Source organism: Marinobacter sp. 2_MG-2023 (assembly GCF_030546935.1).
Lineage (GTDB): Bacteria > Pseudomonadota > Gammaproteobacteria > Pseudomonadales > Oleiphilaceae > Marinobacter.
The window spans coordinates 285,857-343,527 of the sequence record NZ_JAUOPH010000002.1 but is presented as its reverse complement, the minus strand read 5'-3'; the positions used below and the strand labels follow the sequence as shown (position 1 = coordinate 343,527).

Annotated in this window: 53 protein-coding genes (2 of these 53 running past the window's edge); 34 read left to right on the top strand and 19 right to left on the bottom strand. The window is 54.1% G+C overall.

What is annotated here, in order from left to right:
- The 7 genes from ftsE to Q4501_RS05360 all read left to right on the top strand — a co-directional run.
- Positions 1-521: the 3' portion of a cell division ATP-binding protein FtsE gene (ftsE, locus tag Q4501_RS05390; protein WP_303594867.1), read on the top strand. It extends 169 nt beyond the left edge of the window; 521 of the gene's 690 nt are visible here — the last part of the coding sequence; the start codon falls outside the window, past its left edge; the stop codon is at positions 519-521.
- A complete protein-coding gene (ftsX, locus tag Q4501_RS05385) occupies positions 511-1,524 on the top strand; it encodes a permease-like cell division protein FtsX (protein ID WP_303594865.1) in 1,014 nt (337 codons plus the stop codon). The genes ftsE and ftsX overlap by 11 nt, the downstream gene beginning before the upstream one ends.
- 196 nt (positions 1,525-1,720) lie before the next feature.
- Positions 1,721-2,581 carry an RNA polymerase sigma factor RpoH gene (gene rpoH, locus Q4501_RS05380; protein ID WP_303594864.1) on the top strand — a complete coding sequence of 287 codons (861 nt, stop codon included), beginning with the start codon at positions 1,721-1,723 and terminating at the stop codon, positions 2,579-2,581.
- Positions 2,582-2,816: 235 nt separating this feature from the next.
- Positions 2,817-3,728 carry an NAD(P)-dependent oxidoreductase gene (locus Q4501_RS05375; RefSeq protein ID WP_303594863.1) on the top strand — a complete coding sequence of 304 codons (912 nt, stop codon included), beginning with the start codon at positions 2,817-2,819 and terminating at the stop codon, positions 3,726-3,728.
- Between the two features lie 6 nt (positions 3,729-3,734).
- Positions 3,735-4,508, top strand: coding sequence for a hydroxypyruvate isomerase (gene hyi / locus Q4501_RS05370; RefSeq protein ID WP_303594862.1), 774 nt, complete (start codon positions 3,735-3,737; stop codon positions 4,506-4,508).
- A gap of 108 nt (positions 4,509-4,616) precedes the next feature.
- Entirely contained in the window at positions 4,617-5,297 is a 681-nt protein-coding gene (locus Q4501_RS05365; protein ID WP_303594860.1) for a response regulator transcription factor, read from the top strand.
- The gene (locus Q4501_RS05360; protein WP_303594858.1) at positions 5,284-6,765 is read left to right on the top strand and encodes a HAMP domain-containing sensor histidine kinase; all 1,482 of its coding nucleotides are present in this window, start codon (positions 5,284-5,286) and stop codon (positions 6,763-6,765) included. Before Q4501_RS05365 ends, Q4501_RS05360 begins: the two co-directional genes overlap by 14 nt.
- A gap of 3 nt (positions 6,766-6,768) precedes the next feature.
- On the opposite strand, the gene Q4501_RS05355 is transcribed toward Q4501_RS05360, so the two are convergent.
- Positions 6,769-7,050: a hypothetical protein gene (locus tag Q4501_RS05355; protein ID WP_303594856.1), complete on the bottom strand. Its 282-nt coding sequence runs from the start codon at positions 7,048-7,050 to the stop codon at positions 6,769-6,771.
- Positions 7,051-7,301: 251 nt separating this feature from the next.
- Positions 7,302-7,775: a transcription elongation factor GreB gene (gene greB, locus Q4501_RS05350; RefSeq protein WP_303594855.1), complete on the bottom strand. Its 474-nt coding sequence runs from the start codon at positions 7,773-7,775 to the stop codon at positions 7,302-7,304.
- A gap of 146 nt (positions 7,776-7,921) precedes the next feature.
- Between greB and Q4501_RS05345 the strand changes: the two genes are divergently transcribed.
- On the top strand, positions 7,922-8,380 hold the full coding sequence (locus tag Q4501_RS05345; RefSeq protein WP_303594853.1) for a hypothetical protein: 459 nt from the start codon (positions 7,922-7,924) through the stop codon (positions 8,378-8,380).
- Between the two features lie 84 nt (positions 8,381-8,464).
- Here the strand turns inward: Q4501_RS05345 and Q4501_RS05340 are convergent, their stop codons facing one another.
- A complete protein-coding gene (locus Q4501_RS05340; RefSeq protein WP_303594851.1) occupies positions 8,465-8,725 on the bottom strand; it encodes an acyl-CoA-binding protein in 261 nt (86 codons plus the stop codon).
- A 607-nt stretch (positions 8,726-9,332) separates the two neighbouring features.
- Here Q4501_RS05340 and Q4501_RS18495 point away from each other — a divergent pair.
- From Q4501_RS18495 to Q4501_RS05330, 3 genes are all read left to right on the top strand, one after another.
- Complete coding sequence (locus Q4501_RS18495) at positions 9,333-10,571, top strand: reverse transcriptase family protein (protein WP_368497301.1); 1,239 nt, start codon at positions 9,333-9,335, stop codon at positions 10,569-10,571.
- Position 10,572: 1 nt separating this feature from the next.
- The gene (locus Q4501_RS05335; RefSeq protein WP_303594849.1) at positions 10,573-11,292 is read left to right on the top strand and encodes a retron Ec48 family effector membrane protein; all 720 of its coding nucleotides are present in this window, start codon (positions 10,573-10,575) and stop codon (positions 11,290-11,292) included.
- A gap of 589 nt (positions 11,293-11,881) precedes the next feature.
- Positions 11,882-12,400 carry a hypothetical protein gene (locus Q4501_RS05330; RefSeq protein WP_303594848.1) on the top strand — a complete coding sequence of 173 codons (519 nt, stop codon included), beginning with the start codon at positions 11,882-11,884 and terminating at the stop codon, positions 12,398-12,400.
- A 165-nt stretch (positions 12,401-12,565) separates the two neighbouring features.
- Here Q4501_RS05330 and Q4501_RS18490 read toward each other — a convergent pair whose 3' ends face one another.
- The 3 genes from Q4501_RS18490 to Q4501_RS05320 form a co-directional block, all read right to left on the bottom strand.
- A complete protein-coding gene (locus Q4501_RS18490) occupies positions 12,566-12,772 on the bottom strand; it encodes an integrase core domain-containing protein (RefSeq protein ID WP_368497299.1) in 207 nt (68 codons plus the stop codon).
- Between the two features lie 20 nt (positions 12,773-12,792).
- Positions 12,793-13,641, bottom strand: a complete 849-nt coding sequence (locus Q4501_RS05325) for an HNH endonuclease (protein WP_303594846.1) — start codon at positions 13,639-13,641, stop codon at positions 12,793-12,795.
- Positions 13,642-13,866: 225 nt separating this feature from the next.
- Positions 13,867-14,415, bottom strand: a complete 549-nt coding sequence (locus tag Q4501_RS05320) for an HNH endonuclease family protein (RefSeq protein WP_303594845.1) — start codon at positions 14,413-14,415, stop codon at positions 13,867-13,869.
- 996 nt (positions 14,416-15,411) lie between these two features.
- Between Q4501_RS05320 and Q4501_RS05315 the strand changes: the two genes are divergently transcribed.
- The 4 genes from Q4501_RS05315 (at position 15,412) to Q4501_RS05300 (ending at position 18,093) form a co-directional block, all read left to right on the top strand.
- Positions 15,412-15,735 (top strand): YqjD family protein, encoded by a 324-nt coding sequence (locus Q4501_RS05315; RefSeq protein ID WP_303594843.1) that lies wholly within the window; start codon positions 15,412-15,414, stop codon positions 15,733-15,735.
- A complete protein-coding gene (locus Q4501_RS05310; protein WP_303594841.1) occupies positions 15,735-16,256 on the top strand; it encodes a hypothetical protein in 522 nt (173 codons plus the stop codon). Before Q4501_RS05315 ends, Q4501_RS05310 begins: the two co-directional genes overlap by 1 nt.
- Before the next feature lie 295 nt (positions 16,257-16,551).
- A complete protein-coding gene (locus Q4501_RS05305; RefSeq protein ID WP_303594839.1) occupies positions 16,552-17,130 on the top strand; it encodes a porin family protein in 579 nt (192 codons plus the stop codon).
- 180 nt (positions 17,131-17,310) lie between these two features.
- The gene (locus tag Q4501_RS05300) at positions 17,311-18,093 is read left to right on the top strand and encodes an ATP-binding protein (RefSeq protein ID WP_303594837.1); all 783 of its coding nucleotides are present in this window, start codon (positions 17,311-17,313) and stop codon (positions 18,091-18,093) included.
- Positions 18,094-18,102: 9 nt separating this feature from the next.
- Here Q4501_RS05300 and Q4501_RS05295 read toward each other — a convergent pair whose 3' ends face one another.
- From Q4501_RS05295 to pdsR, 3 genes are read right to left on the bottom strand one after another with little or no spacing between them, the layout of a single operon-like run.
- Positions 18,103-19,410, bottom strand: coding sequence for a DUF3422 family protein (locus Q4501_RS05295; protein WP_303594836.1), 1,308 nt, complete (start codon positions 19,408-19,410; stop codon positions 18,103-18,105).
- A gap of 16 nt (positions 19,411-19,426) precedes the next feature.
- Positions 19,427-21,487 carry a histidine kinase dimerization/phospho-acceptor domain-containing protein gene (locus Q4501_RS05290; RefSeq protein ID WP_303594834.1) on the bottom strand — a complete coding sequence of 687 codons (2,061 nt, stop codon included), beginning with the start codon at positions 21,485-21,487 and terminating at the stop codon, positions 19,427-19,429.
- A 3-nt stretch (positions 21,488-21,490) separates the two neighbouring features.
- Positions 21,491-22,192, bottom strand: a complete 702-nt coding sequence (pdsR, locus tag Q4501_RS05285; protein WP_303594833.1) for a proteobacterial dedicated sortase system response regulator — start codon at positions 22,190-22,192, stop codon at positions 21,491-21,493.
- 422 nt (positions 22,193-22,614) lie between these two features.
- Between pdsR and Q4501_RS05280 the strand changes: the two genes are divergently transcribed.
- The 5 genes from Q4501_RS05280 to Q4501_RS05260 all read left to right on the top strand — a co-directional run bounded on the left by Q4501_RS05280 (position 22,615) and on the right by Q4501_RS05260 (position 26,743).
- Positions 22,615-24,669, top strand: coding sequence for a marine proteobacterial sortase target protein (locus Q4501_RS05280; protein ID WP_303594831.1), 2,055 nt, complete (start codon positions 22,615-22,617; stop codon positions 24,667-24,669).
- Positions 24,666-25,283 carry a class GN sortase gene (locus Q4501_RS05275; protein ID WP_303594830.1) on the top strand — a complete coding sequence of 206 codons (618 nt, stop codon included), beginning with the start codon at positions 24,666-24,668 and terminating at the stop codon, positions 25,281-25,283. The genes Q4501_RS05280 and Q4501_RS05275 overlap by 4 nt, the downstream gene beginning before the upstream one ends.
- Positions 25,284-25,330: 47 nt before the next feature.
- Positions 25,331-26,029 carry a 1-acyl-sn-glycerol-3-phosphate acyltransferase gene (locus Q4501_RS05270; RefSeq protein WP_303594828.1) on the top strand — a complete coding sequence of 233 codons (699 nt, stop codon included), beginning with the start codon at positions 25,331-25,333 and terminating at the stop codon, positions 26,027-26,029.
- Between the two features lie 67 nt (positions 26,030-26,096).
- Positions 26,097-26,339 carry a GlsB/YeaQ/YmgE family stress response membrane protein gene (locus tag Q4501_RS05265; protein WP_144777641.1) on the top strand — a complete coding sequence of 81 codons (243 nt, stop codon included), beginning with the start codon at positions 26,097-26,099 and terminating at the stop codon, positions 26,337-26,339.
- 2 nt (positions 26,340-26,341) lie between these two features.
- The gene (locus tag Q4501_RS05260) at positions 26,342-26,743 is read left to right on the top strand and encodes an MAPEG family protein (protein WP_303594824.1); all 402 of its coding nucleotides are present in this window, start codon (positions 26,342-26,344) and stop codon (positions 26,741-26,743) included.
- A 60-nt stretch (positions 26,744-26,803) separates the two neighbouring features.
- On the opposite strand, the gene Q4501_RS05255 is transcribed toward Q4501_RS05260, so the two are convergent.
- A complete protein-coding gene (locus tag Q4501_RS05255; protein WP_303594823.1) occupies positions 26,804-27,244 on the bottom strand; it encodes an OmpA family protein in 441 nt (146 codons plus the stop codon).
- A gap of 274 nt (positions 27,245-27,518) precedes the next feature.
- Here Q4501_RS05255 and Q4501_RS05250 point away from each other — a divergent pair, with 274 nt between their 5' ends.
- Positions 27,519-28,967 (top strand): rhomboid family intramembrane serine protease, encoded by a 1,449-nt coding sequence (locus Q4501_RS05250; protein WP_303594822.1) that lies wholly within the window; start codon positions 27,519-27,521, stop codon positions 28,965-28,967.
- Between the two features lie 118 nt (positions 28,968-29,085).
- Here the strand turns inward: Q4501_RS05250 and Q4501_RS05245 are convergent, their stop codons facing one another.
- A complete protein-coding gene (locus Q4501_RS05245) occupies positions 29,086-30,540 on the bottom strand; it encodes a tetratricopeptide repeat protein (RefSeq protein WP_303594821.1) in 1,455 nt (484 codons plus the stop codon).
- Positions 30,541-30,684: 144 nt separating this feature from the next.
- On the opposite strand from Q4501_RS05245, the gene Q4501_RS05240 reads away from it, so the two are divergent.
- The 3 genes from Q4501_RS05240 (at position 30,685) to acnA (ending at position 35,759) form a co-directional block, all read left to right on the top strand.
- Positions 30,685-31,263 carry an SCO family protein gene (locus Q4501_RS05240; protein WP_303594820.1) on the top strand — a complete coding sequence of 193 codons (579 nt, stop codon included), beginning with the start codon at positions 30,685-30,687 and terminating at the stop codon, positions 31,261-31,263.
- Positions 31,264-31,336: 73 nt separating this feature from the next.
- Complete coding sequence (locus tag Q4501_RS05235; RefSeq protein WP_303594818.1) at positions 31,337-32,860, top strand: methyl-accepting chemotaxis protein; 1,524 nt, start codon at positions 31,337-31,339, stop codon at positions 32,858-32,860.
- 130 nt (positions 32,861-32,990) lie between these two features.
- Positions 32,991-35,759 carry an aconitate hydratase AcnA gene (gene acnA, locus Q4501_RS05230; protein ID WP_303594816.1) on the top strand — a complete coding sequence of 923 codons (2,769 nt, stop codon included), beginning with the start codon at positions 32,991-32,993 and terminating at the stop codon, positions 35,757-35,759.
- A gap of 55 nt (positions 35,760-35,814) precedes the next feature.
- Here acnA and Q4501_RS05225 read toward each other — a convergent pair whose 3' ends face one another.
- Both Q4501_RS05225 and Q4501_RS05220 read right to left on the bottom strand, forming a co-directional pair.
- Positions 35,815-37,812 (bottom strand): ATP-binding protein, encoded by a 1,998-nt coding sequence (locus tag Q4501_RS05225; protein ID WP_303594814.1) that lies wholly within the window; start codon positions 37,810-37,812, stop codon positions 35,815-35,817.
- A complete protein-coding gene (locus Q4501_RS05220) occupies positions 37,799-39,592 on the bottom strand; it encodes an ATP-binding protein (RefSeq protein WP_303594812.1) in 1,794 nt (597 codons plus the stop codon). Before Q4501_RS05220 ends, Q4501_RS05225 begins: the two co-directional genes overlap by 14 nt.
- 102 nt (positions 39,593-39,694) lie before the next feature.
- Here Q4501_RS05220 and Q4501_RS05215 point away from each other — a divergent pair, with 102 nt between their 5' ends.
- Genes Q4501_RS05215 through Q4501_RS05195 form a run of 5 tightly spaced genes read left to right on the top strand, consistent with a single transcriptional unit; the run spans position 39,695 to position 44,184 of the window.
- On the top strand, positions 39,695-41,353 hold the full coding sequence (locus Q4501_RS05215) for a diguanylate cyclase (protein WP_303594810.1): 1,659 nt from the start codon (positions 39,695-39,697) through the stop codon (positions 41,351-41,353).
- A gap of 28 nt (positions 41,354-41,381) precedes the next feature.
- Complete coding sequence (locus Q4501_RS05210) at positions 41,382-42,533, top strand: response regulator (protein ID WP_303594808.1); 1,152 nt, start codon at positions 41,382-41,384, stop codon at positions 42,531-42,533.
- Positions 42,511-42,912, top strand: a complete 402-nt coding sequence (locus Q4501_RS05205; protein WP_303594806.1) for a response regulator — start codon at positions 42,511-42,513, stop codon at positions 42,910-42,912. Before Q4501_RS05210 ends, Q4501_RS05205 begins: the two co-directional genes overlap by 23 nt.
- Before the next feature lie 40 nt (positions 42,913-42,952).
- Positions 42,953-43,273, top strand: coding sequence for a DUF2288 domain-containing protein (locus Q4501_RS05200; protein ID WP_303594805.1), 321 nt, complete (start codon positions 42,953-42,955; stop codon positions 43,271-43,273).
- Entirely contained in the window at positions 43,273-44,184 is a 912-nt protein-coding gene (locus tag Q4501_RS05195) for a lysine exporter LysO family protein (RefSeq protein WP_303594804.1), read from the top strand. The genes Q4501_RS05200 and Q4501_RS05195 overlap by 1 nt, the downstream gene beginning before the upstream one ends.
- 6 nt (positions 44,185-44,190) lie before the next feature.
- On the opposite strand, the gene Q4501_RS05190 is transcribed toward Q4501_RS05195, so the two are convergent.
- Together Q4501_RS05190 and Q4501_RS05185 are read right to left on the bottom strand one after the other, a co-directional pair.
- Positions 44,191-45,399, bottom strand: coding sequence for an HD-GYP domain-containing protein (locus Q4501_RS05190; RefSeq protein WP_303594802.1), 1,209 nt, complete (start codon positions 45,397-45,399; stop codon positions 44,191-44,193).
- Complete coding sequence (locus Q4501_RS05185; RefSeq protein WP_303594801.1) at positions 45,396-46,205, bottom strand: TatD family hydrolase; 810 nt, start codon at positions 46,203-46,205, stop codon at positions 45,396-45,398. The genes Q4501_RS05190 and Q4501_RS05185 overlap by 4 nt, the downstream gene beginning before the upstream one ends.
- Positions 46,206-46,402: 197 nt before the next feature.
- Between Q4501_RS05185 and Q4501_RS05180 the strand changes: the two genes are divergently transcribed.
- Positions 46,403-47,674, top strand: a complete 1,272-nt coding sequence (locus Q4501_RS05180) for a D-amino acid dehydrogenase (protein WP_303594800.1) — start codon at positions 46,403-46,405, stop codon at positions 47,672-47,674.
- Positions 47,671-48,927 (top strand): methyltransferase, encoded by a 1,257-nt coding sequence (locus tag Q4501_RS05175; protein WP_303594798.1) that lies wholly within the window; start codon positions 47,671-47,673, stop codon positions 48,925-48,927. Before Q4501_RS05180 ends, Q4501_RS05175 begins: the two co-directional genes overlap by 4 nt.
- On the opposite strand, the gene Q4501_RS05170 is transcribed toward Q4501_RS05175, so the two are convergent.
- From Q4501_RS05170 to Q4501_RS05160, 3 genes are all read right to left on the bottom strand, one after another.
- The gene (locus Q4501_RS05170) at positions 48,884-49,375 is read right to left on the bottom strand and encodes a DUF4124 domain-containing protein (RefSeq protein WP_303594797.1); all 492 of its coding nucleotides are present in this window, start codon (positions 49,373-49,375) and stop codon (positions 48,884-48,886) included. The two genes, Q4501_RS05175 and Q4501_RS05170, sit on opposite strands and share 44 nt — an antisense overlap.
- A gap of 83 nt (positions 49,376-49,458) precedes the next feature.
- The gene (locus tag Q4501_RS05165; RefSeq protein WP_303594795.1) at positions 49,459-50,667 is read right to left on the bottom strand and encodes an OmpA family protein; all 1,209 of its coding nucleotides are present in this window, start codon (positions 50,665-50,667) and stop codon (positions 49,459-49,461) included.
- A 171-nt stretch (positions 50,668-50,838) separates the two neighbouring features.
- A complete protein-coding gene (locus Q4501_RS05160) occupies positions 50,839-53,130 on the bottom strand; it encodes an ATP-dependent helicase (protein WP_303594793.1) in 2,292 nt (763 codons plus the stop codon).
- 233 nt (positions 53,131-53,363) lie between these two features.
- On the opposite strand from Q4501_RS05160, the gene Q4501_RS05155 reads away from it, so the two are divergent.
- The 3 genes from Q4501_RS05155 (at position 53,364) to Q4501_RS05145 (ending at position 56,675) form a co-directional block, all read left to right on the top strand.
- Entirely contained in the window at positions 53,364-53,741 is a 378-nt protein-coding gene (locus Q4501_RS05155) for a DUF2237 family protein (protein ID WP_303594791.1), read from the top strand.
- Positions 53,741-55,897: a tRNA(Met) cytidine acetyltransferase TmcA gene (locus Q4501_RS05150; protein WP_303594789.1), complete on the top strand. Its 2,157-nt coding sequence runs from the start codon at positions 53,741-53,743 to the stop codon at positions 55,895-55,897. Before Q4501_RS05155 ends, Q4501_RS05150 begins: the two co-directional genes overlap by 1 nt.
- A gap of 70 nt (positions 55,898-55,967) precedes the next feature.
- Positions 55,968-56,675, top strand: a complete 708-nt coding sequence (locus tag Q4501_RS05145) for an ankyrin repeat domain-containing protein (RefSeq protein WP_303594787.1) — start codon at positions 55,968-55,970, stop codon at positions 56,673-56,675.
- A 20-nt stretch (positions 56,676-56,695) separates the two neighbouring features.
- Here Q4501_RS05145 and Q4501_RS05140 read toward each other — a convergent pair whose 3' ends face one another.
- On the bottom strand, positions 56,696-57,671 hold the 3' portion of the coding sequence (locus Q4501_RS05140; protein WP_303594785.1) for an enoyl-CoA hydratase/isomerase family protein. The gene runs 128 nt beyond the window's last position; the window shows 976 of its 1,104 coding nt (coding positions 129-1,104); its start codon lies off the right edge, out of view — the gene reads right to left on this strand; its stop codon occupies positions 56,696-56,698.

Here is a 57,671-nt window from a genome sequence, read left to right as displayed (position 1 = left end):
GTGAAGTTGTGGTTGGCGGGCAGGTGCTGAACCGCCTGCCGCGGCGGCAAATTCCCTATATTCGCAGGCACATCGGAGTGGTATTCCAGAACCACCAACTGCTTTTTGACCGGACCGTGTTTGATAACGTGGCCATGCCGCTGGAAGTGATGGGAGCTTCCCCTCGCGATGCGGGGCGTCGGGTTCGTGCGGCGCTGGATAAAGTCGGCTTGCTCAGCAAGGAAAAAATGAACCCTTTGCAGCTCTCCGGCGGTGAGCAGCAGCGCGTGGGCATTGCCCGCGCTGTGGTGAACAAGCCACCCTTACTGCTGGCAGATGAGCCTACAGGTAACCTGGATCCAAAGCTGTCTGCCGATATCATGAATCTGTTTGCCCAATTCAGTCAGGTCGGAGTAACCGTACTGATCGCCAGTCACGACCTTGCCCTGATCAACGAGATGGGTCGGCGCACACTGACACTGGACCATGGCAACCTGATTGCCGGTGGCACGCCGTTGCAGGGAGGTGCGAGTGGCAACTGATTCATCATCAAGGCCTCGCAAACCGGACCCGGCAAGGGGAGCGAGAGTAGCTCGTTCGCCTTGGCGCGAGCAGGCAGATTCCTATTTCACCCATCACCGAAAAGTAGCCCGAGACAGTGCCGGCCGCCTGTGGCGAACACCCGTGGCAAGCCTGATGACCTGGACAGTTATGGGCGTTGCGCTGGCACTACCGGTTGCGCTATTGCTGCTTTTAACCAGTCTCCAGGGCGTGAGTGCAGGGTGGGAGAGTAGCGCTCGTGTAACTGCCTACATGAAGCAGGATGCCAGTCTTGAGCAAACCCGAAAGCTTGCGGGGGAAATCGGTTCGGATGGACGTGTGACGGAGCTGGAGCTGGTCGATAAAGACCAGGCGCTGGCGGAGTTCCGGGCCTCGTCGGGGCTCGATGAGGCACTGGATTATCTGGAAGAGAATCCCTTGCCTCACACATTGCTTATCACACCCGAGGAGAATACCCGGTCCGCAGATGGTGTCGCGGCGTTGGTGACCTTTATTGAGGGTATGGATGGCGTTGAGCGAGTTCAGGTGGATCTGGGTTGGTTGCAGCGCCTGAATGCCATGACAGATCTGCTTGCAAGGGCTATATGGGCACTTGCAATACTGCTCGCAGCAGCTGTAGTGCTGGTGATCGGCAACACTGTACGGCTGTCTATTGAAAGCCGCCGTGATGAGATTCTGGTGGCGAAGCTGGTTGGCGGTACGGATGGGTTCGTGCGCCGGCCATTCCTGTACACAGGGGCCTGGTTTGGCCTGGGCGGCGGCGTTGTTGCCTGGATACTGCTTCAGGCTTCGCTGTGGTGGCTGAGCGGCCCGGTTGAACGTCTGGCAGGGTTGTATCGCAGTGACTTCTCGCTTAACGGGCTGGGTGTTGATGGGATACTTGCATTGATTATTGTAGCGATGCTGCTAGGCTGGCTGGGCGCTTGGGTTGCGGTAAAGCGTCACCTGGATGACATCGAGCCAGGCGAGATTGCCGGAGGGTGATGATCCGGATTGCGGTAAAAGCGTATTGAAGCTACGGCTTGTTTCAGGGTAGGTTGTTAACTGAAAAAGTTATGGTGAATTTCTCATTTTGTTGATTTAAAACGTTTTATTGAGAATTTCGGGAACTTTTAAGGCTCTTGACGGTCTAATTTTTATTCGCATATATTATGCGGTCGTCAGGTTCGGAGGTTAAAGCATGGGTACGAGCTTACAGCTCATTGATAAACTGGTTCCGGGCGCCAATCTTGAGGCTTACATACAGGCTGCGAGCCGTATCCCGGTTCTCACTGTGGATGAAGAAAAGGAGCTTGCCGAGCGCCTTCACTATGACGAAGACGTAGATGCGGCTCGTCAATTGGTGCTCTCTCACCTGCGATTTGTTGTTCATATTGCGCGCAGTTATTCAGGTTATGGCCTGGCGCAAGCAGATCTTATCCAGGAAGGGAATGTGGGCCTGATGAAGGCCGTCAAGCGCTTTAATCCGGAATACGGAGTTCGGTTGGTTTCCTTTGCTGTGCATTGGATTAAGGCAGAAATTCACGAGTTCATTCTGCGCAACTGGCGCATAGTGAAAGTGGCCACCACCAAATCCCAGCGCAAACTGTTTTTTAATCTGCGCAGCCAGAAGAAAAAGCTGGCTTGGCTGAGCCACGACGAACTGAATGCAGTAGCTGAGGATCTGGGAGTTGAACCCAGGGTGGTTCGGGAAATGGAAGGTCGCCTGTCTTCTCACGACACGGCCTTTGACGGTCCCATGGATGATGACGACGACACGGCTTACAAAGCGCCGGCGTATTATCTTGAAGACCACCGTAGCGATCCGGCTGTTCAGCTCGAGAACTCGGACTGGACTGAGGATTCCAATGGTCGCCTGATGCAGGCATTGGGAGCGCTGGATGAGCGTAGCCAGGATATTCTGCGTGAGCGTTGGTTATCCGAGAACAAGGCAACGCTTCATCAGTTGGCTGACAAGTACGGCATTTCTGCTGAGCGTATTCGACAGCTTGAGAAGAATGCCATGAAGAAGATCCGGTTGCAGATGGTTGAAGCTGCCTGATCTGGTAGGTCATCTGAAAGCACTTTGAGAACGCCACCACCGTTTCGGTTGGTGGCGTTTTTGTTTGCGCCTTTTGTATCTTATAGTCTGGTGTACGAAGCAATTGGACAGGCCCTTCCACAACACGCTGTGAATACATCCCTGTACGCTCGGCTCCGCCATCCATGGCTCCGCACGGTTTTGCAAAGGCCTGCCCAATTGCTTCTTCCCGATACTTGAAATCGAGACCGCTAAAATGACAAAAGAAGTTCCTCAGATCGCATTTCTCGGCATTGGCCTGATGGGTGCTCCCATGACCCGCAATCTGCTGGATGCTGGTTTCCCCATGACTCTTTGGAACCGCACAGCCAGCAAGTGCGAGCCGTTTGCTAGTGAAGCAACGATTGCTGACACTCCTGCAGATGCCGTGCGAACAGCAGATGTTGTGATCACCATGCTGGAAAACAGCGATGTGGTGGAACAGGTGTTGGTTGCAAGCGGCGCATTGGAAGCCATCAAACCGGGGGCTCTGCTAATTGATATGAGCTCCGTTCAGCCCTCGGTGGCTCGTCGTCACGCTGCGCTTGCGGCTGAAAAAGGCGCAGGTTATGTGGATGCTCCGGTTTCCGGTGGCACTCTGGGAGCGCAGGAAGCGCGCTTGAGTATTATGGCTGGCGGCTCTGAGGAAAATGTCTCCCGGGCTAGGCCAGTGTTTGAGGTGCTCGGCAAGTGCACGCGGATTGGCCCTGTGGGGGCCGGGCAGCTTGCCAAGCTGGCAAACCAGGCGATTGTGGGCATTACCATCGGGGCAGTGTCTGAAGCCCTTCTATTGGCCGCCAAGGGCGGTGCGGATCCGGCGGCAGTGCGCGAGGCGCTGATGGGAGGCTTTGCCGGCAGCCGGATTCTGGAGTTGCATGGTCAGCGCATGATTGACCGCGATTTTGCACCTGGTGCGCCTGCCCGTATCCAGCTGAAGGATCTGCGTATGATCCTGGATGAGGCTCGGGCAGAGGGGTTAACGCTGCCACTGTCGCAACAAGTGCATAATGAATATTTGTCTCTGGTAGCCAATGGCCATAGTGATGCTGATCACAGCGGCTTGTTGCTGGAACTGGAACACATTAACGGAACCCGCCTTGGTGCTACCGGCCCGGGCCCCAAGGAGTAATTGCCCATGCCGCGTTTCGCTGCCAATCTGTCTATGCTGTTTACCGAAGTACCCTTCCCTGAGCGCTTTGCCAAAGCGGCTGAGGCCGGGTTTACCGGTGTCGAGTATCTTTTTCCCTACGCCTGGCCCAAAGAAATGCTCTCCAGTGCGCTAAAAGACAATGGTCTTACGCAGGTTCTGTTCAATCTGCCCCCGGGTGACTGGGATGCCGGCGAGCGTGGCATTGCCTGCCTTCCGGATCGGGTTGAAGAGTTTCGCGCCGGGGTGGATCAGGCGATCGAATATGCGCGGGAACTGGATTGCAAACGGTTGAACTGCCTGGCCGGCCTGAAACCGGTGGAGCTGGATGAAGAGACGGCCTGGAAAACGTTGGCAGCCAATGTTGCATGGGCGGCTGACAAGCTTGCGGATGAGGGCATTACACTGTGCCTGGAAGCCATCAATTCACGGGTCGACATGCCCAGATTTTTTCTCGATACCTCCGGTAAGGTTATTGCGCTGATCGAGGAAATTGATGCGGATAACTTGCGCTTGCAGTACGACATATACCATATGCAGATCATGCACGGGGACCTTATGCGCTCCATGGAGTGCCTGCTGCCATGGATTGGTCACATACAGTTTGCGGATAACCCCGGCAGGAACGAACCAGGAACCGGAGAGATTAACTTTCCGAATGTTTTCGCCGCCATCGATAAGATGGATTATGACGGCTGGGTAAGTGCCGAATACCGGCCCTCAGGCGCCACAACAGAAAGCCTGCACTGGATAACGGCCTAGACCCGACCGTCGCCATTGGCGACACCCTCTTACAAGATCGTAACTGGCCGGTGTCCCGAGTTATTCGTACTCTGTTGTTAATGTAATTCGCTATCAGGAGGGGATCCGGTGAAAGCGCTGGTAATCGAAGACGATCAGGACGTAGCAAATTATCTCGTTAAAGGTCTGAAGGAATCAGACTTTGTGGTCGATCACGCTGCTGACGGCAAAGACGGAATGATGATGGCCGCCAGTGGCGAGTACGACATCATGATTGTCGACCGTATGCTTCCGGGCATGGATGGGCTTTCCATCATCAAAACCGTTCGTGCCACGGGAAACCAGGTGCCGGTTCTGATCCTCAGCGCGCTGGGCGATGTAGACGATCGCGTTGAAGGCCTTAGAGGCGGTGGTGATGATTATCTTACCAAGCCTTTCTCTTTCACCGAGCTCCTGGCCCGGATCGAGTCGCTGGTACGCAGAAATCGCCAGTCTGCGGAAACTGAAACCGTGCTGAAGGTAGCCGATCTGGAAATGGATCTGCTGGCCCGCACAGTGAAGCGCTCCGGTCAGAATATCGATGTTCAACCCCGGGAGTTCCGGTTGCTTGAATATCTGATGCGTAACGCAGGACAGGTGGTCACCCGGACCATGCTGCTGGAAAAAGTCTGGGATTATCATTTTGATCCCCAGACCAACGTGATCGACGTGCACATCAGCCGTCTGCGAGCCAAGATCGATAAGGAATTCGAAACACCCCTACTGCAGACCATCCGGGGTGCAGGGTACATGTTGCGTGAAACTGCTTAGCCAGCTCAGGACATCGTCCTTCCAGCTTGCCCTGCTGTACATGGTGGTATTTGCCACCTCGGTATTTTTGTTACTGGCCTTTATTTACTGGCGTACAGCGGGCTTTATGACCGCCCAGACCGACGAAACTATTGAAGCTGAAATCGCCGGGTTGGCGGAGCAATATCGGGGGCGTGGCGTAAATGGCCTGATCACGATTATTCGTGAGCGGGTCGCACGTGATCCCAATGCCAAAACCATTTACCTGCTGACCACTGAAGAATTTGTAAAACTGGCAGGCAACATAGAGACCTGGCCGGATGGATCCCGCTCGGAAAGTGGCTGGATCAATTTTACGCTCAACTCGGATGTTGGTTGGACCGGCTCCGAGCGGCTTGCCCGGGCCCGCATCTTCGAGGTTCAGGGTGGGTTGAGGTTGTTGGTTGGCCGGGATGTTGATGAGCTAACCAGCCTCAAACGGGTTATTGAAACGGCCATCAATTGGGGTATGGGAATAACCCTTGCACTGGCGTTGCTTGGCGGCTTTTTAATGAGCCGAAGCACAACGCGGCGTATTGAAGTGATCAATAATACCTCCCGGCGAATCATGAACGGACACCTCTCCCTCCGTATACCGACTCGCGGTACAGAGGATGATTTCGATCAGCTCGCGGAAAACCTTAACCAGATGCTGGATCGGATTGTTTACCTGATGGAAGGTATCCGGCACGTGTCTGACAGCATCGCCCATGATCTTCGCACCCCTTTGACGCGCCTGCGTAACCAACTTGAAAACACCCTGATGTCCGTTGATAACGACGAGGCGAGAGAGCAGGCAGGCCGCGCCGTTGCAGAAGCGGACCAGTTGCTGGCGACGTTCAACGCACTTTTGCGAATCGCCCGCCTGGAAACCAAGGGCAATTCCGGTGATATGAAGCAGGTTGCTCTGGATGAGCTGGTATCCGATGCCTGTGAACTCTATGAAGCGCTGTCTGAGGATAAGGAGCAGGTATTTGATCAGTCTCTTGAGGCCGGGGTCATCATCGAAGGGGACAGGGACCTGTTGTTCCAGATGATCAGCAACCTGATTGATAACGCCATTAAATACACGCCCGAGCATGGCACGATCGGTGTGGCGGTGCGAAAAGAGGGAGAAGATGCAGTTTTCGAAGTTCGGGACAGTGGTATTGGTATTCCCGATGATGAGAAGGACCAGGTTTTCCAGCGCTTCTACCGCGTTGGCAAGAGCCGCTCACTTCCGGGTAACGGCTTGGGCCTCAGCCTGGTAAGTGCTGTTGCCGAGATTCATCAGGGCAGGATTATACTTAGCGATACCTACCCGGATGAAACGCCACCTGGCCTGACGGTAGCTGTGCATATGCCGGCATATATCCGTTTACGCAAACGTATCAAGGCTACCCAGGCCGAGCAGGCGCCGGATTCTGCCGGCGGAGACACTTCCCCTTCTGCAGAAACCGGCAACGCCTGAAGTTCAGTGGCTCGGGCGGAACCGGTTTACCTGCGAAAGCACCGGCCCGACCAAGGCATCTTTGCGGGTTTCAATCTGCTGGGTAAGCCGTTCGAATTGTGAGCGGCGAAGGTTCAAGCGAACCTGAATGCTGTCCCACTCACCCTCAAGATGCTTTTGTTCCAGCATCAGCAAAGCCGCAATATTGTGGCGATTAACCTTTCCGGTAATGCCCATCTGGTCGAGGCGAAAGCCCAAGGCATCGACGCCCTCAAGGGCCATATCCAGGAACTTCTGTGTATTCATTCTGCTATCTCCAACGCTAAAGCGGATAAAAAGATTTGATACGTGGAAGCTATCGCCGTTCCCTAGAGTGTACAACCTAATTCGGTGTGCCGGCTGTTGTGTTCTCACCCTGACTAAAAGGTAATCCATCAGCAAGGGCGTGGTAATACCGGGTGTGGAGAATAGGCACTGTAGATAGAAGCAAGCATCAATAGCCGCTTGCTTCTTCCTCCAGCACAGCGCTAGCCTTACCCCGTTTTGACGGGGTTTTTTTATGCCTTGTATTCAATGGCATTGATATACCAAGTAATCGTCCCGGCCTCAGTTCTTACCTCCGCCTCGTCGCCCACTTCCTTCTTCAGCAGTGCCCGGGCCATTGGCGAATCGATAGAAATATAATCGGTGCGGTTGAAGATCTCGTCGTAGCCAACAATTCTGAATTTCAAAATCTTGCCATCGTCGTTTTCCACTTCCACCCAGGCACCGAAAAAGACCTTCCCTTCTTGCTCCGGGCGTTGATCAACCACCTTGAGATTCTCGAGGCAGCGCCTCAGGTAGCGCACTCGCCGGTCGATTTCCCGAAGCCGCTTCTTGTTGTATTGATAGTCAGCGTTTTCACTGCGATCACCAAGGCTAGCCGCCCAGTTCACTTTTTTCGTGACTTCCGGGCGCTCGAACCGCCAGAGCTCATCAAGCTCTTTCCGCAAGTCTTCATAGCCCTGGCGGGTAATAAGTGGTGTTTTCAAGGCTGCTCCGGCTAATGCGTTGAGAGTGAGTTTGGAAACTTGTCACAAATCGGTCAATCAATCGAGAAATACGACTAACTTGGCGATAGACTGATCAAAAATTGACACCTTTCAACGAAGGCGTGTCTCAGCTCAGGAAGGGCGCCATGAATGTCTTGCATCCTATTGCCAGATCGTCTGAATTGACACGCTCTGCGCTTATCTCCATAGCTTTCCTGCTCATGGTGGCAGGATCTGTCAGTGCGCAAAGCAACGCCGGAGACGGCCTGGTGTTCGAGTTGGAGCAACGTTCAACACTGGAAACCATTCCTTTCAGATCCATCGCTGAAGACGACCTGTCTGATACGGTGATTGAGGGCGGCCTGGCGGCTCCTGCGGAAGGGGTTCCTGTGCAGCCGGCAGGTGACGATGATTTTTATCTGGACCCTCTGGCGTTGCAGCCTGGCGATAGCCGGACAGATCTCGGCCGTTCAGAGATACCGGTAGAGTTTCGCTTCAGCACGCCCAAGTCCATCCCCGGACAGACACACAGCAACAATTACGTGATTCGCCCACCGGAAAACCGCACGTACGATGCACTCAATGTGAATATGACTGACCGCTGACAGGTACACGCTATTAACAGATGCCCTGCATGGGGATTTTGATCCCGACGGATATCTGCCGGGATCGGAACGCAAGCTGGCTTGTTATTTGAGCGCTTCGAGTTTATCGATGTATTTCTGCATGGCATCATCTTTGGACATGCCCTTGCACTTTTCCCAGGCGTCGTATTTGGCGCGGCCAACAAAGTCCATCATGCCCGGGCGTTTGCCCGACACATCTCCGGCGGTTGCCTGCTTGAACAAGGCATAAAACTCCAGCTTCATTTCATTGGAAGGCTTGAAGTCACCTTCCGCATTCTGGATGTAGTTTACCGCTTCGTCGAATCTGGCTTTCAGGTCGCTCATATTTGTTTGCTCCTTGGTAATGGGTCTTTCAGTCATGTTTCAACAGGATGTGTAGGAGTATAGCTATGGCACTGCAAGCAGTCATTGACCGAATCTCCGTTCGTTTTTGCTAATAAGGCACAACAACAGCCGGTTTTGGCAAAAGTTTGCACATGATCAAAGTTTTATGATTTTTTTATGCAGAATTTCCCTGCGTGTAGCTTACGGAAAACTCGAATGAGGGATGTAACTAAAACGGGGACGTTTACACAACCGCATCCAAATTAGGTCGAACACGGTAAACAGACCATGCGGGAAGTAGAACGAAGAACTGGAGCGGATATTGACATACCATTTACGACCCCATATTCTCGTGACTGCGTAAACGAACCGTTTATTCGTGGAAACCGGGTCAAAGATAGACCTCTAATTGCTCGTTATGAGCGTTCGATATTTATCGAACTTGTCGGTAGGAGCCCCGCAGGGTCCGCCGCCTCTGAACCCAGAGTAGGGTCTCCCTCCTCTGGCTCCAGAGTCGGGAGAGACGGTGGAGCTGGCTGATAGAGTTAGGTGGCATCAGAGGTTGACATCTCCGGTGAATACGACACCTACACTTGTACCCTATTGCATGGGCAGGCCAGCTCCATATTGTATTTTTGGAGCAGTCATGGATGATTTTTTGTTTCATAAAGTTTCAACCGCTTCGATTTCGAACGTAAAGAATCTCTGTACTGCCCTCGATATAACAGAGACAGACCTCGAAAAAGCCCTATCCCTCGAACCCAGTGCCCGCTATGAAGAAGTTCAAGTTAACAAGTCGGATGGCTCACTAAGGACCGCATTCAAACCCCACTATCTCATTCGCCGAATTCAAAGAAGAATTAACAAACGGATATTTGCACCACAAAAAAATGAGCCAAGCACAATTCAGTGGCCTAACTATATTTTTGGGTCCATACCTAATCAGATCATCGACGGCGAAGAAATCCAGAAAGACTATATCTCATGCGCTCGCAGGCACTGTAAAGCTAAAAGCCTTCTCAAAATTGACATAAAGTCTTTTTTTGACAACATTCATAGTGACTTGGTTTACGATGTTTTTAATGAATTCTTCAAATACCCTAAATCGGTTTGTGAAGTGCTAACCGATATCTGTTGCCATGAGAATCGAGTTCCCCAGGGTGGGTTGACCTCAAGCTATCTCGCGTCCTTGGTACTCCATGATATTGAACCTACAGTCGCGAAGCGGCTACTAAGAAAAGGGTTGCGTTACACGCGGCTAGTCGATGACATAACTGTTTCGTCAAAGATTCATGACTACGATTTTTCTTTTCCAAAGAAGATCATTACGGACATGTTATACGAAAAAGACTTTCCTATAAATGAACAAAAAACCAGAATCGAAAGGGAAGCTTCAACCCCACTGTGTGTGCACGGGCTAAGAATTTGCTTTAATGAGCCGCGACTTGCTTCACACGAAGTAAAGAATATTAGAGCTGCGGTAAAGAACATCGAAATAGTAGCAAAGGAAAGACATTACAGAACCACCCATCCTTATCGGAAAGACTATAATCGTTGCCTAGGAAGAGTAAATAAGCTAGCTCGAGTAGGACACAACCAGCACGCCAAATTGGTTTCTAGGTTAAAAAAGGTCGAGCCCCTCCCTTCAAAAAGGGATATAAAACGTTGCACTACGATGGTTACAAACCTAGAAATGGACCACAGAACAAAAGGTTCTAGATATTGGTATTGGCGAAGGTATAACAAAGCTCATCAAAGACTTAATATTCTTCAAAGAACCTTCGTCCACACGGCTAACGACCTTAGGGCGAGACTAAAACTCATCCGACCATCCTACGAGAGCTAAAATGGACGCAAATACACTAGATATAAGATTTCGGGCCGCGTCCAAGGTCGCTCTAACTATATTTATCATTGGATTTTCTATATCCACATTCCTCTTTTTTAGAGGGCTATTGGAAGCAAGCGCATTTCAGCGAGATTTTTGCACAACCAAAAACTGTATAAGCAATTTTCTGAACTTTGTCGAGTTTTCGATATCATCAATGGAAGGAACGATATCGCTTACCATCACCTCATTCACTTTGCTTGGAATATATTTCGCGGTTCTAAATTATATTTCAACCGCTAAGACTAACGCTATCTCTAATCATCTCCTTAACCTAAACACTTTCAAAGATTTTATAAATGACGAGATAGCAAGGAAGGGAAGGATAAATAAGGAATCTATTGACACCTTTCGGTGGTATAACCTGATTTTTCCAGGTTCCAAAGAAGGCCTGTTAACAACCGGTGATCAATATAAAGATTTGCTCAACAAAATCGACAATTGCATAGCCAAGTCAAATGAAGAGTGTTTACAGTCGGGCACACCGTCATTTGAGTATAAACCCCATCAAAGACGCATGCGTGACTCTCTACAAGAGATTGGCGTCAGAATTGAACTTATGCCAAGAAATGACTTCAAGGAAGCAGAGAAGGAAATTCTCGAACTAATAAATACAACAAACAAGGAATTTTGTGGCGGGGATTCTTTGAAAAAGCTAACGGAACCAGCGTACTTTTAGTGTCTCAGCTGGCCTGCACTCACAGACCGAGGTGAGCGAAAACACATTCCGTTATCGCTAACTCAACGACTCCTGTCACACCATCAAGAATAAATCGTAGACTTACCTGGGTGCACCCGAGACTCCTGGCCCATGCGCCAAATCAGCACTATCAAGGCCATCCAAAATAGTCTATCTCGGCGCGGTAAAAGGTCTGCTTTCCAATGAGTGCGGATCTTTAAAAAAGGCTTACTGATATCCGCTTTTGTTTAGAAATTGGAGAGGCCTCGGACGGTCGCAAAGCGGACACTTAGGATGAGCGATCACTGCTGAGCGAAGAGGCGGCTGAATCGGGGGAAGTCCTTCCCTAGTGATTTGCCGATAGTTTTGTATGTTACTGGCCCTGGGAAGTCTTCTGCTCTAACTGATATCGTGCGGAAAATCTCGTCAGAGTCGAACGAACAGCGTTAGGAATTGGGCTTCTGCCCGGAAAATTTCCGGTCAGTCAGTTTGTATTTATATGTAAACGAAGTCGACATAAGTGATCGAAATAATATAATGTTTAGATAATTTCAATCCGACTATCAAAGCACAATACAGGATTCAACAAATGGCTGGAGAAGCTCAACTGGCTCTTGAGGGCAACGTAGAAACGAAAGAATGCCCGAAGTGCGCAGAAACTGTGAAAGCAAAAGCCACCGCTTGCCGATTCTGCAATCATGATTTTAACCAGACCAATGAGGCTTCTAGCCCGAAGGTATATCTGGACAAGCCCCTTAAGGTAACCAGCCAAAAGGTTTATCCCGCAAGCGGAAAAGGTACTGCAGTCCGTATCAGAGACATTCAGCACGTAGATGCTGTCGTGCCGCCAAAAAGCGGGCTCAAGCGAGCAGCTACGATAGCATTGGTGCTGGGTTTTACCTCAATCGCTTTGGAAGGGTACATATTTGGTGGGTTTTGCGTGGTTATGGCACTCATCATGTTTTTCCAACAATTCTCTATGGTCGATTCCTTTGTTCGCCTTTCTACGGCATCAGGCCCCATCATTTGGAAATTTGATAAAAAAGAACATGCTCCGCTCGTCAAAACCGCTGTTCAAGAGGCCATTTCTGATTCCGCTGAACTCTGATTCCCTCTGACCTTGGTTTGGTTGCGCGGGCAATGACTCGCGCACCAATTAGCAACTCCAAACAGCCCTGGGACAACAGGAAATTGCCGCTGACTCCTTATTAGGCCCACCCAGAGTTGGAAACACCCGGCTCCTGACCCTGCCCCCTCCCCATCATTGGATCGCTCATTGCATAGCAATGCCGGTTAATTTCGCCCCTTTTCTGGTAGTCCGAAAGCCAACGGCAAACTCCGGTGGTGTCTGAAAGGTCAAAGCTGAGAGGGGACGGCTTTCATGGTAGTCGCGCCGCCAGTTACCAATGACTTCCGTTGCATATATCAGATCCCGAAACTGGTGTTCATTCTGATACTCGGTCGCAAAGCGGACATTCAGGTTTGGGGCTTACCCACTGGTTAACCTTTTTTAAACACATGGTCCCGGTGGAACTTCATATACTCTTTGAGCTTCCCGGGCACTTTTCTCATGGTTTCCGACGAATCAAGTTGCAAGATTTCTGCATCTTCAGCTGACAGTCTATCCGACAATCGAATTTTTCCATTTTCCTCAAAAGTGACCAATCCGCTATCAAAAAGGTGGTCTAGCGTCGGATGAAGGAGTAATCCGTTCATAGGGTCTAGTCGTTCTTGGTTAGAACAGTCACGCCACGGTTTAATGTGAGAAGCTCTCAAAAGAGACAAATTTGCAAGGCCTGTTACTGAACAGCTTCCCCAAAGCTCTATGACTCGGTGGCGAAATAGTCCTTGCCCAACGCGGCTTTTAACAACCGACTCTCGCTCTGTCTTTTCAAGTGAGCTGTATTCGCCCTTATGTTTTTCGATATCTGCAATAGGGTCCGGCGAACTCCCCTCAAGCGCCAAAGAAAATACAAACTTACTCGGTTCGTTGGTGTGTAGTTCATAATCTCGAAGGGAGATTTGGCCATAGTAAACAAACGGCGAATGGTGAATATCCCTATACAACAGGTGTATCTCATCACCGCTGGCACTTGCACTTATTATTCTACTGTCTGAAGAGTGCTTTTCCTCACCCTCCCAATGAAGGTAATCGCCGTCTATGTAGTCATTGTATTGAGTAAGTGCTTGCTGCTTTTCTTTCGTGACGAACAGAATGATGAAATTAGTACGGGATGGAGTGACGACGCCCCTGGATATAGCTTGGTATCCTTTGTATCCCCATAGCTCTGCGAGAAAAGGACGCTCATATTCTTGTCCGACGACAAGATACTCAAAATTTACTGCCACATTCTCTCCCTTGTAAGTATACGCTTGCAGCATGCGCGCCCAGGAAAGGAATACGAAGGCGCAATGTAATGGACGTTGCCGTGCCTGCACTCTATAAGTTTCAACAGCATAGAGATTTCAGTTTAGAAAAATTACCTTCTACGTCGGAAGTTCTATGGACCGCCCGATGGCAATTGGCACAAACAACCGCCAGGTCGAGGTAATCCCCCTCAATCTAACAGGTGGTCAGCTTCGGCAGTCATTCAGGAAGACTCGTATCCACTCGTTTTCAGCCAGTCGCGGCTCGAGTTTGTAGATCTTCACTATTCGGTAAAAGCGAGCCACATAACCGCAATGCCCAGCAGGCGGTAACCATTCGTTAGGTCCTTTGGCTCCTTTGCTGCGATTCAAACTTGCCTCGACTGGCCAAAGATTCACTGGGTCATTCGCAAATCGCTCGCGTTTTTCACTTGACCACTGCGTTGCCCCGCGACCCCAAGACCAGGCTAACGGCACCACATGGTCGATATCGATGTCGGATGCGTTCTGAATAACCTGATTTGTGAACGAGCTAACCCAACGGCCGGTAACAACACGACAGCGCTTGTCCGTAGCAAATCGTACTGGTGTGGTAGAGGTCGCAATAAGGGCTTCAGCCCGACTGTCCTGACAATCCCCGTCTGTATCATCCCAACCATGCCCGAAAGCCGAGCGCTCATACTCTAAGGTTTGTGCCATTGCCGGAGTTTGTTGAGACAGGATCAATGTGGCCTTTTCAGTTACACCTCTAGGCAACTTGCCTCCGGCATCTGAGCAGTCATCCAGCGATTGAAAAGCCCGATAGTTTTGTGTTCGTTCATACCACCTGCTCTGCGGAGGATGGCATAGGCCGCTGCTGGACATTTTCACTACGTCGGAAATCGCCGGTTGGCTGAGCATTCCGAAAGTGCTCACAACCAAGAAAGTAACTATTCTGATCCTGCGTTTCATTGGTCAATTTTGTCCGCGGAAGACGGTGTCTTAAGCCGCTCTAAAGGTGAATGCTATGGGTTAACCAAGTGGCCAGGCAGAAAACACCAAAGGCGTTACTACAGCCATTATTAGCTTCAATGCCGCCTCAGAAAAGCCAATAATGCTAGCGGCTTATACGTTATTGCGGGAAGCCCGGCTGTCGGGAATTCTATTAGACGGCCTGCAGTGATCACAACTATTAGCGTCCGAGGCTGTCTTAAAGAGCGCTCGTTGCGTCGATGAATTCGAAGAGTAAAGCTTATAACTCCGCAGTTACAGTGTGTGCAAAAGCTTACGGTGGTGTGAGATTTTGCTTACAGAAGTTTTGGCACGCAGTGTTTAACCTGCAGCAGAGTCGACTTGCTAGCACAGTGACGGCTTACCTCCGGCATGGATGCCAGGAAAGCGCGACACCTGCAGAGTGGTGTGACTGCCAAGGAGAGGCTTGGCTTCGTTATTCTGCACAATAAACCCAGATTATGCGCTGCAAAAACCCACCCGCACCTGGCACCTGCATCACCTTCAAATTACGGCCATACGGCAACCGGCTTGCCACGTTTCGCAAGCTTTTTGCGTGTGCGTGAGGATGAGCCCGAACCGTCCTGCTTTGCGGCGTAATACGGTTTTTCGGGTTTTATTGGGTGCTTCTGTCTGGGCTGTAACTTGTCATGCGTATCAGGCCATGTGCTAGAGTGATTTGTGTATGGCTTTATGGGCTCTTGTAGTCGCTCATCCCAGGCCGTTGTCGAATGTAGTCAGAAATCAATCAGGAGACAGCTCATGGAAAAGCAAACAGCACAAGACGAGTACGCCCGCGTGAAAGAGGATCTTCAACTTTTACGAGAGGACATGGCATCGCTGACCAAAGCGGTTGCTGATGGCCAGAAGTCCAACGCTAATGACCTGAAAAGTGAAATCAGCCGTGAAACCCGGGCGGTGTTGGATCAGCTTCGCAAGCGAGGCGATGAGGCTCTGAACCGCGCTACTGAGGCTGGCTCAAAGTCCGTTGAGAGTGTGGAGCATAAAATTGAGGAGCGGCCGTTTCTGAGTATTATCCTCATGTTCCTGGCGGGCGTGATTGTTGGCAAAATGCTTGATCGCTGATGCTGCCTGATTCTGCAACTATCCAGAGCACCCTTCGTAAGGCAGTAGCGGCCCTCACCGGGGTCGTGCTGGCTCTGGTACTTCTTACGGCGTTGCTGATCACCGGCTTCTATTTTCTGGTTAACGCAGCAACCCTGGCCTTGGCTCCCCTTGTGGGCGAGCCAGGTGCTATGGCAATCACCGGGCTTGCATGCCTGTGTCTATTGGCCCTGTTTTTCTACCGTATGACTCGTCCCGCCAGAAAGCTGCGCGATAGCGATAATGAAAGTAAACCGTCTGGCTCAGGAAGCGGTTCACCCGTCGAGGTTTTGCGCTCGTTGATCCAGGGCAATCCGATCGAGGCAGCTCTGATGGCTTTTGCCGTCGGTGTTGTGGAACAGGGTGACCCGAGACTGAAAAACCTGTTGCTTCAGGGAGGCATGACTTTGATGCGACAATCTGCCGGCTCTGGCGGCAGTCCCCAAAGTGATGAATCCGAAGAGGCGCCTGCGCATTCGACGGATAATTCGCCCTCCGAATAATCTGTTTGCCCCTCTGATAACCCCGTAATTCTCTTTACTGCAAGCTTGGCAAGGTTCCTGTGTTTGGTTCAGGTGTGCGTGAGCTATTTTTTTAAGTTCATGATTAAACAGCTAATTTTTTCATTTTAAGAAAAAAATTAAGAGAAGATGAATAGATTTTAGTCCGGATGTAACCCAAACCGAGGAACAGAACTACTAGGGTAGTGGCATGCATTTCAGAGGCAGCGATCAATTCTTTTCGTGACTCTAGAAACGCACCAACGAATGGAACTCAAACTAGCGAGGAAGAATCATTATGAACTCTAACTCTCGTATTGCACTAGCTACTGTTTTGTCCGCCAGCGTGTTCGCAGCTCCTGTGGCTCTCGCCCAGAGCTCAGCCGATCGTGACTCATCTGGCCCGTACATCAAAGGTAGTTACGGCGGTTACAAGTCACACGGCGGCGATTTCGATGATTCGAATGATCTGTACGGAGCAGGCCTCGGTTATCAGTTCAACGAATTCTTCGCTCTGGAAGCGAACTATGTGGATTTTGGCAACTTCGGTGAAGACGATGTCGAAGGTAAGCTCAAGGGTGGAGCGCTTGTCGCTATAGGCCGCTTGCCGGTCACCGAGAGCTTCGGTGTGTATGCCAAAGCCGGTGCGTTTGCTGCCGCGCTTGATGTTGATGCTTTCGATGAAGATGAGACTTACGACGATGTAAGCCCTGTTGTCGGTGCCGGTGTAGACTTCCGCATCACTGAACACCTGACTACGTTCCTGGAGTACAATCGTTATAACGTCGACATCGACGAAGATGATTTCAATGGCCAGTTGAACAATTCTGGTCCGGACTTTGATACCGCTCAGGTTGGTCTCAAATTCCAGTTCTGATCGAAGTGATGTGACCCCCAAAAAGGTGCGGAGACTTTGTCTCCGCACCTTTTTTTTGCTTGTTTTTCTGCCTTCTCTTCGGCCGATAGCTCGTCTGCCGCTCTTGCAGATATACTAGCTTTCGGTGCTCCGGGAACAAGCCTGGGCACAGACCTTTAATGCTGTTCAGGAAAAGAGCTAATGTCTGGAAATATACCCTTTGACTGGTCTTCAACTCCCGCCGCAGTTTGGCGCCGCCATCGCGCAGGTCTTCGTGCAGTCAGGCGCCTTGATCCTGTTCAATGGGGTGCTTTGACTGGTATTGATCGTCAGCAACAGGCTCTGGCGCGCAATACTGAACGCTTTCTTGCGGGAGAACCTTCGAATAACGTGCTTCTTTGGGGGGCCAGGGGAACCGGCAAATCGTCCCTGATCAAGGCATTGCTGAACCGCTATAAAGAAAATGGCCTGCGCGTCATTGAAGTAGACAAGGACGATCTGGTGAACCTGCCGGAGATTGTTGATGATATCTGCGACCTGCCATTTCGCTTTATCATCTTCTGTGATGACCTGTCTTTCGACGTAGGTGAAACCGGGTACAAGGCGCTGAAAAGTGTGCTTGAAGGGTCGCTGGAGCTACCGCCCGAAAATGTTCGAGTCTACGCCACCTCGAATCGTCGTCATTTGATGCCGGAGTTCATGTCCGACAACCTGAACAGCAAAGTTCAGGACGGCGAGCTCCATCCTGCTGAAGCAATAGAAGAACAGGTTTCTCTGGCTGATCGTTTTGGCCTGCAATTGTCCTTCTACGCCTTTTCTCAGGAGGTTTACCTTCAGGCAGTGGATGCTCTGTTTCCAGAGGTTTCCGACCGGGAAGACCTGCACCGTGAAGCTATCCGCTTTGCAACTTCCAAGGGCGTACGAAACGGGCGCACGGCGCAACAGTTTTATCGGCAGTTTTCCGGAAACGAGAACCCTGGTTGAAGCCTGCGGCTATTGCCGTTTGGCCAGACGCATGAAGTGGTGGTGCACGAATCGTATGCCCAGATATACCAGCGCCAGCGTGACCGGAATGGCAATGCCCAGAGTCAGGGTTTTGTTGAAGATGATTCCGGCTTCGTAAACCGAGTCCAGGATCAGCTTCAGCAGGCCAATCAGGTAGTAGGTGATGGCGACAACCGAGAAGCCTTCAACGGTGTGCTGCATCATCAACTGGATTTTCGAGCGCCTGTCCATGGAACTGAGTAATTGCTGGTTCTGGCTCTGAATCGCCAGCTCTACCCGGGTGCGCATCATGTCTGAGGCGCGGTCTACACGTTTTGAAAGATCTTCCAGGCGTTCGCTGACGGCTTCACAGGTTTTGACGGCCGGAGTCAGGCGGCGGGTCATGAATTCCGTAAGGGTAAGGTGCCCGGAAAGCTCATCTTCCCTGAGTTCTTCCAGTCGTGTCAGTACCAGGCGGTGGTAGGCGCGGGTGGCGGAGAACCGGAAGGTGGCGTTCGCCCTGAACGCTTCAATACGGGCGGCTATGTTGGTTAGCTGCGCCAGCAGTTGCTGCTCGTCCACATCGTGGTTGTCGGCCAATGCCTGAGTGATGATGGCCAGCTTCTGATCCATGTCGTTGAGCGATGGCGTGATCTCCCGGGCTACGGGCAGCGCCAGCAGTGACATTAGCCGGTAGGTTTCAATCTCCATAAGCCGCTGGGTCAGGCGGCCTAGCTGGCTATCTGACATCTTATGGTTCACTACCATAAAGCGGCCGAAACCATCTGTATGCAGCCTGAATGTGCCCCACACCTTTGCGGCGCCTTCCTGGGGGCTGCTGCCAACCAGTCGTAATCCCTCAAAGTGTTTTCGAATGTCGTCGGGGTCACCCTCGGCGCCTGCCTCTGCAGGAAGTATGTCCAGATGGAAGGCCGCAACGACCGTGCCGGGTAGTTGTTCCAGCCAGGCTTGCGGCAGCGGGCTGATACCGGTTTCGGCAAAAGGTTCCGAATCGCTCGCGGCCAGGTTAATGAACGTGTAGGAGGCAAACTCCAGGTGCATCTCCCTGCGCACCCTCAGTGTTCCGAATGTTTGCTCAAAACAACCGGTTTCCTGCTCGGGGGCCGGATAGCCCAATTGCTCAGACAGGGCCTGCAGATGTTTAAACTGCTGCTCGCGTTGGGCCGGTGTGGTTAGCACCGCAATGTGGGTAACCCGGGCGGAACTGGGGAGAACCTGGTAAGGCCGGGAATGCAGCTCGTTATAGAGATCGTCCCTGAGGGGGTGAATCTCAAGAGATTCAAGTAGCTCGCTCACGGTGAGGGGGCCTGTTTTATAAATGGGTGGCCGGAATGATAACCCGGAAACAGACACCGTCAATGCTGCTTTGGGCTTCATTAACCGCTTCTACGCGCCCGTTGTGAAAATCAGCGATCAGTTGGACAATCAACAGTCCCTGGCCCAAGTGTCCCTCTTCCCGGCCTTCTCGCACTGATACGAAGGGGCTGAAAATACTGGTGTCAGGGTTCGTTGGCAGAGCTGAGCCTTCGTTGAACACAGACAGACAAATCGAGTTCTCGGTTCGCTCCAGGCCAGTGATGATCCGGCCATCAGGTGGTGTGAAATCCCGGGCATTGTCCACCAGTTTATCCAGCAGTTGCACGATCAGTTCAGGGGAGCCAGTCAGGGTTACGTCAGACACCGGCCCTGTGTACTGAAACTGGTGATGTTCATCCAGGGTCTGGTAGGCCGCAGTCGCCTGGCTGATGACGTCTGCAAGGTCAAACGTTTCCTTGTCGGCATGATCAAAGCTCTGCTCCAGTCGGGCTGCCTCGCTCATACCATTGAGAATTTTCCGCAAACGTTCCGTAGCCGCAGCCGCTCGCCCTATGTATTGCGAGCGCTCTTCGTCCGTGGTGCTGTGGGTTAGGTTCTCCAGGGATGAGCGAACAACGGCAACAGGGGTTTTGAGTTCATGGGAAAGACGGCGGGAAAAACTCTCCAGGTATCGGTTATAGCCATGCAGCCGGTCGGCCATCTGGGCAAAATGATTTTGTAGCTGCCCAAGTTCATCCCGGGACTTTGAGGCAGGCAAGGTGCCGGTAATCCGGCCGTCCTTATCGATACTGGCGTTGACCGCCCGCTGTAAACGGGTGATGCGCCAGGACAGCCAGCTCGCGTAGCCCAGTAGCACCAGGGTCAGGCCGATGATGATAAGAATGCTGCGGGCGATGACGGAACCCAGGGCCGAGCCCGACAGCGTCAGAAGTTGATCGAGAGACTGTTCCAGTACCAGAGTCCGGCCGCCGAATACGGGTTGAGTCGTCATCAGCCAAACGCTGTTGTCCTCATGTCGGACAAGACCTTCGTCAGTCAGGGCATGCATATCGAGCCGGTTGGTGCTGGCGGCCAGGGTTGAAGGTGTGGGTTGGTAAAGTTGTACCAGCGCCCTCAGGGCATTCAGGCTGATGTGCTCAGCAATCTGTAGAGGGCTGAGTGCTTCGAATTCTGGCTGTGCTTGCCGGGCGGGCGTTGCCTGTTGTGCGACCACCCAGCCTGCAGGCTCAACCAACCGGACAATTTGCCCTCTGCTCATTTCCTGGAGCAGTTGCCGCTCCAGCTCGGGTTTGCGTTCGACCAGAATAGGTAGCGGGTTTGTAGGCGTGGATATTTGCGCCGATTCCGGGCTTTCCTGCCACCGCGCGCTAAAGCCCAGGCGACTGCCTCGCGGCGGTTTGGGGAGCTCCAGTTCCAGCTGCCAGCCGCCCCCCACACTGTGCCAGTAGCCACTGATGCGGTAATCGGGTTTCTGCTCGGTACCCGTCGTGCTGTAAACAGTCGCGTAGACCTTGCCGGGTGCGGGGGTTCGGATGAGCCATGAGGCGGGCCGGATATCCGGGTCCAGGTTCCCGCTCGGAGGCTCCAGCCAGAGATAGAGTCGATCATGAACCTGATCTGGCGCATCGGGCTTGAAGAACACGGGCTGGCGGTTCCCGATGCGTATCAACAGGTACAGGTGGTGCTGATCGGTAGCCGCTTGCCAGCGCAGGGTAGGCTGCCCAGTGTTATCCGTTGGCACCTCTGGCTGAGCGGCAGACTGCCAGGGCTGGAATTGTTCGCCTTCGTCGTAACCTGGCCAGTCAGCGCTGTAGCCGTCCAGGTTGAGGGGGCTGTTGAGATTTTCCACGTAAATGGCGGGTGTCCGGGGTGCCACAGGAGGAAGCCCGAGGCTGAGATCTCCGGAGGTTTGCGCCAGTCTTTCAGCCTGATCCTGTAACTGCTGGAGAGCCTGCTGTCGCAGCGCCTGATCCAGTTCCAGCACAAATTGCAGGCCCGCCCACGGGATCAGGAGCATTAACAGGCTGGCAACAAACAGCTGACGTTTGAGGGTCACGAATCAGAGCTCACGAGCGTTCCAGCGATAGCCCATGCCGTAGGCGGTCTGGATGCCATCGAAGGCGCTGTCGAGCTGCAGGAATTTGCTCCGGATGCGTTTGATATGGGATGTCACAGTGTTGTCGTCCAGGTGGGTGCTGGCTGCCTCCATCAGTTGGTCGCGGCTGCGTACGTGGCCGGGGTGCTGTGCCAGTGCGTGCAGCATCCAGAATTCGGTAACAGTGAGGTCTATTGCAGCCTGATCCCAGGCTACGGTCATGCGATCGACGTTGAGGCTAAGGCGCCCACGGTTTACCACTTCATCCGGCTTTTGCAGTGCCTCTGCCCAGGCGTCTGCCCGGCGCAGCAGGGCGGTGACCCGTGCCAGCAGGTGTTCCATGCTCATGTCTTTGGTGACGTAGTCGTCAGCGCCAAGTCGGAGTCCATGCACGGAATCGATATCGCTGTCGCGGGCGGTCAGGAAGATGACGGGCAGTGTTGCTGATAATGAGCGCAGGTCCTGACACAGAGTGAAGCCCCCTTCGGGCTCGTCGCCCAGGCCGACGTCAATGATGGCGAGGTCGGGCAGGGCCTGGCGTAGTACCTGCCAGGCAGAAGAACGGTCACCGTAGGTGGATACACGATAGCCGCGGCGTTCGAAGGCGGCGCGGTAGTTGTCGCGGATGGCGGGTTCGTCCTCTATCAGGACCAGGTGTTTTTTCATGGTTCTGGCTGTTATCCGTGGTTGTTGGGCTCTATTTAAACACGGCAGGCTTTGAGAACAAGGTTAGCTTGCGGTGTTGTCATAATTCATCATTTTTCGTGGGCGGAATGTCTGATTCTGCCATGGGAGTTCCTTTTCAGATTGTTGAAATGGCTACGTCTTATTGAATCGTGTAGCTAAAGGATCTTGCCATGATGTTTTCTGCCATCGCCTCTAAATATAGTGCCTTCCCGTTTAGTCTGAGTCCGCCCTCCCAAGCGGCTGGCTCCCCTCCCGAAACACGCTGTAGATACATCCCTGTACGCTCGGCTCCGCCATCCATGGCTCCGCACGGTTTCGGGAGGGGAGCCAGCCGCTCGGGAGGGCTCGGTGCATGGCGCTCACATCGTGTTAGACGCTTTATGGAGGGCGTAAGTTTGTGGATGGCAATGTTGCTGGTGCTGTTTGTTCAGCCTATCTATGCCGAAGCCAATACTGGCAATGAGGATTCCGCAGGTGTTCTGCATTTTGTGGATGGCAAGGGCCAGTGGCAGGAACCGGCACTGGTGCTGGGGAGCGATTTTGATGTTCGCGTTAGCGGCCTGATTGCAGACAGCACGCTCGTACGAACGTTCCGGAACACCAGTGATCAGTGGCGGGAAGGAGTGTTTGTGTTTCCCTTGCCGGAGAAGGCCAGTGTATACGGACTCACGATGAAGGTAGGAGAGCGTACGATTGTTGGTGAGGTTCAGCCCCGTGCAGAAGCAAAGAAAACCTATGAGAAAGCTCGGGACTCGGGGCGTCATGCGGCTACGGTGGAGCAGCAGCGGCCGAATCTGTTTACGACCCGGGTAGCGAATATTCCGCCGGGAGAAACGGTGAGCGTGGAGCTGAATTATCAGCAGTTGGTGAGTTATAGGGATGGGGTTTTTGAGTTGACTGTGCCCACGACACTAACCCCGCGCTATATGCCGGGTGAACCTTTGGCGGCGAGGCCACAGGAATGGCAGGGGGGCTGGGCGGTACCTACCACGGAGGTTCCGGATGCGGATGCCATCAGTCCGTTTACGGTGGATGTGGATGATGTAGCTGCCGACAGTCATCGGGCGTCGGTCAGGTTCACTATTGATGCCGGTCTTCCACTGGCACGGGTGTCCAGTCCCAGCCATGAGCTGGCTTCCCGGCAGGACGGGCAGGTGATGATGGTTCAGCCCCAGGCTGGAGAAATTGTGATGAACCGGGATTTCGTATTGCGCTGGCAGCCGCTTGCGGGCCAGGAGCCGGGCGCCGCTGTTTTTCATCAGCAATGGGAAGGTGAGGATTATCTGCTGGCTATGGTGGTGCCTGGCCGGGCTGGTAAAACCCGTTTGCCGCGGGAGCTGACGTTTGTGATTGATACCTCCGGGTCCATGGCGGGGGAGTCTATTCAGCAGGCAAGGGAGGCGTTGCAACTGGGGCTGGAGACACTGGCACCCGGTGATCGGTTCAATGTGATTCAGTTCAATTCCCAGCCGCACGCTTTGTTTGTTCAGCCGGAGCAGGCAACGGCGAACAATCTGGCCCGTGCGCGCCAGTATGTAAGTCGGTTAAAAGCAGATGGGGGCACGGAAATGGCTTCTGCACTGACTATGGCTCTGGAAAGCCAGCGCATGAGTGCAGACGAGTTTTCGGAAGGTACATCGCCAGAGGCGTCATCAAGAGTGCGCCAGGTTGTGTTTATGACCGATGGTGCGGTTGGCAATGAGTCGGCGCTGTTCAGCCAGATCCGTCGTCAGCTGAGTGATCAAAGGCTGTTCACGGTTGCTATAGGTTCTGCGCCTAACCGGCACTTTATGCGTGAAGCTGCACGCTGGGGGCGCGGCAGTTATACCGCTGTACAGGATCCTGCAGATATCAGCGGCCCTCTGGTCCGATTGTTTGCGGCCATGGAAGCGCCAGTGCTGACGGATATCGAGGTGAGTTGGCCCAGCCTGTCGGCATCAATGCAGGAAGACAGCTTTCCGCGTCGCCCCGGTGATCTGTTTCAAGGAGAGCCGCTGTTACAGGTAGTGCGAGGAGTGCCGCCCGTTGGTGAGTTGAGTGTGTCGGGCCGTTTGCCCGGCGGAGCGATCTGGCAGAAAAGCCTGGATTTGCAGCAGGCGGCCTCTGGTACGGGCCTGAATCGTTACTGGGCCCGGGAGAAAATTGACAGTCTTCTGGACGAAGCGCGGATAGCCGGCGAGGAGCCGGACAAAGCGAGGGTAACCAGTCTGGCTGTTGAACATAGCCTGATGTCACCCTACACAAGTTTTGTGGCGGTGGATAAAACGCCGGCTCGGGATCCCGAAAGCGCTTTGGTAAAAGACCAGTTGCCAACGCTCCTGCCCGCTGGAAGCCAGCCTGGTATGGCTCGTTACCCGCAAACGGCAACCGTTGCGCCCTTGCTTGTTGCTCTGGGATTGCTTGGTTTGATGTTCTCTGTCGCTATTGTACTGCTGCGCAGGCGGGCATACCTATGAGCCGTCTGCTGTTGTTGCTGATAACAAGCTCTGCCACGTTGTTGGTCTTCGGGCTTTGGATTCCGCTGAAGGCGGTGGTCGCTCAGGAACTGTTGGCAATTGCCTGGGCCGAGAGCCAGGCCCGGCAAACGGAATCCCGGCCCTGGCCCTGGGCCGATACCTGGCCGGTGGCGAAACTGTCCATGCCGGAGCTTGGAGATTCAATGATTGTACTGGCCGGTGTCCACGGGGAGAGCCTGGCATTCGGGCCGGGTCAGATGATGGGCCTGGAAGATCAGCAGGGCTCGGTCATCATTGCTGGCCACAGAGACACTCATTTCCGACCCCTGCAGTATCTGGAGCCCGGCAATGAACTTCAGTTGCAAAACCGTGATGGGCAATGGCAGGGGTATCGGGTACAGGAAACAAGAATTGTGGACAGTCGTTCGGAGTTCATCGATACCCACAAGTTGCCTGCAGGTACGCTTTTGCTGGTTACCTGTTACCCGTTTGACACCATGGATGCGGGTGGGCCGCTGCGGTTTGTTGTTGAAGCCCGTGCCGAAGGTGTTCAAACCTCTGGCGTTCTCAGCCAAAGCGCCTCAGGGAAAATCCACACTGTTGCTGGGCTGTGAACTTGGCGTACACTTGTGCGCCAAAACCCCGTTGCAGAGTTTTTCGTATGGGCTTTATCAGAAAATTTCTGGCCTGGATGAGTGTTCCGGTGCTTTGTATACTCGCCTTGCCATTCTTCATTCTCAGGCCATTTAACCCTGACAATAACCGCCTGCTGGCCATAGCGCTAGCGCGGACTGGCCGAGCCATACTTGGTATGAAACGCCCTCTGCAAGGCGCAGAGCATATGCCTCAAGATCGCCCTGTGGTGGCTATTTGCAATCACCAATACAACGATGATCTTTTTGTGGTTGGTGATCTGGTGGCGCCTCGCACCGTAACTGTGGGCAAGTCATCATTGGTCTGGATCCCATTTTTTGGCTGGGCATTCTGGCTGGGTGGGAATGTGATATTGAACCGCGCCCGCTCCCGCAAAGCCGTTGCAGTCATGCAAGCCACCAGCGAGGCGATCACTCGCGAGAATAAAAGCTTATGGGTTTTTGTGGAAGGCACTCGAAGCAAAGGCCGGGGGCTGCAGAAATTCAAAAAAGGCGCTTTTTACGCGGCGGTGACGGCCGGCGCGCCGATTGTGATGGTGTGCGCTGCTGAGTATCGGAATAAAACCGAGGGTTGGCTGGGCAGGCGTGAGCCGGTACCTATGCGGATTCTGCCCCCGGTGGAAACAAAAGAGCTAACCACTGAGGATGTTCCTGCCCTGATAGCGCGCTGCCACAAAGAGATGGCTGAGGCGATCGCCGACCTCTGAGGTGCGCCTGGCCTGATTACTCTGTATAAAGAGTCTCTCAAAGGACTTCCAGCAAGGAGAGAAAACGATGAACCTGATTCTGTTTCTGATTATTGGTGGTGTTGCCGGCTGGCTCGCAGGCCTGATCATGAAAGGCCGTGGTTTCGGCGTGCTGGCGAATATTGGTATTGGTATCGTCGGCTCGTTTATTGGCGGCTTTGTTTTTCGATTGCTGGGGTTGGCTGCCCAGGGCGCTATTGGTGAGCTGGTCACCGCAACTGTAGGTGCCGTGTTACTGCTGGCTATTGTCAGCCAGATCAGGAAACGCTGATTATGATTGTACCTGTTACCGGAGTGTTTGCTGCCGTTCTTGGTATTCTGTTATTGGTGCTTTCGTTACAGGTGGTGAAATTCCGCCTGAAGTTCAAAAAGGGCATGGGCACTAACGGCGATCGCGATTTTGAAGCGGCCGTCCGCGCCCACGGTAACCTTGTAGAGTATGCACCGCTTGGCCTGATCATGCTGGGCATTGCGGAGCTGAACGGGGTGGCAAGCGGCCTTGTTTACTGGACAGGCATGGCCCTGGTGGTCGGTCGGATCCTTCATGCCTGGGGCATGATCAATGGCCATGGGGAGGAACATAAAGCTCGGGCCATTGGCATTTTATTGACCTGGCTGGCCATTCTGGTTGCCGCGCTTTTGCTTTTGTGGAATGTTTGGCAGGTTTATGGCTGATCGTTTCAGTTAAAACTCTGGGGCCGCACACTCGCGGCCCCGGGTCGTTTTGCCTTTTTTCTATTGTGCTTTTGCCATATCGCTGCTCAGGTATTCCAGCTCTACCCGTCGATTGGCAGCCCGGTCGTCTGGTGTAGCCAATGGACGGGCTGAGCCCCAGCTGGCAACCAGAACGCGGGATTCTGCAACTCCCTCTTTTATCAGAAGCCTTGCTACAGCATTAGTCCGCTGCCTGGACAGAAAACGATTAAAGTCCTCGGCTCCAAAATTATCAGAATGCCCGTGAATCAGGATGCTGACGCCAGGGTGCTGTCGCAAATAGGCAGCGTGTTGCAGGATAATCTCTGTATCTAAAGCGTCCAGAGAGTGTTTGTTGAAACCGTAGTGAAATCTGAGCCGATGTGGGCGCTTGCCTTCTGTCACAAGGGTGGCTGGGTTAAAGCCATGTGCCACGGCGGCTTGCGCAATCAGCTCCGGGTTGTCCAGTACGAGTACGGTCATTTGCAGTATCCTTGTTCCAGGTCTCTGGTTTTTCTTGTTATTCCCGCCCACTATTGGCTGAGGCGGAAATAACGGCAATTGGCGGATGGTCTTGTGTCCCGTCTGGCGAATTCCTTAACCCGCGCTGCGCCCTCAGTGGCTCAGCAGATTAAGGAATTCGCCAGACGGGACACTGATGACATTCACGCTGAAAATCATTTAAACGCAAAAATAAGACACTGGTATGATAGAAAGCAGTTTTTCAGGGACAGATTATGATGAATTGTGACCACCCATGCTGATAATTCCTGCTGAGAACACGGTTAACTGGAAGCGCCCGCCTTGGGTAACCCTTGGGCTGATGTTTACCTGTCTTCTGGTTTTCCTGTTTTACCAGGGTGGAGACAGCCGAAAAATTGAGCAAGCCGTTGATACTTATGTAGATTCCAATTTGCCTTTATTGGAAGGTCCTGCCTATGAGGACTATCTGCAAAGAAAAATCCGTTTTGAAGGCGAAGAGGAACTGGTTTTCGAACTGCAGAGCTTTCAGAAGCTGAGAGCAGAAGGCGAAGATTTCTGGCTGGCGGTCAGCCTGCTCATGGATCGTGAGTTCTACCAGTATTTGCTGAAGAATCGTGATGTGATCTGGGCCCCGGCTGATCGGGTGCGCTGGTTGGAACAACGAACCTATATTGAAGAAACCTACATCCAGCGCCTGAGCGCCGAGCAGCTTGGGCTTATTCCTGCGCAACTGTCGTTGTATACCCTGATTACCTACCAGTTCCTTCACGGCGGCTGGGGGCACATTATTGGTAACCTGGTTTTCCTGTTTCTGCTTGGCTTTACCGTCGAAAAGGCGCTTGGCCCTGGGCGCTTTCTGATTGCCTACCTTATGTGTGGCGCATTGTCTGGAGTGGTATTCACCGTTTTCTCGCTTGGCAGTCATATTCCGCTTGTGGGGGCATCCGGCTCAATATCCGGATTGATGGGTATGTACGTAGCCATCTACGGTTTGAAGAAAATCCGGTTTTTCTATTTTCTTGGTGTGTATTTCAACTACTTCCGGGCGCCCGCGCTGGCCGTACTGCCGGTGTGGCTGGGCAAGGAAATTTACGATTACTGGTTCGCCGGGGCGACCGGCGTCGCCTATATGGCGCATGCTGGCGGCCTGTTGGCGGGTGCCGGGTTGGTGTGGCTGTTGGGTAAAAGTTGGCTGCAAGTGCGCGAGGAGTTTTTTGAACCGGAAGAGGCTGAACAGGACGATCGCTTTACAACCGGTTATGCCCAGGCCATGGCAAGCCTTGGGCGTATGGATTTCGAGCTGGCGCGGCGTCAGTTCGAGGCGTTGCGTGAGCACTATCCGGACAGGCCCATTCTGTTGGAGCATCTCTATAACCTGGCCAAACTTCGCCCCGACCTACCCGAGTACCAGTCCCGTACCCGCGAGTTGATGAACGTTAGTCTGAGCCGCAGGCAGCCGGAACAGATGATTGCGGTGTGGCAGGAATACCTGAGTAAAGGGGAGAGCTACCACCCACTTGATGCAGAGGATCACAACCGGGTGTTGTTCACCAGCCTCAAGCAGCACGACCTCAAGGCCGCAGAAAAAGCGTTTGAACGCCTGCGCAGTGCTGATGATCCGTTGCTGACTTCGGAGGCTTGCCGGTTACTTGCTGAAGAGTTTGAGAAGCTACAGATGGAGCCCAAGGCGCGTCATTATCGGCAGCTGCTTCAGGCGAGCTGATGGTTTACGGAAAGCTGGGTGTGGGGCTCTCCAAAACACGCTGTGAATACGTCCCTGTAAGCTCGGCTCCGCCATCCATGGCTCCGCACGGTTTTGGAGAGCCCCACACCCAGCTTCCCTAGTCAGGCATTGCAAATGAGGCCTTTGGACCTTTAAGAAGCTCCTGCTTCTCCGCTTGAGCCAGATAAACCGGAATTTGTTCGTGTAGCGGGTGCTTTTCACAGCGCTTCTGGATAAAGGTCAGGTAAGCCGTCGCCTTTTCCCACTGGTCCAGGCCATTAGCCAGACTTTGTGCTATCAGCAGGTAGGCCGGAGCCAGTTCATCGCTTTCCGGAAAGCGCTTATGGAAGTCCTGCAGCAGCCTTATAGCCGGTTTGTATTGCCCGCGCTGGTATAAACAGCGGGCACAACGCACGGCAAGCTCCGGATCTTCCAGTTTAAAGCCCGGTTCCGCCGCTTCAAGCATGCCGAGCAATGAAGCTATGCCTTCTCCGTCGCTCCGGCTTGCCAGCCAGTCCAGAATCCGTGGGTGGAAATGATATAGCTCAGTTGTGTCGTTCCGGGCAATCAATAGCTGATAGAGCTGGCCAATACGCAGCGCATCATCCCTGTTTCGCTTCAGCGCTTCCTTCAGCATGCCCTGAACGCGATCGTAGTTGCCGTCTTTTAGATTCATGTCAATATCTGCATCGAAACGGGTGCTACGATCCCGTTGCTGCATATCGACTGCCGCAGTCTCGTCCTGAATGTCCGAGGCGAACCCCAGCTCTTCCTGATACTGGAATAAAAGGTAACCCAACATATTGAACAGTATCAGTGTAAAGGTACTGTTCAAAAAACCGGATAAAGGCTGAGAAAACCAGAAGGGGAAGTGGTTGTGAGCAAAATCCTGGGCCACGCCAGAGGCCAGCGTGAGCAGAATGAGGTAGCCGTATAGTAAAAAATAGGGGCTGCCGATGCGGGAAATGAGTACCGCCAGATTCATCGGGTTTACCGCTGCGCCCACGGAACGTTCCATGGCCAGAACCATGATACTGGCGGGCAACGCCAGTACGACAAAAGCCAATGCCAGCAACATCAATAGTGGGCCGCCCAGCATTGCGGCTGCGCCGACCAGGCCGCCCATGAAAATGAAAACCAGTAGCTGGAGAATAACAATGTTAAACCCGCTGCCCGTAAAGGCGACGGATACCGAGGGCGGTTTCAGGTGGCCTTCGGCAGTGTGGTTGATGACCGCATAGGTGTATTTGAACAGTGCCAGTGCCAGTAGTAACCAGATCAGAATCCCGATCAGATTGGCGGGCGCAATCAGGGGCACCAGTGTACAGATAGCAATGACGATCAGTGGATCAGAGTGGAACGGGTAACGAAAAAAAGATCCGATCCGGTTCCAGAAGGGTATTACTTCCGTTGCTGCTCCGAGATAGCGCATGGCTTTGCTGCAACTCGGGCACAGCGCCTTGCGCTGGCGAACGTCAGCATCGGGCATACAGCGGGTGCAGTAATGAATCTGGCATTCGCCGCAGTGCCATTTGGCAGGGTCACCCGGGTGGTAGTGGCAATCATGTTTCATGGTCGGAGGAAGCCCTGCCTGAATATAAATATACGTTTATGATCGCAAATATGGCTCTTAAAGAATATGCCGGCATGGCCGTAAACCACTATTAGGCACCCAGTTCTTGAAAAACACCTCCACACCTACGGCATGACTCCGCCTATGAAATCTGCCCCTTTCATTCTTCTGCTGACAGCACTGGCTATGGCTGTGGCTTTGCCCTTTGCGCAGGGGCTTTTGCACAGGGTCGACGGGGAAACCGGCTTTTACGGGTATAAAACCAATGTGCCTGTTCCATCTTTACCGGGTGCAAAAGTACCTGACGCAGGCCTCAATGTGGTGTTTTTCGGTTATCGAAGCTGCGGCACTGTGTGCCCGCTTCAATTGCTGAACCTCAAGGCGTTGCACGATCACTGGTCTGATTACCCCGTGCAGTTTGTGTTTGTAACTCTGGATCCTGAAAACGACAGTCAGCAGGAACTTAACGGCGTTATGGAGGTATTGGGCCAGAATTTCCGCGCTGTGAGGCCAGAGAATTTCCGGCAAGCCCAGGCGCTCGCAAACGAATACGGCGATTTTGCAGCCCGTGAGGGCGGCGCGAGCCAGGAAATCAACCACGGCGCGCGGCTTTACGTAGTAACAGCGGACAACCGTCGGCAGGTTTTGTACGCGTCGCCCGAGCTGGATTTGCAGCGGGTGAATGCCGATCTTGCTCGGCTTATGGGGCAGGGCGAGAGCTGAAATACCAAAGCAAGCTACAGGATTATCATTCGAACAGGCTGGTTCAGCTGTTGTTTCAATTTGAGGTGTTACTGTGAATTCAACTGATAATATTCAACACCTGCACCAGCAGGAACTGCTCAGGGCAGATCGAAGAATTCTCTGGCTGTTACTGGCTCATGTGCCTGTAGTGGGCCTGCTAGTGCCCTGGGGGTACGGAACCTATAGCTTTGCGGTCCCTGCATCTCTGGGAATCGGCGCATTGGCCATTGCTGGTTATAACTGGCTGGGTGGGACCCGCGCTTGTGGTGTGCTATTCAGCATGTGTCTCATGCTGTTCTCAGCCACCATGATTCAGGCCCAGCTAGGGCGTATCGAAATGCATTTCCATATATTCGCAGCGCTGGCGCTAACAATCGCCTACCGCGACTGGCTGCCAGTGGTTGCCGCTGCCGCAGTCATCGCGATACACCATTTGGTGCTGACAGCATTGCAGCTCTCGGAAGCGGTTATCGGTGGCATGCCGTTGATGCTGTTCAATTATGGTTGCAGCTGGTCCATTACCGCACTGCATGCAGCTTTTGTGGTTTTTGAAGGCGGTATATTGTCGTTTTTCGCGATCAGAATGGGCGCTGAGCAGAAGCGCTCGCGTGAGATTATTGCACTGATTAACGCTTTCGATCATGAGCATGACCTGCGCGGTCGCCTGGAGAACGCCAACGGTGATTTGGCGGCCACAGCGTTTAATACCATGGTGGCTCAGTTTGGAGAATTGATCGAGTCTGTGCGGGGCCTCTCCAGAGAGCTACATTCGAGTGCCGCAGAACTGACGGCAGCAGGTACCTCAACAAATCGGATCATAGAAGAACAACGGGCTCAGACCGATCAAGCAGCAGCTGCTACCAATGAGATGACCGCAACGATTCAGGACGTAGCCCGCAACGCGCAATCTGCAGCTGAGTCTGCTTCGCGCTCGTCGGAAGCCTCAGCTGAGGGAACGCGTCATATTCAAAGCGCCATGCGCATGACTGAAGCCACCAATACCGCGCTCACGGATTCTTCGCGCATGGTTAGCGAACTGGTAGAGAAAGTTGAGTCAATCGGCACGTTTATCGCCTCAATTAATGATATTTCAGACCAGACCAACCTGCTTGCCCTGAACGCAGCCATAGAGGCTGCCCGTGCCGGCGAGCACGGCCGCGGTTTTGCTGTGGTGGCGGATGAAGTTCGCAATCTGTCACGGCGTACGCAGGCCTTCACTACAGAAATTCGCGCCACGATTGATGGCCTGGCCAACGTATCAGAAGGTACTCTGGCTGCTATTGAAATGGGCCAGACTCGTTCGCGGGAGACCCTGGGGGCAATGACGCAGACAGGCAAAGCGATTGCGGATATTGAAGCGGCAATTGCTGAGGTGAACGGCATGAACCTGCAAATTGCTTCTGCTACCGAACAGCAGGCCGTGGCTTCCGGACAGATCAACCAAAGTGTTCAGCAGGTTGCTGAGCAAAGCCAGGATGTTGTTGAAGAGGCGGCAAAGTCTCAGGCTATGGCTGTAGATATCGGACGTATGATTGCCGAAGTGGACACACTGATTGCTGGATACAAGACGCGTTAACAGCTTTGCTGAGCGTTGCTTTGGTGCACGCCATTCACAGGCTGAATGGCGAACATCAATTGCCGTGAGTTGAAGTCTGCCGAAACGATGCAATAGTAATAGGATAGCAATTCATCGTAGGAGGCATACCATGTCCAATGAGAGCCTTGGCAAAGACAGCCTGAATACACTGACCAGCCTGAGCGCTGGCGGTAAAACCTTCCATTACTACAGTCTGCCCAAAGCTGCGGAGTCCCTCGGTGACATCAACCGACTGCCGTTTTCACTGAAAGTGCTTCTGGAAAACCTGTTGCGCAACGAAGATGGTGTAACTGTGGATCAAAGCCACGTTGATGCCATGGTGCAATGGCTTAAAGATAAACGCTCGGATACCGAAATTCAGTTCCGACCGGCTCGGGTGCTGATGCAGGACTTTACTGGCGTGCCCGGCGTGGTTGATCTGGCCGCGATGCGAGAGGCCGTTAAAGTGGCCGGCGGCGACCCTGCGCTTATCAACCCGCTGTCCCCTGTAGATCTGGTAATTGACCACTCGGTCATGGTTGACGAGTTCGGTGATGCTTCTGCCTTTGGGCGGAACGTAGCCATTGAAATGGAGCGTAACCAGGAACGCTATGAGTTCCTGCGTTGGGGCCAGCAAGCTTTTGATAACTTCCGTGTGGTACCGCCGGGAACCGGTATCTGCCACCAGGTGAACCTCGAGTATCTTGGCAAAACCGTATGGCACAAAGAACAGGGTGATAAAACCATCGCCTATCCGGACACGCTGGTGGGGACAGATTCCCATACCACCATGATTAACGGTCTGGGCATCCTTGGGTGGGGTGTCGGCGGTATCGAAGCTGAAGCGGCGATGCTTGGCCAGCCGGTATCCATGCTCATACCGGAAGTAGTGGGCTTCAAGATTAGCGGTAAATTGCGTGAAGGCATTACTGCGACAGATCTGGTACTCACCGTTACTGAAATGCTTCGTAAAAAAGGCGTGGTTGGCAAATTTGTTGAATTCTATGGTGACGGTCTTAAAGACATGCCAGTGGCAGACCGTGCAACTATCGCCAACATGTCTCCGGAATACGGTGCAACCTGTGGTTTTTTCCCGGTGGACGAGCAAACCCTCAAATATCTGCGTTTGACTGGCCGGGACGACGACCAGATAGAGCTGGTTGAAGCTTATGCCAAAGCTCAGGGGCTATGGCGTGAACCCGGTCATGAGCCGGTATACACAGCTACCCTGGAACTCGATATGGGCGACGTGGAAGCCAGTATGGCCGGGCCAAAGCGGCCGCAGGACCGGGTTGCGCTGAAGAATATGAAATCAACCTTCGAGCTGTTGATGGCAACGGCCGAGGGTGCGCCGGATGCAGCTGACAACCGTGAGAGCAATCTGGAGTCAGAGGGCGGTCAGACAGCTGTGGGTGTGGATGACAGCTACCACCACCCGTCAAGTCAGCCGCTGGAAATGAACGGCGAGAAGACGCGCCTTGATCCGGGCGCAGTAGTGATTGCCGCTATCACGTCGTGCACCAACACATCCAACCCGAGTGTGATGATGGCTGCCGGGCTCGTGGCCCGGAAAGCGGTGGCCAAAGGCCTTAAAACCAAACCCTGGGTGAAAACCTCTCTGGCGCCGGGCTCCAAAGTGGTTACCGATTACCTGGAGGCGGGCGGCTTCCAGGGCGACCTGAATAAACTTGGCTTTGACCTTGTGGGTTACGGCTGTACGACCTGTATTGGTAACTCTGGCCCCTTGCCGGACGCGGTTGAAAAAGCCATTGCGGATGGTGATATAACGGTGGCCTCGGTGTTGTCTGGTAACCGTAACTTTGAAGGCCGTATACATCCGCTGGTGAAAACCAACTGGCTGGCATCGCCACCCTTGGTTGTCGCTTACGCTTTGGCCGGTAATGTGCGGCTGAACCTGGCGGAAGACCCCCTGGGTGAGGATAAGGATGGCAACCCGGTGTACCTGAAAGACCTGTGGCCGAGCCAGCAGGAAGTCGCGGAGGCTGTGGAAAAGGTCAAAACCAACATGTTCCGCACCGAGTACGCCGCTGTGTTCGATGGAGATGCCACCTGGCAGGCCATTGAAGTGCCAGATACCAAGGTATACAAGTGGTCAGAAGATTCTACCTATATCCAGCACCCGCCCTTCTTTGAAGGTATGGGCACGGAACCGGATCCGGTGGAGGATATTGTCGACGCGAATATTCTTGCCTTGCTGGGGGATTCGGTGACCACCGACCACATTTCCCCGGCCGGCTCGTTCAGCGCCGACAGTCCCGCTGGTAAATACCTGCAAGAGCGGGGAGTTGAGCCCAAGAACTTCAACTCTTACGGTTCCCGCCGCGGTAATCACGAGGTGATGATGCGTGGCACCTTTGCCAACGTGCGCATCCGCAATGAAATGCTGGATGGTGTTGAAGGTGGCTTCACGAAATTTGTACCTACCGGGGAGCAAATGCCGGTTTACGATGCCGCCATGAAGTACCAGGAGCAGGGGACACCCCTTGTTGTGATTGCCGGCAAGGAATATGGAACCGGCTCAAGTCGCGACTGGGCTGCCAAGGGTACCCGGTTACTGGGTGTTCGCGCTGTAGTGGCGGAATCCTATGAGCGTATTCACCGCTCCAACCTGATCGGGATGGGCGTGATGCCGCTGCAGTTCCCGGAAGGCACGGATCGCAAGAGCCTCAAACTGACCGGTGAAGAAACCATCAGTATCAGCGGGTTGTCGGGTGACATTTCGCCGGGTGAGACACTCACCATGACAGTAACCTACAAGGACGGCTCTACTGAAAGTTGTGAGTTGAAGTCGCGGATAGATACGGCCAACGAAGCCGTGTATTTCGTCCACGGCGGCATCCTGCACTATGTGGTGCGTGAAATGCTCAAGTCTGCCTGAGCCACCTGGTTTGGTTCAGCTGAAACCGGCGACCTGTTGCAAGGTCGCCGGTTTTTTATTGGGCATCGGTGTTTGTTACCGGCAAGCGTATCCAGAAGGTAGCGCCTTGTCCGGGTATAGACTCAAAGCCGACTTCGCCGCCCATTACGGTAATTAGCTCCCTCGTGATGGCCAACCCCAGACCGGTTCCGCCCTTACTGCGGGTGTCGGAACTGTCTGCCTGCGCAAAACGCTGAAAAATCTGGTCGCGAAAAGCGGCCGGAACACCTTGACCGCTGTCTTTCACGCCAATAACGACTGTTGGATTTCCTTCTGACAACTCGTGCCGGGCCGACAGTTGGACGCGGCCGTTGTCTGGTGAGAACTTTATAGCATTGGATATCAGGTTGTTGAGTGCCTGCAATAACCGCTGGTGGTCTACGTATACGTCGGTTCCGGGAATATTGGGGGCGGGATCGATGGTGACTTTGCGCTGCGCGCCGTAAGGCTGGTTCGTACTGACCGCCTGTTCAAGCAGAGGCTGCAAAGGCTGTTGTTCTAGGTGGATGTCCAGCTTGCCGGCTACCAGCTTTTCTATATCCAGCAGATCATTGATCAAAGTGGCCAGTTGCTGGGCGTTGCGTTTCGCAATTTCCATCATACTCTGGGCTTTTGCGGGAAGTGCTCCAGCTGCTCCGCCGGCCAGCAAACCGACGGCGCCCGTTATAGACGTAAGCGGCGTGCGCAGCTCATGGCTGACGGTGGCAACGAACCGGTTTTTCATACGTTCGATCTTTTTGCGTTCGGAGATATCCTCCATCAGCACCCAAAGCAACTTGTTCCCTGATGAATCCCGTATAAGCATGCTGTGCAGAATAACGGGGTAGATGCCGCCTTCGCGATTGATCACATTCTGCTCTATAGGGCCAAAATACCCCGTCTTTCTTAGTTGCTCCAGAGCTTCAGCGCGCCGTGATACGTGGTCACGAGTAAGAAGATTGCGATAGTCCAGCTTCAGGAACTCATCCTTGCTATAGCCGGTCGATTTAAGCATGGCCGCATTTACATCGATGATTTCTGACGTCAGGTAGTCCGCAAGAAGGATGCCGTTGGGCGCGAGCTCGAACAGGCGCCGAAGTTGAAGTTCGCTTTCCTCTAATCCTACAAGAGCCCGTTTCTTCTCATCGATATCTTCCAGATAGCCGTGCCATATGGTGCTGCCGTCTGCAAGCTCCTGAGGTCTGGCATGGCCCTCGATCCAGCGCCAGTCGCCGTCTGGCCCCATTATCCTGAAACTGATAGACCAGGTGCTAAGTTGGTTTGCGGACTCATCAATCGCAGCTGATACAGCCGGTAAGTCATCGGGGTGGATCAACTTAAACAGAGAAGACGCATCTTCCAGTGCTTGTTTCTGGGTTACACCAAACGAGCGTTCAATCCCCTTGCTGCTGAAAGGAAAGCATAGATCCCCATTCGGGTAGCGGCGGAACTGATAAAGGCCGCCTGGTACCATGTCAACGAGCTGTGCAAGCATGATCAGGGATTCGTTTTGCTCTTGCAGTTCCTGTTCCCGGTAATGAATCGCCAGTTTACGCGCGCTGATCTGCTCCTCGACACAATCTGCGATATCGCGCAGGCACTGCAGATCGTCTTCGTTCAGCTTGCGCGGTTTCCGGTCCATAACGCACAGAGTGCCAAGGGTCTGACCGTCCGCACTGTTAAGGGGCATCCCGGCATAGAACCGGATGTTCGGGTCACTGATTACCAGGGGGTTGTCTTGGAAGCGTTCATCTTCGTGCGCATCCTCAACCACCAGAGGCAACCTGTCTAAAATGGCGTGCCCGCAGAACGAAATGCTTCTCGGGGTTTCGCTGACACCGAGGCCGATACAGGACTTGAACCACTGCCGGTCTCGGTCGACCAATGAAATGAGGCATATTGGCACGTCCATCAGCCTTGCTGCCATTCGTGTCAGCCGATCGAAGCGTGCTTCGGGAGGTGTATCGAGAATACGCAATTGATCCAGCGTTACCTGCCTTGCGCTTTCATTGGCTGGAAACTCAGGCGCTCTCATGGGCATGCTCCTCTGGCGAGCTAACGTCGCCCATTGGTAGCTCAACCCAAAAATGTGCGCCGTTATTGTTGTAGAAGCCGGTATTTCCGCCCAGGAGGACTGCAAGCTGTCGGCTGATTGCAAGGCCAAGGCCGGTGCCATTGGTTGCACGGGTTGTGCCTGTTTCTGCCTGGGCAAAGCGTTCGAAAATCTGGCTCCGAAACTCTTCAGGTACGCCTTTGCCCTGGTCGCTCACAGTGATTCGAAGCCGGTATGGATCGACTTCTTCAGCATGAAGTGTAACCAGACCTTGCTGAGGCGAGTGCTTGATGGCATTGCTGACGAAATTGTCCAGAATTTGTCGCAATCTGTGCCCGTCGGTCTGTAAGGATATCGCGGGTATGTCTGAGGCTTTGAGCCTGACACCCAACTCCCGCGCCATGGCCTCATTGCCGCTGACTGTTTCCGTAAGCAGCTTCTGCAGGTTTTCGGTCTGAAAGCTCACCCGCATGTTGCCACTTGAAAGCTTGTTGAAATCGAGCAGATCGTTGATGAGTAGTTGCAGGCGCTCGCCGTTGCGCAGGGCCAGCGTCGTCATCTCCTGGGCGCGTTCCGGGAGTTCCCCTGCTGTGCCCGACTTGAGCAGTCGCAAAGCGCCATTCATTGAGGTCAAAGGAGTGCGTAGCTCGTGGCTGACATTGGAAACAAAGTTGTCCTTGAGCTGGTTGTTGGCATCACGCTCATCCATCAACTGGTTGAATGCCTGTGCCAGATCGCGCACCTCGGGGGCCCCTCGCTCTATAAGACGCCGGGAGGATTCAGGTTTCTGAATCATTGAACGAATACGCCGTGTCATCTGGGTGAGCGATACGGTTGTCGATCGGAGTGCCAGGTACGTCAGCAATACTATGCCGAGGGTTACCCCTATGCTGATGGTAAAAAACCGTACGAAAGCCTGCTCGGCGGGGGCGGTCGCAAGGGATTTGGGAACGGCGCGGATAAATAACCAGCCCAGACGCTGCAGGTGATTTGTGGCATAGATCAACGTCTCACCCGAGGCAGTCTCAACCTCACCAAAAGGGATGCCGGACAGAGCTGCATCGATCAGCAAATTTTCTCCCGGGTCTGGCAAGTACTCTATGGTTTTATTGCGGGAGCCTTCTACGAACAGGAAGTTTGCAGTGTCAATCACCAGGAAGATTGCGTCTTTAATAGCATCCTCACGCACATGTTTCGGTATTAGCAGCGCTTGGTCCATTTGCAGGGTGCCGCTGAGAAAGCCGAGGAGCTCTCCGCTATCTGTCAGAATGGGTGCTATAAAAACCATCAGCGGTATACCCGTTGCCCTGCCTATAATAGGGCGGCTGATGACCGGGCGGCGGGTTTTTATCGCCGCTTTCCAGTGGGGCCGGTCGGCATAATAGGTGCCAACCCTGCCTGGTACATAGGTGTTTTCAGCCAGTAATATAGCGTTTGGAGACAGAATGGTCAGGCTGTGGGGAAACAGCTCTCTCAGTTTTTGCTGCTTTTGCAGGAGTTTTGTCAGTGGTTCTTGAGGTGGAAGTTGGCCACTATGGCCAAGCATGGCGGCGAACTGGGCCAGGGCGCTGGTGCGCAGCTCCAGGTTCTGGCTGACCAGGCTGGAGATGTGGGCTGTTTCGTTTGCCTGTTGGGCAGCCAGGTTTTTTTCAAAGTCCTCAAGTAAAGCGCCGTAAGCGGCATAAATTACAGAACCGACGATTGCCAGACTGCCAAGGATGATAATCACGGCAAGGCGCGTACCCAGAGATAAATGACCCAAAACCTGCTCCTGTCTGGCTATTTGCCGGAAAACTTGCTTTGATTGAACATCAACTGAAATAGAATTCACAGCGCTTGTGCGCTTTGATCAGCAAGAGCCTTTATGCCTCAAAGCCCTACTCGTGAGGTGCAGAAAAAACTGGAGACCCTTCGTAATCGTTTTCGAGATAAAACGATACGTGAAATTGAAGGCTTGGTCGCCAGTATTTTCAACGCATCCCGAAATTCTGAAACCATCGGTGAGCTGGTCGCTGCCTATCAGCTTTTACACAGGCTGGCAGGCTCGGCGGGCACACTGGGGTTTACTCTGCTTGGCGAACAGGCCCGTAAACTCGAAATCGCTATAAAGCCATTGGCAGATCAGGTTGCTGATGGAGCCGACAGCGAAAGTATACGACTAGAGTTGAAGCAGTTGTTGAGCGCCGGTTATGAAGACGATATTGCCGGCCTTGGCAACCTTTTAGTTACTGCCGAGCCAGTCTCAACCGAGTGGCATCAGCCCAGGCTGGCAGAAACGGATAATCAGCCTGTGTTGCTGATTCTTGAACCTGACCAAGAGCTTGCGGAGTTGGTTTCAGAGGGCCTGGCGCTATACGGTCACCGACTGCGCAGCCTGAGTAATGGCCATGAGTGGCCGGAGGGCATGGATGACGTTGATCTGGTCATGGTCAGGGATACGCTTTTGCAGGATGAGGGTGTGCAATGGTTGTCGAGACTACATGATCTGCCGGTGATCTGTTTCAGCCAGGCTCCTGACTTTGCCACCCGTTACCGGTTGGCTTGCCTCGGCATAGATGCCTGTTGTGATGACCCGCAGGATATCCCCGCTCTTGCGGATCGCATAGAGCAGCTCCTGGCCGAGGGACTTGCAACGCTCACTGGTCGGGTGATGATTCTGGATGACGACCGCGAGTTGCTGGAGCACTACCGATTAGTGCTCACTAGCGGGGGCTTGCAGGTCCGGGCTCTGGGCGACCCATCAAACTTGCTTTCAGAACTGTCAGAGTTCCGGCCGGACATCCTGTTAATGGATGTGCAAATGGGGCTTTACGACGGTCCGGCGCTCGCCAGGATGGTGAGATTTCAGGCCGAGTGGCTCAGTTTACCCATTATTTTCTTTTCCTCCGAAGAGGACCGCAACAGGCAACTCGATGCACTTGCCCGTGGTGGTGATGATTTTGTTACCAAGCCGGTATCTGATGAGTTCCTGTTGCGAACGGTACGAATGCGTTGTTATCGCGCCCGACAGCTCGACAAACTGGTGTCGCTGGACAGTCTTACGGGTTTGTTAAAGCACGCACTCGCTAAAACCGAGCTTGGCCGCGAGTATGCGCGCAGCGCCCGTAGCGGGCACAATTCTGTTGTGGCTATGCTGGATCTGGATCATTTCAAGAAGGTAAACGACGCCTATGGCCACGGCGCGGGGGATATGGTGATCAAGGCTTTGGCCAACCTGTTGCGCCACCGATTGCGGAATACGGATATTATCGGTCGCTATGGTGGTGAGGAATTTATGGTCGTGTTGCCCGAATGTTCACTGGAAAAAGCCGTTGAGGTGCTTGAAGCGCTGAGCCAGGATTTTGCGCGACTGGCATTTAACGTTGGCACTGAAGAGTTCTCTGTCAGCCTCAGCGCGGGCGTTGCCACATTGAACGCCTATGGGTCCGCTGAACAAGCTATCGAAGCGGCAGACAGGGCACTGTATCAGCGCAAACGTGCAGGCCGTAATGGCGTCAGCGTGGATTCAAGGAGCCTGTTGTGATCTTTAACTGCACATTGAGAGCCCCACGATGTATGTGTTGATTCTCGAAGACGATGAGCTGGTTGGTGATCTGCTGGAAACCGTTGTGGCGAGCGCCTATCCGGGAGCCAGAATCCGGCTGTGTACGCAGCTTCAATCAGCTTGCGATAGCTGGCGGGAAGAGCCGGCTGATCTGGTGATTGCCGACAGGAACCTGCCGGATGGTTCAGGGCTTGAGTTGATTCGTGTGGTCAGGCAAACCAGCGCTGAAATTCCTGTTCTGGTGATCAGTGGCCGCACAGACCGCGACTCCATTCTGGCGGCAGCCCATCTGGGTATTAGCGGCTACATCAGTAAGCCCTTTCAGGTAGACGCGCTGCACCAGCGGCTGACAGCGCTGGCGCCATTGCCCGTTGACCATGATAAAGGTTCCGTCACCCTGGCTGAAAAAATGGAAGCTGCCTGTAACTCCGCGATTCAACTACCAGGCCAGATCGATACTGCTGAAATTCTGGCGCTTATGGAGAAACGTGACGAGTTGGGTGCGCGTTTCCTCGCGGAACAATGGAGCAAGGAGCCTGCGCTGAGTGCAAAAATGCTGGATGTGGCTAACAGCGCCTCATTTCGGCGTTCGGGCACGCCGGTGAAAACACCCGCAGAGGCCATCAGCTCGATTGGTGTTGCTATGGCGTTGAATCAGGCTCTTGCGCTGTCGTTGGATATTGCCGGCAAGCTGGCCTGCCCGCGCTTGGGTGAACGTGCGCGTATTGAACAGGAGCAGGCTTTGCGAGTGGCCGAGGAAGCCCGCGCGCTGGCGAAAAAGGTGGGAGAAAACCCTGCTCTGTATTACACGGCAGGCTTGTTGAGTAAGGCCGGAGAGTTGGCCGCCTTGAAGGTGCTGCAAAACCAGTGTGATGAGAGTGGGGAGCCGCCAGACGTTGAACAGATCGATTCGGCCATTACCGGCTGGGCCGAAAAGCTGGGTAACCGGATCAAGGTGCAGTGGCATTTGCCGCTGGATCTTCGGGAATTGATTGGTGCTGTCTATTTTTTGAGCCGGGGTAACGTAAGCCGATCGAAACTGGTGATGCGAGCGGCCGCATTGCTGGCAACGGAGGAGGCCGAAAGCCCTGAGTGTCGCACACTACTACGAAGGCTGGGGATCGAGGAGGGTGAAGATGACGCCAGACAGCGGTCTTAATCGTATTCTGATGGTTGAAGATGAGCCCGATATTCGCGCGGTAGCGGAACTGGCTCTGGAAGCCATTGGCGGATTTCAACTCACGGCCTGTGAATCAGGACAACAGGCGTTGGAGCAGATTGGTGAATGTCAGCCCCAACTGATCCTTCTGGATGTCATGATGCCGGTGATGGATGGTCCCGCGACCCTGGAGGCCATCCGGCGCTTACCGGGTTATGCTGAAATACCTGCGGTGTTCATGACTGCGAAGGTTCAGAGCGATGAAGTTCAGGGTTACCTGACACAGGGTGCGGCTGGCGTGATTCCAAAGCCGTTTGATCCGCTCACACTGGCCGACGAGATAAGGGAAATCTGGAATCAGGCCGGTGCAATCGGTTAAGCTCTCGCCGGTTTTACTGTCATCATCCGAAAAGGCTCTCATGTCATCTTCCCGCAACAACGATGAAATCAAAGCCAGGCTTAACCTGGAAACCTCCCGCATACGCTGGCACGAACTGCAAACCTACTATGCCCGTGGACAGATAGTGCGCGTGAGCAACAATTTGGACCTTCTGGATGTGGCCAGTGAGCTGACAGCAGATAACCGCGTCCTCTTTGAACAGTGGCTCGCTGCGGGCGACGTGGGGGATGTTTCACCCGACCTGGCCCGCGCCTGGTATGAACGCAATGCCGAGCTCTGGGCTGTGGTTATAGCGCCCTGGGTGCTGATTCAGGATCGTTCCGACGCGTCGGTGCACTGATGCTGACGGGTGCCTTGCTGATTCTTGCACCGTTGTTTCTGGGATTTGCCCTGACGCTGAAAAATCGCCGACTGATGACAGCGATTCATTATTCCGTTGAAGTGCTGGTGTATTTCATTTTGGCGCTGCTGGGGCTTGCTCTGGGTCAGATGGAGGGTTTAACGGGGCAGCTGGGAACTATGGCAGGGCAGATGTCGGCTCTGGTAGCGGTTCTGTTTGTTGCCAATATGCTGGGCCTGTGGCTGCTACATCGCTGGCGCCCCATGCCTCCTGAGCCAAGAGATGCCGGCGCTGGCAGGGCGGGTTACCTGCGTCTTTTCATGGCTGGCCTCAAGCCTCTGTTTGCAGTGCTGGCCGGGGTGTTATCGGGCTATTTCCTGTTGCCGAAACTGCCGCAAGCCGAGCAGTTGGCTACCTGGTCTTTGATGCTTCTGCTGTTTTTGATTGGCCTGCAATTGCGTAATGCGGGGCTTTCCCTGCGCAAGCTGCTGATGAACACCCAGGGGCTGGGCATCGCGATTGTGCTGGTGCTCAGCTCTTTGCTGGCGGGCGTGTTGCTTATGCCTGTGCTAGGCCTGCCCTGGCACGATGTGCTCGCCCTGGTCTCTGGATTTGGCTGGTACTCGCTTTCCGGAATCGTGATTGGGGAGGCCCTTGGCCCTGCATGGGGCGGTGTGGCATTTCTGAACGATGTACTTCGCGAAATTATTGCACTGGCCATAATCCCGCTGGTTATCGGCAGTCGGCCAGCCATGGCTATCGGTTATGGAGGAGCTACGTCAATGGATTTTACGCTTCCGGTAATCCGCAGCAACGGTGGCCTAAGCTGTGTGCCTGTGGCTATCGCCTCCGGTTTCCTGCTGTCTTTTCTGTCGCCGGTTCTGATGGGTGTGTTTCTCTCTCTGGGCTAGAGAGCCTCAGGAAAGGAACTTGCGCACATCAATCCGGTATTCATTCGGGTCAACGGCGCGAAGAATGCGGTCCTGGCTACCGGCTTTTGAGAGATTGATGGTTGTAACGGTAATCGGCATCCGGAATTTCGTGTGATACATCACCCGGACAACGGGTAACCGCTGATCTTCCTCATTTATTTCAATCACAACACCGAGCCGCCCACTGTCGAGTAAAACCAGAGAGCCTACTGGATACAGCCCGATACAGCGGATGAATTGCTTAACCAGTGCCGGGTCCAGATGACTGCCGCTCCACTCGAGAAGCTTCTTGAGGCCCTGGGTAGGCGTCATGCCGCGGTGATACACGCGATCGGCGGTAATGGCATCGTACACATCGGTAATGGCAACCATGCGCCCGTATACAGAGATCTGATCGCCCTTCAGGCCCTCCGGGTAACCTGTGCCATCCAGGCGCTCATGGTGCTGGGCCGCCGTGATCACGGTGAGTTCGCCGATGCCTTCGGTTGCAGACAAAATGTCGCGGGAGTGCCTGGCATGAAGCTTCATGACTTCATATTCTTCTGGTGACAGGCGTCCAGGTTTATGTAGCACCTCATCAGGCGTCAGTATTTTTCCCAGATCGTGGAGCAGTGCGCCTACAACAGTCTGGTGCAGGACATCGTCAGGGAGCTTTCGATACTGTCCGAAAAGGGTCATGAGGACACTCAGGTTTACCGAGTGCTCAAGGAGGTAGTTGTCTTTTTCGCGGATACGCCCCAGGCAACCCAGCGCATTGGCGTTGCGGGTAACCGAGTTTTGCAGCTCGTCCGCCAGTTGATGTATCGGCGCGATATCGATGGCGGCACCGATCTTGGCGCTGTTCATGAAGCTGCCAACCAACTCCTGCGCCTCTGAATGAATTCCAAGAGCAACTGCCATCTCCTCGGAAAGAGAGACCTTTGGCGTAATGCCGGGTTTCTGTTCACCCGCTATTTGCAGCGCCGCTTCATTACGTTTTTCTACTTCTTCGGCTGTTTCGGAATCCTGAGTATCTGCGCCTTTCTGTGCATCAATATAGACAAACTGCACACCCATTTTGCGGATTTTTTCAATGGTTTCTTCCCGTTTGACTACGCCGCGCCTGCGCTGGGTATTGTGGGGAATCCAGTCATTGTTGAGGTCGCTGATATACATGCCGACCTTCAGTGCGGATATGGGAATGCGTTTGATCATTGTGCGGGGAAGAACGTTCGCAAGCTGTTTTTATAAGTATGCACAATCACATCCTCCAGTGGCAGCTCTTTCACTTCGGCGATCTTCTCCGCTACAAATGGCAGATAGAAAGGCGCATTTTCCCGGCCACGGTAGGGTACGGGGGTAAGAAACGGGGCATCAGTCTCCAGAAGGATCTGGTTGATGGGAGCCATACGAACAATGTCCCGTACGTTTTCTGCCTTGTTAAAAGTGGTAATGCCATTAAAGCCGAGATTCCAGCCCTGATCCAGTGCATATCTTGCAAGCCCCGGTCCCGACGTGAAGCTGTGAATGACGCCGCGGCGTTTGAGAGACTGCTCGAACTCTTTGAGTATAGCTATTGTATCCTCGTCTGCGTCACGGCTGTGGATAACTACCGGACGGTCGTTGTCACAGGCAATCTGAAGCTGGCGCCGGAACACATCACGCTGAATGGCGCGATCGGCGTTGTCATAGAAATAATCCAGCCCGATTTCGCCAACCGCAACGATCTTGTCGTCCCGGGCATGAGTTCGTATTTCGGCGTCAATGGCATCGCTGTAACTTTCCGCCTCGTGGGGGTGGATGCCCTGAGTGCCGAAGAGCCATGGGGCCTTGGTGCTGAGTTCACGCACTTGCGCAAGGTTGCCCGGCGCGACCGCAATAGTAATCACCCGCTCGATATTCACCCGCCGGGTTTCCTCCAGAGTTTCTTCCAGAGGTCGATCCTTGAGGTAATCCAGGTGGCAGTGGGTCTCGATGATCGGATGGTCGAATACGGGAATCTCGCGACGTTTTTTACTCATGGACTGGTGCTAGGCTCCGGTACAGGCAGTCAGTTCGACTGCTACTCTTTAAGTTTGACTGCTAGGCTTGCGGTGGGGCTTAAGAAAGCAATCTTATCAGCTGTACGTTTAAGGGCCTACATTCATAGATAGGGAGTTTCCTTGATGAATGTTGCCCCTTGGGGCTGGTTCGGGTTTCATTCAGGATGGAGGAGCGGATGCACGTTGTCGTTATTGGTGGTGGCGTTGTGGGTGTAACCACAGCCTTTGAACTGAACCGTCGCGGTCATCAGGTGACGGTCCTTGAGCGTCATGAAATGGCCGGCAATGAAACCAGCAAAGGCAACGCGGCCCAGCGTTCTTACGGCGTGGTATACCCTTGGGCAGATCCCGGCATGGTGTTCAAGGCATTGCCCTGGCTGGTTAAGCAGGATGGTCCCCTGAAATTGCATATGCCACCTTCTCTGGGCGCTATACAGTTCATGTTTTCAACACTTCGTTATGCCTGGTCACCCGGCCTGTTCGGTTTTAACAAGCGCGCCATGCTTCGCCTCGGGATTCATAGCCGTGAACGCTTTCTGAAACTGGAAGAGGAGCTGGACCTGGCATTTGACGGCGGACATCGCGGCCTGCTGCATCTTGCCAGCAAGCCTGAAGAGCTGGAAGCGTACCGGGGCACACAACGGCTGTTGAGCGAGATGGGGATCGCCTCCCGGCTGCTGACGCCCGAGCAGGTATACGAGGCGGAGCCTGGCATGGCCGGCAACGGCCCACTTTATGGTGCCCTGAGTTACGACACCGACGGCACTGGCGACTGCCATCTGTTTTCACGAGAGTTGGCGAAAGTCTGCGAAGAAAAAGGCGTCCAGTTCAGGTATGGCGTTCAGGTGGAGCGGCTAACGGCTAACAGCCAGACAGTCGAATCGGTTGTTCTGCGTAACGAAAGTGGCCAGCAGGAAACGCTGGCGGCAGACGCCTTTGTAGTGAGCGCTGGTTGCTGGTCTCCGGAGCTGGTTCGACCCCTTGGCCTTAAACTGCCTATCTACCCGGTTAAGGGATACAGTATTACAGCGCCGCTGAAGAACCCCGAAAAGGCGCCGGTTTCAACGATTCACGACGATAACTACAAAGTCGTGTCGACGCGCCTGGGTGACCGTTTGCGTGCTACCGGATTCGTGGAGTTGGCGGACTTCAATCGGGATATTCCCGAAGCGCGCATCGCCACCATCCGCAAATCCGTTGAGTCCCGCTATCCTGGTTGCGCCGATCTGGATGCCGCAGAAACCTGGACGGGCTTCCGCCCGATGACGCCTGATGGTCCCGCCATTATTGGCCGTGGTCCGCGTCGTAATCTTTATCTCAATACAGGTCACGGGACCTTCGGCTGGACTTTCTCAGCTGGCAGTGCGGATGTCATTGCCCAGGTGATAGACGGCGAAGAGCCGGCTGTTTGTCTGGATGCATTTCGCCCGGGCCGCTATCAGGAGTGAGTGTTCAAGGTTGCGCCGAATCCTATTACTCGCGGTGGCAAGCGCTGAACGACTGGCTGGTTTTGCATCAGCCCATATGGCAGCCGGCTCCGTTTACAGAGCCGCGACCGGATTGGGTTCAACTCTATCCAGAGCTTGCAGGCATGGTGGCAGAACTCACCGAAGCCGAATGCGACGAACTGGAGGGTGACCCCGGGGTGGTGGTGAAAAAAGCGTCACGGTTCGTGCCAGAACTGGGCTATTACTCTGACATGGTTAAGCTGCCAGAACTGTCACCCCGGCCCGCTGATGTTATGGCTGCGACGCTACCGGAAGTCAGGGCAAAGGACATGCCCGGGCGGAAACGGGAGCAGGCGGGTGCTTTTACGGCAGCACTAAAACCGTTGCAGCAACCGATTCTTGACTGGTGTTGCGGCAAAGGGCACTTGTCTCGAACACTGGCCGCTCAGGGTCACCAAATTGTTGACGGCTATGAGTGGAATCCCGAGTTGGTGGCCGGCGGTAACCGGCTTGCAGAGCACTTTGGAGACGCCGTTCAGATCCACTGTCGGGATGTAATGGCGCAGAACCTGCCCTTGCCGGATGACACCCATGGTGTAGCTTTGCATGCCTGTGGCGACCTTCACCGGCAGTTGTTGATGCAGGGCACCGCCGCTGGGTTACCGCGGCTGAGTATTTCACCCTGTTGCTATCATAAAACCGTGGATAACGTTCATAAGGCACTCTCGGAACGAGGAATGGATTACGCGAACCGCTTGGTGCCGTACCGCAGCGATCTGCGTTTGGCGTTGCGCGAAACGGTAACGGCGCCGGCTGGTGTCAGAAAACGAACAAGAACGTTAAGTCAGTGGCGGCTGGGTTTTGATGGCTTGCAACGTGCCTTGCGGGGTGCCGATGACTACCTGTCTCTGCCTTCCTGTTCTCCACGGCTGCTTGGGAAGGGGTTTCCGGCCTTTTGCAGCTGGGCAGCTGGAATAAAACAGCTCCATTTGCCTGCTAGTACGGATTTTGAGGTCTGGCGTGCTTATGGCGTCCAGCGTCACGCTGAGGTTCGCCGCCATGAGCTCATTCGGCATGTGTTTCGCCGGCCTTTGGAGCTATGGCTCGTTCTGGATTATGCAATGTATCTTGAAGAGCAGGGGTACAGAGTGCGGCTTGGTCATTTTTGCGCCCGGTCGCTGACACCCAGGAATCTATTGTTGGATGCGGTCAGGGTTTGCGGTACTCAACCCGCTCGACACAGCCATCCTTGAAGTACACGTAGGTTAGTTCGTAAAGCGCGCCATAATAGTCGGTCTGATAAATCCAGACTTCCTGGGGGCCGCCATAGGTTTCCGGTGGATTGCCGAACGCGCTGCGCACATGCTCTCGAGTCATGCCCTTGACGACCTGTTCGCGGATCAGATACCGACGCAGGTCGGTGGAGTTGATAAAACGACAGGTTTCCGGCTCTGAACCCGCTTCAGAGGCCTTTTCGACTTTTTCGTGTGGCTCTGGTTTCGCTGCTGACGAGGCTGGCAGGTTCTGGTTAAAACGGCCCCCGATTCGGTTGTCTCTTATCTGTATGGCTTCGGCATTTTCGCCACAGGGCGTGTCGGAAAATACCGTGTTTCCTTCTGCGTCGCTGCAACGAAAGACCTCAGCCTGAGTTGCAGTAGCAAACACTAGTGGAAAAACCAGGCCGATCAATAATCTGAGCATGGGCTACCCCCGGAAACAGCCAAAAAGAAAGGCGCCCTAAGGCGCCTTTCCTGACTTCACTTGCTTCTATACTAGCTCAGGTATTAGCGAAGAACCTGAATGCGGGCTTCAACCCGACGGTTCTCAGCACGACCTGCCGCTGTATCGTTAGAGGCAACCGGTTCGCTTTCACCGTAGCCTTTCGCGCTCACTTTTTCCGCATCCACGCCAAGTGCACCGGTCAGGCGCTCTGCTACTGCTTCAGCACGACGCTGTGACAGGAATTCGTTGTAGCTGGCCTTGCCGCGATTGTCAGCGTGACCGGCAATTTCTACAACGGTGCCCGGGTTGGCTTTAAGCGCGTCTGCAACACGACGGATTTCCGCATCGTAGGCGTTGCCGATCACGGAGCTGTTAGTCGGGAACTTCACCTCAATGGTGAATGTATCGATGGTTTCGGTTACACCTTCACAACCTGTTTCATCCACTTCCGCACCAGCAGCGGTGTTCGGGCAAAGGTCCTGGCTGTTAACGACGCCGTCGTTGTCGCTGTCGAGTTCGCAGCCACGGCTGTTCACGTCGGCACCACGAGGTGTGTCAGGGCAGGCATCACGCACGTCGGCTACGCCGTCGCCGTCAGCGTCTGGCTCACAGCCTGTGCTGTCAACAGATGCGCCAGCAGGGGTGCCTGGGCATTGGTCGCGGGAATCAGGTACACCGTCGTTGTCGGTGTCTGCCGGGGCCATAGGTGCTGCACTTCCAACTGTGCGGTTGAACGCGAAGCTGATGCCCAGAGAAACCTGGGTGTCAAAAGTGCTTTCGTCGATGCCGTGGAATTCCCGCAGGTCGCCACGCAAGGAGATGGCGTCGCTTACGTTGTAGCGAACACCTGTACCTACGTTAACGCGGGTTTCATCATGGTCGGTACCAGCAGTGTTGTAGCTGATAACATCACCTACGCCAAAGTCAGCATTGCCGACACCCGCAGAAACATACGGGTTCCAGGCTTTATCCTGAGCGGCGAAGTAGTAGGTGCCGTCTACGCGGATTTCTTCAAAGTCTGAAGATCCTGAGACGTATTTACGGTCTGCATCAGCCCGGGAATACATGGCCTCAATCGCCCAGTTCGGCTTGAACCGGTATTCCAGACCCACGCCGAACGTGCCGGTTTCACTTAGGTCACGGTCGTCGTCGAAAAGCTGATAAGCAGCGAAAGGGTTGATGTAAACCGTTTCTTGGCGTTCAGCAGCTAGGGCTGGGGCCGCAAAAGTACCTGCGATGGCGGCCATCGCGATCGGACGCATGATGTTCATGCAGAACCTCCTGTTCGATTATCGTTGTAAAGCTGTCGTATCGTAAAAGTGGCTAATTTGCACACTGGGCGCAACTTATACCAAAGAGTTACGAAAAATAAAGAATTGATCACTAATGTTACATTAGGAATTATACGTGTTGTCGGCCTTACTAGCACACTTTTCTGTGAGTTACGTTGATAGAACGCTGAAATAAAGGTGGGCGCTTTTTTTGCTGAAGTGCATTTTTTCACCGCTAGTAAAATGGACCTCGAACGAGCTTTCATCTTCCGCGACTACGGAGCCTGGGCCGAAAATAGCGTGATTGAGGCGCGTCTGGTGCCACAGGGGGGATGTGGTGCTGTCATAGGCCCGAGCATCGCCCTCAAGGGAGATGCCTTCCTGTGCCGCGTAACGCGAGCTGACAGGTGTCAGTGGCGCGGCGAGCTTTACCGAACGGTTGCTATCCGTTACTCGTCCATCCAGCCACCGCCCGAACTCGTCAGCCAGATCGAAGCAGCATTCTTCTATAAAACGACTGGGGCCCTGATCGCCATCCAGGTGAGGTTGTTTGCTTGGCTGCCGGGTAATCAGGTGCAGCTTTTCGCGGGTGCGTGTCATGGCGACGTATAACAATCGACGTTCGCTTTCCAGGGTTGCGCGAGCGTCATCCTGGGATCGCGGACTGTGGGGTAGATACTTCTCTTGCAAGCCCGGAATGATTACTCGTGGCCATTCCAGCCCCTTCGTACGATGAATCGTGGAGAGCAGAACGCCTCCGCTGGCCTGCTTTTCGCTGGCTTGTTGTTGCAGTGCTTTGAGGTGGGCCAGTGCACCTTTAACATTCACATCCAGGCCCTTCAGGTACTCACGAAACCCGTGAATGGTATCGATGCGCTCTTCTGCGCCGTCATGGGTCAGTGCCAGGCTGCGAACGCCTTCATACAGATCCGTATGCTCTGCATAGACCGTTATCAGGCCTGTTACCGGGCCTGAATAGCCCTGGAGTTGTTCCAGAACCTCGCCCAGCTTGCGCAGTTTCCGGGCCGCCATGGGCGCCAGCGCGCCAAAGTCCAATGCCAGCAGACGCTCATGCCAGCCATTGGCAAATCCGGCAAGAAATCTCGCTAGCTGCTCCAGCTCAGGTTCCTTGAGGCCTACATGAGGAAAGCGCAGAAGCAGTTGTGCGAGCGCCAGTCTGTCTTCCTCGGGGAGCGTTCCCAAAGTTCCGGAAACCACTTTCAATAAAGCCGTGATGGCCTGTACCTCACGACTGAACAGTGCGCCTTTGCCAGCATCGATACGGTAGGGGATCTGACGGGCTAACAGTTTGAGTTCGATTGGCACACTCTGGCTCCAGACCCGGAACAGAATGGCCGTGTCTGCAAGCGCGCCCTGAACAGAGTCGTCCGTTCCCTGGCCAAGGATCTGCAATACGGCATCCGCATCGCTCTCCACCCTGTGCAGGGTGATCTCCGTGGCGGGAGTGGAGGCGTGGGAGTGGCACAACACATCCTTGCGGCCGGTGTTGTGACAGATCAGGTGGTTGGCCAGGAGGGCAACCCGGTGGCCATAGCGGAAGGTGTAACTGAGCGTCTGTTCCAGCGGGCTTTCAAACTCATCGCTGAAGCGCTTGAGAATAAACTCGGGCTTCGCGCCCCGAAACTCGTAAATGGTCTGGTCAGGGTCTCCTACTACGGTCACACGGGCCCGGTCACCAGCAACATAGCGCAACAGTAGATGTTGGATCTCGTTGGTATCCTGGTACTCATCCACGAGAATCAGGTCCATCTTGTTGCCCACCAGCCGTTGCAGGGGCGGATTTTGATGAATCGCCATCACTGGTTCGTAGAGCATATCTGCGAAGCTGATGCGGCTTTGGCCCTTGCGCCACTGTTCAAAGCTGTGAAACAGGTCTATCAGATATCGGTGCTTGTCCGAGTAGCCGAGTTCTTCGAATACGATCTCGGCCGGTGACAGAGTGGTTTTCACCAGGTCGATAAACCCGGTGGCTGTCTCGACATAGTCTTTTTTGTTGCGCCGTATTTCATCCGCAAGACCTTCCGGTGCCAACCGCCGCGTCAATAGCCAGGCCTGGAAACTGATTTCCTGTTCGGTCAGAATTTTTTCGGAGAACCCTGGCAGGTAGCCTTCCCGTACGAATCGCTTGTACAGTCGCAGACCCATGGCGTGATAGGTGCGTATCTCCGGAAGCGCCAGCCCACTCTGGTGGCAGACCTCCTGCAACTTGCGCTCAAAATCCATCCGCGCGCTGCGGTTGAACATAAGCACCAGTATACGGTCGGGATCATGGCCTTGCCGTAGCAGATAGCGAATTCGCCAGGCCAGGGTGGAGGTTTTACCGCTGCCGGCGACGGCGGTGATCACCGAATGCTCGTAGCCGGCGGTAATAATTGCCTTTTGCTCATCGGTCAGAAAATCAGGCAGATCGGAAGTGAGAGATTCGGGGGTGTCGGTTGGCATAAGTACTATTGTACTGACCAACTGGCAGCGCGGGTACCTGTGCCGCATAATTGGTTAATCTGAATATGTATTTTAGAAAATCCACCTGAAAAACTCGGGAGCAACAAGGCGGGGCCTTATCCAAAATCGTGCGGAGCCATGGATGGCGGAGCCGAGCGTACATGGATGTATTCACAGCGTATTTTGGGTAAGGCCCTGACTTGTTGCTAGCACCAAATCAGAGGATAACGACTATGCAAACTGAGAAGCCTGTCAACGTATTAGGCGAGAAGCTGGAAACTTGCGGGACGGATCCCGAAACGGGATTCTACCGTGATGGGTGCTGCAATACCGGGCCGGATGATCACGGTTCGCATACGGTTTGTGCGGTTGTCACTGACGAATTTCTGGAGTTTTCCAAAGCCCGCGGGAACGATTTAAGCACGCCAGTACCGGCTTTCGGTTTTCCCGGTTTAAAAGCGGGTGATAACTGGTGCCTTTGCGCCGCTCGCTGGCACGAAGCGTTTGAAGCGGGCAGCGCACCCAGGGTGCGGCTGCGTGCAACACATCAGGGGGCTCTGGAGCACTGTGCTCTTGAAAACCTGAAAACCCACGGTGTTGATCTCAGTTAATGAGTACCGAAGCAGCCTTGCCTGCGTCGGCCGTTGATACCTGGCGCTCACTGCAATCCGGTTTAGTGGCAAGCGGAGAACGGCGACTGGTGTTGCTTGAGGGCCCCCGCGATCTCGCTGTTCAATGGTTGCAGGCGCTTCTTCCGGCTATAGCGCAGGAGGGTGGGCTGTGGGTCGGGCGCACACGTGAAGCGCTTGGCGTCCGCCTCACTACGATTGAAGCGTCGAAGGCCCGGCAGTGGCTGGGCCGTGAAACACCTTTGATTGTATGGGATGGCTGGCAGGGAAATCCGCCGGATGCTTTTGCAGCGCTTGCGGGCACTTTGAAAGCGGGTGGGCTGTTGTTCTGGTTGATGCCTTCTCTTGAGGCGTGGGGCCATTTTTCAGATCCGGATTACGTGAGAACCGGTCTGGATCATTGCCAGTTCCATCCTTTTGCGGAGCGCATGGCTGGCGTTCTGGCGGCTGACTCTTCTGTTATCAGGGTGCGCCTTGGCTCGCCGGAAGCCCTGAGTCTTCTGGAATTGCCATCGTCCACCGACAAATTCAAGGTCGCCACAACGCCCGATCAGGAGGGTTTGATCCGCAAGCTTGTTGCGTTCGGGCTTGGCCGTCGTCGTCGGCCCCTGGTAGTGACTGCGGATCGTGGGCGCGGCAAGTCTGCTGCGTTGGGTATGGCCGCAGCCCAGTTATTGCAGCAGGGTCGAAGACAGATACTGGTAACCGCGCCCTCAAGACAAAATGTTAGTGCCTTGTTCATTCATGCTCTGGAAAGCCTTGATGACGAGGTTCTGGAGGCAGGTGATGACTGGATAAAAACGGCTTCCGGTGCGCGACTGCGTTACCTGCCGGTTCGCGACCTGCTCCAAGAAAAGCCGGAAGCTGAAGTTGTTATGGTGGATGAAGCGGCTGGCCTTCCGGTTTCCTTGCTGAAACGTGTTCTGCTGGGCTGGCCGCGAGTCGCTTTCGCCTCTACGGTTCACGGATACGAGGGCGCAGGGCGTGGGTTTGCAATCCGCTTCCGCAATGTGCTCGATAGTGAAACACCGCATTGGCAGTCCCGAGTGCTTTCCAAACCGGTGCGCTGGGCCGAAAACGACCCTCTGGAGCCTCTGGTATCCAGGCTTTTTCTACTTGGTGCCGAGCAGGGTTCGGGCGAGTTCCCGAAAACGCCGGTTGGTGATGTGGTTATTGAGCCCTGGCAACCTGCCCTGGCAACCGAAGCGGAACTTGTTGAGGCATTTGGCCTTTTGGTGGATGCGCACTACCGGACAACGCCGGGCGATCTTCGGCAATGGCTGGACGACCCCGCAGCGCGAAGCTGGCGTGCTCTTGTAAACGGCAGAACTGTTGGTGTGCTCTGGGGCGCCGTGGAAGGCGGGCTGAGTAAAGAGTTGGCAACGCAGGTAGCGAGTGGCAAACGCCGGGTTCGGGGGCATCTTTTGCCCCAGTCGCTGGCCGGCCATAGTGGTTTTCCGGAGGCTGCCAGCCAGTGTGGTTTGAGGATTATCAGGGTAGCGGTTACAGCGCAGTCCAGGCGTTCAGGCATCGGGAATAGACTGGTAGTTGCTGCGGCCGCTGGTGCAGAACGTGAAGAGCTGGACTTTACAGGCACCAGCTTCGGCGGCAGCTCGGATCTATACGCTTTCTGGGCCTCTTGTGGGCTGAAGTTGGTGCGTATAGGGCTGCAACAAGAGGCCACCAGCGGGGAGTATCCGGTACAGATGGTTCTTGCCCACAGTAGTGCAGGGCTATCTCTTGTCCGGCAAGTGCGGGCACGTCTGGCCAAGCACTGGCTGACCCTGGTGCCGCTGAACTGGAAAGACCTGGACCCCGGACTCCTGGCGGATATGACAGCTAACCTACCATCAGGATCTCCACCGGATTTGGCGGATATCCGGGATCTTCAGAACTTTGGTGACGGCCACAGGGGTTTTCAGTTGATGGTGCCAGTTCTGCGGGAGCTCAGCCAGGCCCAGGGCCTTATGGGCTGGTTCAGCCAGCATACAGAACTGAGTATTTGGTGTCGGGCCGTGCTGCAAGGGTGGAGTTGGTCAGAGCTGCAAGGGGAAGGCTTGTGCACCGGCCAGCGGGACGGGGAGGACCGTTTGCGCGCTATGGTTCGTGAACTTCTCCGGAACGGACCGGAGTTGTGACCCGCTCGATTTAATTATGCGGGCCTCCTGCTCAGAATAGGCTCCACTTATCTGACAGAGACTGTTCATCATGGCCAAGGGATCCGGCTTCTCCAAATACTCAGTGCTGTTATCGTCTGTTCTGTTCGCTTCAGCTTTGACTGCTCTTCCCGGGTGCGCCTCGAGAGGGGTTCCTGCCAATCTGGATCACCAGACTGAAAATGCATCCGGCACGGCTCTTTATCGGGCTGCTGCTGACGGTGATTTTGAGGCCGTAAGCGCCCTGACAAAATCGGGTGCGCCCCTGAACACCCTGACCGGGGATGGCACACCTCTGATGGCTGCTGTCCACGCCCGTGCTGACCGTATTGCATGGTATCTTCTGAGCAAAGGTGCGGCTCCAGACCTTGCTGAGACGAACAAGATTACACCTTTGATGGTGGCTTCAGGGCAGGGTGATCGCCGGCTTGTGCGCTTACTGCTATCGGCTGGTGCCAGAGTAAATGCTATGGATGTGCATGGCAGCACAGCGGTCATGCGCGCCGCAGAGCAGGGCCAACTATCGGTTGTAAAGGTTTTGTTGGCAGCGGGGGCAAACGTTAATGTCAGCCAGGGGGGCGAGTCACTGCTGATGAAAGTAGTTTCCACCGGTGACCTGCTGACGGCTGAAATGCTTTTGGCTGCAGGCGCGGATGTGAACTATCGGGCAAAGAATGGTGCAAGCGCACTGGACCTGGCCCGGGCCCGTAATCACCAGGACCTGGAGATGTTGCTGGTACAGGCCGGGGCCGAACTGTAAAAAACGTATTGCGGCCCCTGTTATTCCAACTGCATGGGGTCGGTCTGATCGTTCCATACGGGCAGGAAATGGGCCTCAATAATTTCGTCGGGAACATCTTCGATGCGGGCGAAAGACCATGTCGGATTCTGGTCCCGGTCAATCAGACGGGCCCGGATGCCTTCGGTGAGATCGGGCCTTCGCACGCACTCCCACACCATGGCAAGTTCCATGCGGAACACATCTTTCAGTGACATCTGCTGGGCCTTTTTGAGCTGATTCCAGATCAACAGAGCGGAAACCGGGCAGCCCCCTTCCAGTGTTTTCATGCAGGCTTGCCACCATTCACTGTCTACCCGAGCGGCCAACAGCTGATCGACGATCTCCTGCAGGCTGACACCCGCGCACAGCTTTGCAATATTCCGCTCGTGCAACTCGAGCTGGCCGGCAGGTAACGCACGGTAATCCTGGAGTTCAAGTTGCTGTAGCAAGCGGAGCAGGCGGCTGTCGTCAGAGGCCCTATGGCCACTCCAGCGTTCTTCCTGCAGTCTTGATAACAGGCCTTGCTGATCATTGGTTGGCAGGGCCATATCGGCCAGGCCTACGCGCAGTGAATCGGTGATGTTGAGGCGGCAACCTGTCAGGCCCATAAATAATCCCAGGCGCCCCGGCAGGCGATTCAGGAACCAGCTTGAGCCAACGTCCGGAAACAGACCAATAGAGATCTCCGGCATAGCCAGGGTGGCGTCCGGTGTTAATAGTCGGTACCGGCAGGCGGAGAACAATCCCAGGCCGCCGCCCATAATAATGCCGTGTCCGATGCCCACAACGGGTTTGGGAAACCTGTGTAGCGTATAGTCGAGCGCGTATTCGTGGCGGAAAACACTGAATGCGGCTTCGGGATTACCGGCGCCCGTTAATGATTGATACAGAGCCCGTATGTCTCCGCCTGCACAGAAGCTCTTTTCTCCTGCTCCCCTGATGACTACAACACAGATGCGCTCATCGACAGCCCAG

Coding starts and splice junctions, on each gene's coding strand:
- Q4501_RS05250 (WP_303594822.1), top strand. CDS start 27,519: ATGCTGATAATTCCTGCTGAGAACACGGTTAACTGGAAGCGCCCGCCT.
- Q4501_RS05340 (WP_303594851.1), bottom strand. CDS start 8,725: ATGAGCGACCTGAAAGCCAGATTCGACGAAGCGGTAAACTACATCCAG.
- Q4501_RS05300 (WP_303594837.1), top strand. CDS start 17,311: ATGTCTGGAAATATACCCTTTGACTGGTCTTCAACTCCCGCCGCAGTT.
- acnA (WP_303594816.1), top strand. CDS start 32,991: ATGTCCAATGAGAGCCTTGGCAAAGACAGCCTGAATACACTGACCAGC.
- Q4501_RS05345 (WP_303594853.1), top strand. CDS start 7,922: ATGAATGTCTTGCATCCTATTGCCAGATCGTCTGAATTGACACGCTCT.
- Q4501_RS05255 (WP_303594823.1), bottom strand. CDS start 27,244: ATGACCGTACTCGTACTGGACAACCCGGAGCTGATTGCGCAAGCCGCC.
- Q4501_RS05170 (WP_303594797.1), bottom strand. CDS start 49,375: ATGCTCAGATTATTGATCGGCCTGGTTTTTCCACTAGTGTTTGCTACT.
- Q4501_RS05260 (WP_303594824.1), top strand. CDS start 26,342: ATGATTGTACCTGTTACCGGAGTGTTTGCTGCCGTTCTTGGTATTCTG.
- Q4501_RS05225 (WP_303594814.1), bottom strand. CDS start 37,812: ATGAGAGCGCCTGAGTTTCCAGCCAATGAAAGCGCAAGGCAGGTAACG.
- Q4501_RS05275 (WP_303594830.1), top strand. CDS start 24,666: ATGAGCCGTCTGCTGTTGTTGCTGATAACAAGCTCTGCCACGTTGTTG.
- Q4501_RS05145 (WP_303594787.1), top strand. CDS start 55,968: ATGGCCAAGGGATCCGGCTTCTCCAAATACTCAGTGCTGTTATCGTCT.
- Q4501_RS05245 (WP_303594821.1), bottom strand. CDS start 30,540: ATGAAACATGATTGCCACTACCACCCGGGTGACCCTGCCAAATGGCAC.
- Q4501_RS05270 (WP_303594828.1), top strand. CDS start 25,331: ATGGGCTTTATCAGAAAATTTCTGGCCTGGATGAGTGTTCCGGTGCTT.
- Q4501_RS05265 (WP_144777641.1), top strand. CDS start 26,097: ATGAACCTGATTCTGTTTCTGATTATTGGTGGTGTTGCCGGCTGGCTC.
- hyi (WP_303594862.1), top strand. CDS start 3,735: ATGCCGCGTTTCGCTGCCAATCTGTCTATGCTGTTTACCGAAGTACCC.
- Q4501_RS05335 (WP_303594849.1), top strand. CDS start 10,573: ATGGACGCAAATACACTAGATATAAGATTTCGGGCCGCGTCCAAGGTC.
- Q4501_RS05200 (WP_303594805.1), top strand. CDS start 42,953: ATGTCATCTTCCCGCAACAACGATGAAATCAAAGCCAGGCTTAACCTG.
- Q4501_RS05205 (WP_303594806.1), top strand. CDS start 42,511: ATGACGCCAGACAGCGGTCTTAATCGTATTCTGATGGTTGAAGATGAG.
- Q4501_RS05150 (WP_303594789.1), top strand. CDS start 53,741: ATGAGTACCGAAGCAGCCTTGCCTGCGTCGGCCGTTGATACCTGGCGC.
- rpoH (WP_303594864.1), top strand. CDS start 1,721: ATGGGTACGAGCTTACAGCTCATTGATAAACTGGTTCCGGGCGCCAAT.
- Q4501_RS05180 (WP_303594800.1), top strand. CDS start 46,403: ATGCACGTTGTCGTTATTGGTGGTGGCGTTGTGGGTGTAACCACAGCC.
- Q4501_RS05375 (WP_303594863.1), top strand. CDS start 2,817: ATGACAAAAGAAGTTCCTCAGATCGCATTTCTCGGCATTGGCCTGATG.
- Q4501_RS05305 (WP_303594839.1), top strand. CDS start 16,552: ATGAACTCTAACTCTCGTATTGCACTAGCTACTGTTTTGTCCGCCAGC.
- Q4501_RS05190 (WP_303594802.1), bottom strand. CDS start 45,399: ATGATCAAACGCATTCCCATATCCGCACTGAAGGTCGGCATGTATATC.
- pdsR (WP_303594833.1), bottom strand. CDS start 22,192: ATGAAAAAACACCTGGTCCTGATAGAGGACGAACCCGCCATCCGCGAC.
- Q4501_RS05355 (WP_303594856.1), bottom strand. CDS start 7,050: ATGAATACACAGAAGTTCCTGGATATGGCCCTTGAGGGCGTCGATGCC.
- Q4501_RS05210 (WP_303594808.1), top strand. CDS start 41,382: ATGTATGTGTTGATTCTCGAAGACGATGAGCTGGTTGGTGATCTGCTG.
- Q4501_RS05165 (WP_303594795.1), bottom strand. CDS start 50,667: ATGAACATCATGCGTCCGATCGCGATGGCCGCCATCGCAGGTACTTTT.
- Q4501_RS05330 (WP_303594848.1), top strand. CDS start 11,882: ATGGCTGGAGAAGCTCAACTGGCTCTTGAGGGCAACGTAGAAACGAAA.
- Q4501_RS05310 (WP_303594841.1), top strand. CDS start 15,735: ATGCTGCCTGATTCTGCAACTATCCAGAGCACCCTTCGTAAGGCAGTA.
- Q4501_RS05240 (WP_303594820.1), top strand. CDS start 30,685: ATGAAATCTGCCCCTTTCATTCTTCTGCTGACAGCACTGGCTATGGCT.
- Q4501_RS05215 (WP_303594810.1), top strand. CDS start 39,695: ATGCCTCAAAGCCCTACTCGTGAGGTGCAGAAAAAACTGGAGACCCTT.
- Q4501_RS05160 (WP_303594793.1), bottom strand. CDS start 53,130: ATGCCAACCGACACCCCCGAATCTCTCACTTCCGATCTGCCTGATTTT.
- Q4501_RS18495 (WP_368497301.1), top strand. CDS start 9,333: ATGGGCAGGCCAGCTCCATATTGTATTTTTGGAGCAGTCATGGATGAT.
- Q4501_RS05185 (WP_303594801.1), bottom strand. CDS start 46,205: ATGAGTAAAAAACGTCGCGAGATTCCCGTATTCGACCATCCGATCATC.
- Q4501_RS05155 (WP_303594791.1), top strand. CDS start 53,364: ATGCAAACTGAGAAGCCTGTCAACGTATTAGGCGAGAAGCTGGAAACT.
- Q4501_RS05315 (WP_303594843.1), top strand. CDS start 15,412: ATGGAAAAGCAAACAGCACAAGACGAGTACGCCCGCGTGAAAGAGGAT.
- Q4501_RS05195 (WP_303594804.1), top strand. CDS start 43,273: ATGCTGACGGGTGCCTTGCTGATTCTTGCACCGTTGTTTCTGGGATTT.
- Q4501_RS05280 (WP_303594831.1), top strand. CDS start 22,615: ATGGCAATGTTGCTGGTGCTGTTTGTTCAGCCTATCTATGCCGAAGCC.